Consider the following 54573-nt stretch of genomic DNA (forward strand, 5'->3'; position numbering starts at 1 on the left):
TGGGTGCTGCTCGTCGCGGGACTCGCCGTCATCGCGGTCTTCGCCGTCTGGGAGCGCCGGTACGGACGCCGCCGCGAGCCGATGGTCAACCTGTCGTTGTTCGGCAGGCGCTCCTACGCCTTCGGCGCCGTCATCGCGGCGCTCTACTTCGCCGGTTTCACCGCGATCTTCTTCATCCTCACCATCTACCTGCAGAACGGACTGGGCTACTCCCCGCTGGAGGCGGGGCTGGCGAGCACGCCGTTCGCGGCGGGCTCGGCGCTGTCCTCGGTGCTCGGAGGCCGGGTCGTCACCAGGTTCGGCAGGCCGCTGGTCGCGGCGGGGCTGGTGCTGGTCGCGCTCGGGCTGGCCGTCACCGAGGTGGCCGTGGCGCTGGACTCCGGACAGGGCGTGGCCTGGGCGATCGCGGGCCCGCTGCTCGTCGCGGGACTGGGCAGCGGCCTGGTGATCTCACCGAACCAGACGCTGACACTGTCCCAGGTCCCGGTCTCCGAGGCGGGCACCGCGGGCGGCGTCCTGCAGACGGGGCAGCGGATCGGCACCGCCGTCGGCATCGCGGCGATCGGCTCGGTGTTCTTCGCCGAGGTCGCCTCGACGCACGGCGACCACGCCACGGCGTTCCGGACGGCGCTGCTGGTCACCATCGGCTTCGTGCTGGCCGCCCTGGCCGTCGCCGTCGCCGACGTGGTCGCCGAGCGCAGGTCCCGCCCTCCGGGCCAGGACGCGGAACAGGGCACGGGCCGCGACACGGGCGGCAGGCGGGGCGGGGACGCCGCCGGGCAGGCGGGCCAGGACGCCGAGAACGCCGAAGGGGCCGAAGGCCGGCAGGCCGGTCGCGGATCCGCCCGGCGGGCGGGCAGACCCTGACCGGGTGACCGGAAACGCCCCCCGGGGCGGACGCCGTTCACCGGCGCCCATTCGCTCCGCGCCGCCGCTCGCCCCATCGACGCCTGAACGGCCGCGGCGAAGAGGCGCGGTCATCGCTCCCGGAACGTCCGGCGGATCACCCGGAGGAGCGCTTCCGCGAGTCGGCGACCACACTGAAGGAGACGCCCGCCCGGACGAGCCGGTCGACCAGCGTCTGCCCCATGGCCACGGCCGTGGTGAGCTGCCCCGAGACCTCGGGCAGGTCGTCGAAGGCCAGGCAGAGCGCCGACTCGCCGAGCATCTTGGCGGTCTCGTCGTAGCCGGGGTCACCGCCGGAGACCTCGACGACGACGCGCTCGCCGCCTCCCCTGCCGAGAAGGGTCACCGTGAACCAGCTCTCGGCCCGCCGCTCGGGAGTCGGCCCGTCGCCCGGGGAGACGCGACCGAGCAACCACGACCTGACCGGGGGGATCTGGGCGAGCGCGACGACCACGCCCGCTCCCGCGACGATCCCCAGCGCGGTGGGCAGCCGCCTGACCGCGAAGTGGTGGCGGTAGACGAAGTCGGGGCCGTAGCGCTCAAGGGCGCGGGCCGAGCTCGCGACGATCCGCGGGTCGATCGTGGGAAGCGGGAGGGCCCAGCCTCCCACGTGGCGGAGCGACCCCGCGCCGCCCCGCACCCGGCGGTCGTGGGGACGCGGCTCCGCCCGCCGCCGGGCGAGGGCCGCCTCAGCGGTCTGCCTGCTCCGTGACGCTCCCACCAGGACGGAGCGCACGGTGCCGCCCGAGAGCCCGCCGTTCGCCCGGACGAACCCGCTCACCTCGATCGGCGTTCCTTCGGGGAGCAGGTTGACGGTGAAGTAGACGCCGAGGTCGTGCGGGACCGAGTCGAACCCACAGGCGTGCACGATCTTCGCACCGGTCCGCCGCGCCTCCTCGTGGTGGCGGACGAACACGCGGTCGACGAACTCCGGTTCGCCGGTGATGTCGGCGTAGTGGGTGCCCGCGGCGGCGCACGCGGCCACGAGTGGCTCGCCGTAGGAGATGTAGGGGCCGACGGTGGTCGCGACCACCCTGGTCTGCCCGGCCAGCCGCGCGAGCGAGGCGGCGTCCGTCGCGTCGGCGCGCAGCAGCGGAAGCTCCGGCAGGCCGAGGCGCTCCCTGACCGCCTCCAGCCTGGCCTGGTCGCGCCCCGCCAGGGCCCAGCGGCAGCCGGAGCCCGCGTTGCGGGCGAGGTAGTCCGCGGTCAGCGCCCCGGTGAACCCGGTGGCGCCGAACAGGACGATGTCGTACGGCCGGTCGTCGGGCATGGGCCACCACTCTCCTTCACGGCGGGCTCACGACGAGGTGACTACGCAAACCGTACGGCCGTCGGCGAGACGGCGCGCGCGGCCCCCCGCGGATCGCAGGGGCGGATCACGGTGTCAGATCACAGTGCCGGATCACAGTGTCAGATCACAATGCCGGAACGCCGCCTCGGCGGCCGGACCCAGCCGGGCCGCCCGAGGCGAGGGCGCTCAGGCGGCTGAGCACCCCCTCCCCGAACCAGTAAGCCTCCTCCAGGTGCGGATAGCCCGACAGCACGAACTCCTCGATGCCGAGCGCGGCGTACTCCTCGATCCGCTCGGCCACCTGGCTGTGGCTGCCGACCAGCGCGGTGCCCGCGCCTCCCCTGACGAGGCCGACCCCGGCCCAGAGGTTCGGGTGGATCTCCAGGTCGCGGGCCGTACCGCCGGCGAAGCCCTCGTGCAGGGCGAGCATGCGCTGCTGACCGACCGACTCGCTGAGGCTGAGCGCCTTCCTGGCCGTCCTGATGTCCCCGGGGTCGAGGGCGGCCAGCAGCCGCTCCGCCTCGGCCCAGGCGTCCCGCTCGGTGTCACGGGTGATCACGTGCAGCCGGATGCCGAACCTGAGTCTGCGCCCCTGCTCCTCGGCGAGCCCGCGAATCCACGCGATCTTCTGCGCGACCTGGTCAGGCGGCTCACCCCAGGTCAGGTAGACGTCCACGTGCCTGGCCGCGACAGGGCCCGCCGCCGGGGAGGATCCGCCGAAGTAGATCTCCGGGAGGGGGTCGGGCGCCTCCGCGACGGTCGCGCCGTCGATCCGGTAGTGCTTTCCCACGAAGTCGTACGGCGTGCCGCTCCACGCGCCGCGCACGACGGACAGGAACTCGTCGGTCCGCTCGTAACGTTCGTCCTTGGACAGGTGGTCGCCGAACCTGGCCTGCTCGGCCGTCTCTCCCCCGGTCACCACGTTGAGCAGGAGCCTGCCGCGGGAGAGGCGTTGGTAGGTCGCGGCCATCTGCGCGGCCAGGGTGGGCGACAGCACCCCGGGCCGGAAGGCGACCAGGAACTTCAGCCGTTCGGTCTCCCTGGTCAGCGCGGCCGTGACCAGCCAGGCGTCCTCGCACCAGGTTCCCGTCGGGGTCAGGACGGCCTCGAAGCCCAGCTGTTCGGCCGAGCGGGCGACCTGCGCGAGGTACTCGATGTCCGGCGGGCGGAAGGCCGCCTCGGCCGAGCGCCCGTGGCCTCGCTTGAGGCCGTGGCCGCCGCCGGTGAGAACCCGGCTGTCGCCCGCGGTCGGCAGGAACCAGTGGAATTTCACGAGAGATCTCCGGGGTCGTGTCGATCGGCGGCCTGGCCTCCCGTCCCCACATCGACGACGGGAGCGGACACGTGACGACCTCGTTCACGGCCGAGGCCGGGGTCCCGCTCATCGTCGGACAAATAACCCACAAAGTCAATCGGTAATACCGGTTATTCGTGGAACCGACCACAGGGTTGTTCGTTGATAGGTTCAAGAACCCGTCGATATACGCAAAAGTGGAGGATTGGCACAGTGGACGTCGAGCAGACGGCGCTGCCTGGAATAGGCCTGCGGCACGAGTTCACCACGCGGTCAGGCCGTCGGATAGGGGTCGTCTCCCATCGCACAGGCCGCCGCGACCTGGTGATATACGATCCAACCGACCCTGACCGGGCATGCGAGACCGTCAAGCTGAACGACGAGGAAGCCGACGCGCTGGCCGAGCTGCTCGGGGCCCCGCGCATCGTGCAGCGCCTCAACGCCCTGCACCGGGAGGTCGAGGGCCTGGTCAGCCTGCAGCTTCCGATCCCGCCCGGCACGCCGTACGCGGGAAGGGCGATGGGCGACGCACGGGTCCGCACCCGCACCGGCGCGTCCATCGTGGCCGTGGTGCGCGGCGGCCAGGTGTTCGCCAGCCCGGGGCCCGACTTCACGCTCGACGGCGGCGACGTGGTGGTCGTCGTCGGCAGCCCGGAAAGCACCTCCGCCGTCTCCGACATCTTCGCCCACGGATAGGGCGACGGGTGCACACAGCGATACTTTTCCTGGAACTCGGCGCCGTCCTCCTCGGACTCGGCGTTCTCGGCGCGCTGGCGTTGCGCGTCGGAATCTCCCCCATCCCCCTCTACCTGATCGCGGGCCTGGCGTTCGGCACCGGGGGCATCATCCCCCTTGCCACCAGTGAGGAGTTCATCTCCGTCGGCGCCGAGCTCGGGGTCATCCTGCTGCTGCTCACGCTCGGTCTCGAGTACAACGCCGACGAACTCGTGACCAGCCTGAAGGGCAACGCCCGCGCCGGGGTCGTGGACCTGCTGCTGAACGCGGCCCCCGGCGCGATCGCCGCGCTGCTGCTGGGCTGGGGCCCGGTGGCCGCCGTGGCCATGGCCGGGGTCACCTACGCCACCTCCTCGGGCATCACCGCCAAGGTCCTGTCCGACCTGGGGTGGATCGGCAACAGGGAGACCCCGGTCGTGCTGTCGCTGCTGGTCTTCGAGGACCTGACCATGGCGATCTACCTGCCGGTCCTCACCGCCCTGCTGGCGGGGCTGAGCTTCGTGGGAGGCGCGATCACCGTGGGGATCGCGCTGGCCACGGTCAGCGTCGTGCTGCTGGTCGCGCTCCGCTACGGCCGGTTCATCGAGGCCTTCGTATCCAGCCCCAACTCGGAGGTGCTGCTGCTGAAGGTGGTCGGGCTCGCGCTGCTGGTCGCCGGAGTCGCCCAGCAGCTGCAGGTCTCGGCCGCCGTCGGCGCGTTCCTGGTGGGCATCGCGCTGTCCGGACAGCTGGCCGAGGACGCCCAGGCGCTGCTGAGCCCGCTCAGGGACCTGTTCGCCGCGGTGTTCTTCGTCTTCTTCGGCCTGCAGACCGATCCGACCAAGATCCTCCCTGTCGCGGGCCTGGCCGCGCTGCTCGCCCTGGTCAGCATGGTCACCAAGCTGCTCACCGGCGTCTACGCGGCCCGGCGGGCCGGGATCGCCAGGGCGGGACGGGCGCGCGCGGGCATCGCGCTCATCCCGAGAGGCGAGTTCAACATCGTGATCGCCGGACTCGCCGTGGCGGCGGGGGTGCACCCCGACCTGGGACCGCTGGCCGCCGCCTACGTCCTCATCCTCGCCGCGTTCGGCCCCCTGGCCGCCCGCCTGGTCCAGCCCCTCATCACCGCCATCGCCAAACGGGCCTGACCGGCCCCGCCCGGCCGAGAGCGTGCGCGGCCTGCCCCTCCCCGCCGGGAGGGCAGGCCGCCGCGCGGAAGCCCGGAGGCGGCGCGGGCCCGGCCCCTCAGCCGTTGAACCCGACTTCGGGGTAGCGCCTGGACGGCCGTTCGAGCAACGGCTGGGGGCGCTTGCGAAGGTGCAGGTCGAGGAAGGCCGCGACGTACCTGCGGGTGAGCTCGACCGAGCGGGCCCCGGAGAGCGACGTCGTGGGCTTGACGCCCGCCTGGTCGGAGAGCAGCGGATAGTCGGTGAAGGACGAGTGGTCCGCGCCGTCGAACGTCAGCCAGCGCTTCCAGCCGGTCATGTGAGGCCAGTCGCGGCTCCACGAAGGGTCTTCCCCGCCCGGCTTGTGAATGTCACCCGCTCCCAGCAGGAGGAAGGGCCGGGAGAGGCCCCTGTCGGGGATCGGGATCCAGAAGGTGCCGTCCATGTTGACCCCGGCGCGGACCCGGGGGTCGTTGAGCATGGTCCAGGTGGCGCTGTTGCCGCCGATGGAGTGCCCCGCCATCGCGATCCTGGACGGGTCGATCAGCCGGGCGTGCTTCCAGGCGGGGTCCGGCCCCGTCAGCCGGTCGAGCACGAAGGAGACGTCGGCCGCCCGGGCCCTGGTCGACTTCTCACCGAATCCGGGGGTCTCCACTGAGTCGCAGGCGACGCAGGTCTCGATGTGGCCGTCAGGGAAGGCCGTGGCGGTCACCTCGTGGGTGTGGTCGATCCCCGCGACGACGTAGCCCCTGCTGGCCAGGTCCTCGGCCAGGGCCGTCAGCGAGCTGCGGGACATGCCGAACCCCGGGGAAAGCACGATGAGGGGAAGGGATCGCCCTCGCCCGAGCGGCGCCGCGTCGGCGAACGCATGGGTCCGCACCTTGCTCAGCGCGTCCTTCTCCATGCCGTCGGGGAGGCTTTCCAGGATCAGTTCCGACTCCCGCCGGGTCATGTAGGGGGCCTTGCGCCCGCCGGACGCCCGCGCCGGATACCACACGGAGACCATGAGCTCGCGGGACTTCTGCGTGGCCACCCACGGGTCGGGACGGGAGTCGTCCACCAGATGGAGCGCCGTCATGCCCACCGGGTGCGGGCCTGTCGGCCTGGGCAGGGCGAGCGCCTGCCCCTGTGCGACGGCGGGAGCGAGGGGGACGGCGGGAGCGGTCGACGGCGCGGCCTGGGCGGCGCCCGCCGCCACGGCGGACGTCGTGAGCGCGAACAGCGTGACCGTGGCGGCCAGTGCGCCGCGGAGAAGTGAGGTCGGCATGCGGCACATCCTCCCGGCGCGAAGGCCCGGAGCACTTCGGCCGAAGAGGCGACCGGGAGATCGACTTTCGTAGGGGGCGAGGCCGACCATCGTCGCGGGGCGGCTCCGAGCCGGAGGCGACCGTGGTGATCATCCGTCGCGGACGCCGTCGGACGCGCTCTCCGTGATAGAAATACAACAGCGCTGTTACATCTGCCCGCGGCGAGCGCCTCGACCGGAAGGACATGAGATGCCGAGCCTGTATCCGGAGATCGAACCGTACGAGAGCGGAACGCTCGACGTCGGTGACGGCCACCTCGTCTACTGGGAGACGTGCGGCAACCCCGAGGGAAAGCCCGCCGTGGTGCTGCACGGCGGGCCCGGTTCCGGGTGCGCCCCCGGATGGCGGCGCTACTTCGACCCGGAGGCGTACCGGATCGTGCTGTTCGACCAGCGTGGCTGCGGCAGGAGCACGCCCGACGCGGCCGACCGGGACGCCGGGCTGGCCGCCAACACGACCCACCACCTGCTCGCCGACATCGAGAGCCTGCGGCGGCGTCTCGGCGTCGACAGGTGGCTGGTCCTCGGCGGGTCCTGGGGGTCGACCCTCGGCCTGGCCTACGCGCAGGCGCACCCCGAGCGGGTCTCGGAGATCGTCCTGTTCAGCGTCGCCACCACCACGCGCAGGGAGGTCGAGTGGATCACCCGTGACATGGGCCGGATCTTCCCCGAGGAGTGGGCGCGCTTCCGCGACGGGGTGCCCGAGGCGGAGCGCGACGGCGACCTCGCCGCGGCCTACGCCAGGCTGCTGGGCGACCCCGACCCCGCGGTCCGGGAGAAGGCCGCGCTGGACTGGTGCACCTGGGAGGACGTCCACGTCGCGACGGCGAAGGACCACGAACCCGACCCGCAGTACGGGGACCCGGCGTTCCGCATGACCTTCGCCCGTCTGGTCACCCACTACTGGCGGCACGCCGCGTGGCTCGAGGAGGGGGTGCTCCTGCGCGAGGCGGGAAAACTCGCCGGCATCCCGGGGGTCCTGATCCACGGCCGCCTCGACGTGAGCAGCCCGCCGGACGTCGCCTGGCGTCTCTCCCGGGAGTGGCCCGACTCGACGCTCGTCCTCATCGACGGGGCGGGGCACGGCGGGCGCCACTCCGACGTGTCCGAGGCCGTCGTCGCGGCCACGGACCGCTTCGCCACGAGGTCCACGTGACGTCTGTCTCCGCGTGAGCGGCCGTCCCGCCTGTCAGGGGGACCACGCGCCGCCCCGGCGGCAGGCGCGGGAACCCCCGGGTGGGGAGCGGCGGCGTTCCCGCCGCTCCTCACCGCCGCCTGCGGCTCCCGCCGGGGTCAGCGCGGCGGGCGCCAGGTCACCCCTCGGACGCCGCCCACTCCCTGGCCAGCAGCTCGTAGGAGCGCACCCGGTCGGCGTGGTCGTGGGTGATGGTCGTCACGAGCAACTCGTCGGCGCCGGTGACGTCGCGCAGAACGCGCAGTCTCTCCGCGACGGTCCGAGGCGAGCCGACGAACTGGGTCGCCAACCGGTCGGCGACCAGCGCACGGTCCTCCTCCGTCCACTCGTGGGCCGCGGCCTCCTCGGGCGTCGGGAAGGGGATCGCCCCCGTGCCGCTGCGGATGCTGCGCACCCACAGCCCGTACGGCGAGGCCAGCTCGTGGGCCGTGTCGTCGTCCTCCGCCACGACCACGTCGGCGGAGACGATCAGATGCGGCGCGGCCAGGGTCTCCGAGGGCTTGAAGGCCTCCCGGTAGGCTTCCGCCGCCTCCAGCACGGTGGCCGGGCTGACGTGGTAGTTCGCCGCGAAGGGCAGGCCGCGCTCCCCCGCGACCTGCGCGCTCTGGCCGCCGCTGCTGCCCAGGACCCACAGCTCCACATCGGCCCCCTCCCCCGGCACGGCGTGCGCGGCCAGCCCGTCGGCCGACCGGTACGTCCCGGCGAGGAGGGCGATGATGTCGTCCACCTGGTCGGCGAAGTCCGGGGACTGCGCCCCCGGCTGCTGCAGCAGCGAGCTGTACAGCGCGAAGAGCGGGGAGGCGGCGATCGCGGCGAAGGAGAACGGCTCGGGGATGAGCAGGCCGTCCACGACCCTGGCGGGCTGGGGCGGGGGCGGCGTTCTGCGCGTCTCCTCCACGAGTTCCGTCCTGCGCTGCCCCGAGCGGCCGAGCCCGAGGTCGATCCGGCCCGGGTACAGCGCGTCGATCAGGCCGAACTGCTCGACGACGGCCAGCGCCGTCTGGTGGCCGAGCTGCACGGCGCCGGAACCGACCCTGATCGTGCTGGTCGCGGCGGCCACGAGGCCGATGAGCACTGCCGGCGCCGCGCTGGCCACGCCGGCGGCGAAGTGGTGCTCGGCCAGCCAGTAACGGCGGTAGCCGAACTCCTCGGCGCGTTTGGCCAGGTCCAGGGTGTTGCGCAGCGCGTCACCGGTCGTGCCGCCTGAGGGAACGGGGGACAGGTCGAGAATCGACAGGGAGGTCATGGCTGCCTTTCTTGCTGTGCGCTTTCGTGTCGCGCGCTCCCGTGCGCGGGGAAGGGCCTGCTGGGGATCTCCCTGCGGAGCACGGGGGCGACGTCGCTCTGGAAGAGCTCGAGGCTGGCCCGGTGCTGCTTGTCCGTCAGGCCGTCGGCGTCGGCGGACAGGTGGATGACCTCGTGCCCGAGCCGTTCGTGGTAGCGGTGGACCTTGTCGATGATCTGCTGGGGGCTGCCCACCAGGATCGAGCTGCGCTCGACGGCGTCCTCCAGCGAGTGGAAGACCGGGTCGAGCCCGGCCTTCTTGAACAGCGCCAGCCGGGCGTCGTAGATCGGCCGGTAGGTCTCGATCGCCTCCTGGGAGTTCCTGGCCGTGTAGAAGCCCGCGCTGCCCGCGCCGACGAGGGCGTCCGCCGGGTCGTGGCCGTGGAACTCCCAGCGTTCCCGGTAGTAGCGGACCAGCTCCGCGTAGGGCTCGACGGGGTTGGTGACGTTGGCGGAGAAGAGAGGGTCGCCGAACTCCGCGGCCAGGTCGACAGACTCCTTGCTGGTCGCGCTGCCGTGCCAGACGCGGATCGGCCGCTGCAGCGGGCGCGGCAGGGCCTCCGCCTCGGTCAGCGAGGGCCTGAACCTGCCGGACCAGGTCACCTTGTCCTCGCGCCACAGGCGGCGGAACAGCTCGTAGCCCTCGCGGTTGCGGTCCCACTGGTCCTCGGCGGTCACGTGGAAGAGCTGCGCCTGCGCGGCGCCGTTGCCCTTGCCGATGATCAGCTCGAGGCGGCCGTCCGACAGGTGGTCGAGGGTCGAGTAGTCCTCGAAGGCCCTGACCGGGTCGAGCAGGCTCAGTGTGGTGACGGCGGTGAACAGCCTGATCGTGGACGTCCTCGCGGCGATGTGGCTCAGCACGACCGGCGGAGAGGAGGAGATGAACGGGCGCTCGTGCCGCTCGCCGACGCCGAAACCGTCGAAGCCGAGCTCCTCGGCGAGGACGGCGTTGTCCACGACCTCGCGCAGGCGCGCGTTCGTGGACTTCAGCTCGCCGGTGACCGGGTGGGGGCCGTGCACGATCAGGGTGATGGCGAGGAACTTCACACGCTCTCCCCGAGCCCGAGGTGGCCGCGGAGGGTGGTCGTCTCGTACTCGGCACGCAGGACGCCGCGTTCCTGGAGCAGGGGGACGACCTTGTCGACGAACTCGTCGAGCCCGGTCGGCGTGAGGTGCGGCACCAGGATGAAGCCGTCCGAGGCGTCGCTCTGCACGAACTCGTTGATCTCCTCGGCCACCCGCGCGGGCGAGCCGATGAAGGACTGCCTGCCGGTGACCTCGATGATCAGGTCGCGGATGCCGAGCCGCTTCTCCTCGGCCAGCGCCCGCCACTGCGCCGCCGTCCGCAGCGGGTCGCTGGTCTGGCGGGTGCGGCCCTTGATGATGGAGTCGTCGGAGACGAGCGGGTCGATCTCCGGCAGCGGGCCCTCGGGGTCATAGGACGACAGGTCGCGGTTCCAGACCTGCTCCAGCAGCAGGATCGCGGTCTGCGGGCTGACCTGCTGCCTGCGGATGTGGTCGGCGTTCTCCTGGGCCTCCGCGTCGGTGTCGCCGAGCGCGAAGGTGGCCCCGGGAAGGATCTTCAGAGAGTCGGGCGACCTGCCGTGCGCGGCGACCCTGGCCTTGACGTCGCGGTAGAACGCCCGCCCGTCCTGCAGCGTGCCGTGCCTGGAGAAGATCGCGTCGGCGTTCGCCGCGGCGAACTCCCTTCCGCCGTCCGAGTCTCCGGCCTGGATGGTCAGCGGGTGGCCCTGAGGGGCGCGCGGCACGTTGAACCGCCCCGCGATGTCGAAGAAGGCGCCCTGGTGGGCGAACGCGCCCGCGTTCTCCGCCGCGAACGTCCCCGCGACGGGGTCGACGTCGAGGTCGTCCGCCTTCCAGGAGTCCCACAGCTCGCGCACGGTCCGCACGAACTCCTCCGCGCGCTCGTAGCGCTGGGAGTGGTCCAGGTAACCGCCCCTTCTGAAGTTCTCGCCGGTGAAGGCGTCCGAGGAGGTGACCACGTTCCATCCGGCCCTGCCGCCCGAGAGGTGGTCGAGGGTGGCGAGCTTGCGGGCGAGGTCGTACGGCTCGTTGAAGGTGGCGTTGATCGTCCCCGCCAGACCCAGGTGGTCGGTGACGGCGGCCAGGCCCGCGAGCACGGTGAGCGAGTCCGGGCGGCCGACCACGTCGAGATCGTGGATCCTGCCGCGCTGCTCGCGCAGCCGCTGACCGTCGGCGAGGAAGAAGAAGTCGAACCTGCCGCGCTCGGCGGTCTTCGCGAGATGGACGAAGGAGGAGAACTCGATCTGACTGCCCGAGGCTGGATCGCTCCAGACCGTGTGGTTGTTCACTCCCGGGAAGTGCGCGGCGAGGATGACCTGCTTCATCGGCTGCTCCCTGCGTAGCGGCTGGTGGGACGGGGCAGCCCGAGGTGACCGCGGAGCGTGTCCGCCTCGTACTCGCCGCGGAAGGCGCCACGGCTCCGCAGCTCGGGGACCAGTCCGCGGGTGATCGCGGTCAGGTCGGCCGGCAGCGCCGCGGGACGCAGCCGGTAGCCCTCGAGGCCCGCCTCACGCCAGTCGAGGAGCAGGTCGGCGAGCTGCTCCGGGGTGCCCGCGAAGATCAGGGCGTCGGAGGCGTAGGCGGCCCCGTCGAGCTCGTCGAGCCTGGACCTGCGGTCCTGGGCGGCCTGCGCGGTCTCGTCCAGGAAGACGACCAGGTCGGCGAAGACCTTGGGCTGGACGCCGCCGATCTCGCGGATCTCCGCCACGATGGCGCGCGCCTGGTCTCGGTCGTGCGGCGTGATGTACTCGACGTCGACGCCGCGCGCGGCGAACTCGTACGGCAGGCGGGAGTGGGCCAGCGCGGTGACCAGCGGCTGTCCCTGCGGCGGGCGCGGGACGATCGAGGGACCCTTGACGCTGAAGTGGGCCCCTTCGAAGTCCACGTAGTGGAGCTTGTCGCGGTCGACGAAGCGGCCCGTGGCGACGTCGCGGATCACCGCGTCGTCCTCCCAGCTGTCCCAGAGACGCCGCACGACCTCGACCACGTCCCCGGCCTCGTCGAACAGCTCGCGGTAGACGGGGAAGTCCTCCAGCGCGACGGCCTGCGCGGGACCGAGCTCGGGGATGTCCCTGCGGCCGAAGTGGGCCGCCTCGCTGCGCCTGCCCGACAGTTGCACGCGCCATCCGGCCCGGCCGCCGCTGACGTAGTCGAGGGTGGCCAGGGAACTGGCGACGTGGAAGGGCTCGGTGTGAGTGGTGGTGACCGTGGGAACGAGCCCGATCCGCCGGCTCAGCGGGGCGATCCTGGAGGCCAGCAGGACGGCGTCGAGACGGCCGCGCACCTGGTCGGTACGGCCGTCAGGACCGTCGAGGCGCGTGGTCTGCAGGGCCACGGTGTCCTCGAAGGTGACGAAGTCGAGCAGGCCCTGCTCGGCTTCGGCCACGAGTCCGGCCCAGTAGGCGGCGGTGAACAGGTCTTTCGGGGAGGCGGCGGGGTCGCGCCAGGCCGCCGGATGCCATCCTGCGCCGTCGAGGGCGACGGCGAGATGGAGATGAGCTGCCGACATGTCATGACGATAACACCAAAACCCGTAATTCCTACAGGTTTAGTTGTGTTTAGGGTGGAACCAACCCTTCCTCCGACTCCTCCGTCCCCGGACGGGGGGATCTGGTAGGCATTGGGGGTGACGCGTCTTATGGCCCTCATCGCGACGGCCCTCCCCCTCCTGGCCGTCGCCGGCCCCGCCTCCGCCGCATCCGCCCCCGCCAGGCCGCACGTCCCGGCCGGGGTGAAGGCCGGATACGTGGTCTTCGACCGGCAGACGGGCAGGATCACCGCGCAGCGCGAGGCGCACCGGAGGTTCCGGTCGGCGTCGGTGGTGAAGATCATGATCGCGATCGACTACCTGGAGTCGCACCCGAAGGTCCCCAAGAACGACCTCGCCCTGCTCGGGAAGATGCTGCGGGTCAGCGACGACGACGCGGCGACCTCCTTCTGGACCAGGGGCGGCCGGGGAAGGATCGTCGAGCGGACGGCCCGCAGACTCCGGCTGACCGACACCGCTCCCCCGCCCGCCGACAAGCCCGGTTTCTGGGGCTACACCTCGCTCAGCGCGATGGACGTCACCCGGACCTACCGCTACCTGCTCGACGCCGCCGCCCCGAGAGTCCGCGACCTCGTCCTCGGCCACCTGCGCAACGCCGGGCAGTGCGGCTCCGACGGCTTCGACCAGTACTTCGGCATCCCCCGCGCGGCGCCCCGCCCCTGGGCGGTCAAGCAGGGCTGGTCGGGGTACGGCTCGACGCCTCCGGTCCGGTGCGCGCCGACGGCTCCTTCCTCAGGGACGGCCGCCGCCCCCGCGCTCTCGACGACCCCCGCGACCGCGGGGACGACCGCCGCCTCCGCGCTCTCCGCGACGGCCGCGGGACCGGTCCCCGATCTGGGGCATCCGGTGCTCCACACCACCGGGCTCGTCGGACGGCAGGAGCGCTGGATCATGGTGCTGCTCACCGCGCACCCCTCGACGGCGACCTGGCGGCGTTCCACGGAGCAGACGACCCGGCTTGCCAGGGAGGTCTACCTCAGCGGGACCTCGTGACCCCGGGCTCGCCGAAACGGGCGGCCGCGACCTTCTTCGGCACGACCATCCGCCACGCCTCCTGGACGATCTCGCGCATCTCGGCCTCGTCGATCGCGCCGAGCCAGACCCTGATCCAGTTGTAGCGCTCGTCGGAGGGGCGCGGCATGTGGAACCTCTCGGGCTCGGCCGCGATCAGCGCGGCCCGCTCCTCCTTGGGGAAGGCGAAGCCCATCGAGGTCTCGTCGGGCGAGATCGCCGCGTAGACGATCCTGCCGACCCTGAACGTCACCCGGTCCCTGACGAGCTTCTCCTCGGTCCTGGGCAACGCCATGGCGACGCGGCGCACGTCGTCAGCAGTGATCATCGGAATTCCCTGCCAAGGTCGTCGGCGATCATGCGAGGGGTCTCCGCGGGCACGAGCGGTCAGATCCGGCCGAGAGGGCGACGCCCGGCGAACCCGACGTCGGCGCGGTGGTACCAGGCGAGCTCGCGATCGCCCTCGAGCCAGCACAGGCGGATCGGCACCCCGCCGAGCACGGCGGGGAAGTCGACCAGCAGGGGCGCGACCCCCTTGACCTCGACGCCCTGCGTCCCGAACCAGCCGATGATCTCGTCCAGACGGGCCTCCATCGCCTTCGCCTCCGGCAGGCCGCCGGACTCCGACCTCCCGTGCTCGCGAAGGTCCTGGGCGAGCTCCGCCAGGTCCCCGCGCAGGCTCACGAACTCGTCGGCCCGTTCCAGCAGGGCGGGCATCAGCGCCCGCGCCTCCGCCACGGTGAAGATCCTGTCCACCCCTGAACGGTAGCGTCTCGCGGACGTTTCCTGTCCGCCTTCCGCACCTGGCCGCCGTCAGAGCGTGCTGGCGGGCCTGGTCGGCGTGGCCGGGGTGGCCGGCGCCCGTCCTCGGGCGCGGCCCAGCCAGGTGTCGAGCGCCCACACTCCGGGACCGGTCACCGCGATCAGCAGGAACGACCAGGAGTAGAGGGCGGCCAGTTCTCCCTCGTTCTCCATCGGCCACAGGGCCTTCGGCTGGTGGACGGTGAAGTAGGCGAAGGCCATCTCGCCCGAGCAGATCAGCGCCGCGATCCGCGTGGCGAGGCCGAGGAGGACCAGGGTCCCCCCGACGAGCTCGATGACGCCCGCGTACCACATCGGCCAGGCGCCGAAACGGGCCACCTCGCCGCCGAGCACGCCGAAGAGCTTGGACGCGCCGTGGCAGGCGAAGAGCAACCCGACGACGACGCGGAACAGGGACAGGACGTACGGTCTGACCGACTCGACGAATTTCACGGCGGCTCTCCTTGTCTGCTGCTTGTCCGCCGCGCCCCGTCCCCGCCGAGAGCACGCGACGGGACGGGAGACGGCGACGCCGACCAGCGGCGCCCGCGCCGGGAAACGGCGGGCGGCGGAGGGGACACACCCGGCCAGGCCTTCTCACCCAGCAACGGCACGGCGTGCGGGAGAAGGCGTCCCAGCAGGTCACCGGCCTGCTCGGCCTCCTCAAGTCGACGCTATACGGACAACCTCGGCCGAGAGAAGACCGTCCTGCCGCGCATGGGTTCCAGCGGTTGCGAGCCGCACCTGAGCGCGTGCCGCTCGTGGCCGGTGAGGCGACCCGCGGCCCGCCGGTGACGCGGGCCGAGACGGCCGTACGAACCTGTCTCCGACGAGCACGGGCGCGGGACCGCCGCGCCCCGGTGGTGTTACGGTCACCAGACAACAGACACGGTGGCACGTGAGGAGCGGAGGCGGCGTGCGGGGGAACTGTACGGCGAGGCGGGCGGATCACGGTGGCGCGGGTGCGGCCGATCGGGCGGCCCGCCGATGACCGCGCCCGCCCCGCTGGTCCGCACGGTCCTCGGCGACATCGCCCCCGCCGACCTCGGGGTCTGCGACGCCCACGACCATCTGTTCCTCCGTTCGCCGCGCCTGCCCGGCCAGGAGCTGGACGACCCCGCCGCCGCCGAGGCGGAACTGCGCGCCTTCGCCGCCCTCGGCGGCGAAGCGGTGGTCCAGTGGACACCGATCGGCATGGGCCGCAGAGCCGACGCCCTTCCCGCCCTGTCGCGGACCGCCGGAGTCCACATCGTCGCCGCCACCGGGCTGCACCAGGCCGTTCACTACGACCAGGACGCCCTGCGCCACCTCGCCGACGGCCTTGAGGAGCGCTTCGTCGCCGAACTGACCGGTGGCGCCCGCCCGGACGACGCCCCCGACGGCGCCCCTCTCACCGCCCGGGCCGGGATGATCAAAGTGGCCGGAGGGTTCCACGGTCTCGACGCGCACACCCGGCGCGTCTTCGCGGCCGCCGCGCACGCCCACCGTGCCACCGGAGCGCCGATCGGCGTCCACCTGGAAGGCGGCACCGCCGCCCTCGACGTTCTTGAGCTGCTCTGCGCGGTCCACGGCGTGCCGCCGCACCGGGTGATCCTCGGACACCTCAACCGCATGCCGGACTCGCGAACCCACCGGCAGGCCGCCGAAGCCGGGGCGTACCTGGCGTTCGACGGTCCCTCCCGCGCCCATCACGCCACCGACTGGCGGTTGCTCGACTGCCTCGTCTCGCTTGTCGAGGCAGGTCACGCGCGCCGGATCCTCGTCGGCGGCGACACCACGACGGCCTCCGCGCGCGCCTCGACCGGTGAGGGACCGGGCATGCCCTATCTCCTGTCCGGCCTGCGCACCGGGATCGACCGCGAACTGGGCCCCGAGATCACCGCGGTGTTCTTCCGGGAGAATCCCGCCGAGGCGTTCGCCGTCTCCTGGCCGTGACAGCCCCGGCGCACGACGCCGGCGGAAACCCCGCCGCCCTCGGCTGCTCCCGCCGACGGAGTCGGCTTGCGGCTCCTGCGACACCGCCGTGATCATGTCGTTCCGGAGACGGGCGCGGACGAGGTCATCCGTCGCCCTGGTCGGCCGCGGGGACGTTCCGGAGGAAAGCGAGGGTGTTCCGGAAGGAAAAGTGTCAGCTTGTGCTGACAAGCGGTCGTTGTCAGCATATGCTGACAACATGGCATCGGTAACCGAGCTGGCGGGGGCCGTCGACGGGGAGGACCCGGTGACGGCGCTGGCCGCGGTCGCGGCGCTGCGGCGACTGCTGGAGGAGCTTGAGGCCGCGCACGTCGCCGACGCCCGGGCCAGGGGAACGTCCTGGGAGGCCATCGCGGCCGCGCTGGGCGTGAAACGGCAGACGGCGCACAGGAAGCACGCACACCGGATCGTCGACGGCGGGAGATGACGGATGTTCCACGTGTTCACCCAGGAGGCCAGGCGGGTCATGGTCCGCGCGGCCCTGCTGGCGCTCGACAACGGCCGTGCGACCCTCGACGAGGACATGCTGCTGCTCGCCCTGGCGGAGTCGTGGCCGGTCGAGGGGGTCACGGTGACGCCGGAGGCCGTCCTGGCGGAGATCGGGACCTCTCCCGACGACCGTGAGCTGCTGGCCACGCTGGGAATCGACCTGGACGAGATCCGTCGCCGTGTCCTGCGTCGCCGCGACGACCCGGCGGCGTGGCGGCTGCGCCGCTCCCGCGTACGCCCGTTGCGCGTGGTGCTCACCGGTCCCGCCGGCGACCTCCCGCTCACCGGCAGGGCGAGGAAGGTCGTGGAGGTCGCCATGCACTGGCACGGCTCGGGGACGGCGGTGACGGAGGAGGACCTGTTGCGGGGCCTGCTGGCCGACGGCTCGAACGCCTCGGTCGCGATCCTGCGCCGCCTCGGCGTCGACCTCTGCGACCTGGCGGCACGCCTGCGGTTCCTTCGCCCGTCGGCCTGAGCGGGCCCGAGCCGGTCTGGAACGCCGCACCGCCCGTCGGCGTCGCTCAGATGGAGGACATCGCGGAGTCGGGGCGGCCGGCGGGCGGCGGGTCGTCCAGGAGGCCGGTCCCGTCGAACGGAGCGCGTCCTGACAGCACCTCGGCCGCGCGTTCCCGGTCGAATCCACCGGTCCAGGCGCCGATCAGGACGGTGGCCACCGCGTTGCCCGTGAAGTTGGTCAGCGCACGGGCCTCGGACATGAAACGGTCGACGCCGACGATCAGGCCGACGCCGTCGACCAGGTCGGGGCGATGGGACTGCAGGCCGCCCGCGAGCGTCGCCAGACCCGCCCCCGTGACTCCCGCGGCCCCCTTCGAGGCGATGAGCATGAAGGCGAGCAGGGAGATCTGCTCGCCGGGCGACAGCGGCGCGCCGGTGGCGGTGGCGACGAACAGGGTGGCCATCGTCAGGTAGATGGCCGTGCCGTCAAGGTTGAAGGAGTAACCGGTCGGCACGGTGATGCCGACGACGGGGCGGCTCACCCCCAGGTGCTCCATCTTGGCGATCAGCCGGGGCAGCGCCGACTCGGAGGAGGAGGTGGACAGGATGAGCAGGAGCTCCCCTCCGAGGTAGCGCAGCAGTGACAGGAGGTTGACCCGGGCGGCCAGCCAGAGCAGCGGCCCCAGTACGGCCAGTACGAACACCAGGCAGGTCCCGTAGAAGCCGAGCATGATGACGGCGAGGCTCCTGAGCGCGTCCACGCCGGTCGCGCCGACGACCGCCGCCGTCGCGCCGAACGCGCCGGCGGGAGCGGCCCACATGATCATGGCGAGGACGCGGAAGACGAGCCGCTGCACGTGCTCGACGGCGGCCAGCAGCGGGGCGCCCCGCTCCCCCATCCCCTGCAGGGCGAACCCGGTGAGCAGGGCGACCAGCAGGGCCTGCAGCACCTGTCCCTCGGTGAACGCCGAGACCAGCGTGGCCGGGATGATCCCGAGCAGGAAGGCGACCGTGTCGCCTTCGTCGGCCTTCGCCGCCTCCGTCTCCGCGGTCCTGCGAAGCTCGTCGGTGAGGTGGAGGCCCTGACCCGGGTCCACGAGGTTGCCGACGGCCAGGCCGACGGCCAGGGCGACGGTCGACATGACGAGGAAGTAGCCGAGCGCCAGGCCGCCGATCCTGCCGACCCTGGCCGCTCCGGCGACCGATCCGACGCCGAGCACGATGGTGCAGAAGACGATCGGGCCGATCATCATTTTGATCAGCGCGACGAAGGCCGTGCCCAGCGGCCTGAGCCCCTGGCCGAACGCGGGGGCCGCGAGCCCGACGACGACGCCGGCGATCACCGCCAGAAGGACGGCCGCGTACAGGTGGCGGGTTCGATCACGGGACATGGGCGCTCTGCCTCCCCGGCCTCGACGAAAACTCCGGTCGAGTCACCATGAGAGCTCATGTCGTCACCCCGCGTCACCGTCCGCCGCGTTTTCGGCCGCGTTTCGGCCGCGTTTCGTCCGTGCGCCCGGAGGGGCCGTCCGCGCCCGGCAGGCAGGCGTCTCACCCCCGGGGAGACCGCCCGTGTCTCGTCCGCGCCCGGGAGAGCGTCCGGTTCCTGCGGCGAGGCCGTGAGGAAGCCCTGGCGGGCGCGCCCGCCCCGGCACGACGGGCCCGCGCCTGCCGGGCGCCGTGTCCGACCCGGTTGACTCTCCGTGTCTCATCGGAGCCCCAGACCTGGTAGGACAGAGGCAGCCCGCCCTGCCGCCTGCGGGCGGAGGAGCAGAACATGGCTTTTTTCACAGTTTCATCAAACTTGCACGGTACGGCGTGCGTCGTCGAGACGAGCGGAGAGCTCGACTACCACCACGCGCCCGTCCTCCGCAGCGAGATGACCAGGGTCTGGGAGGCCGGGCCCCCGCCGACCGTGGTCATCGACGTCACGGCGCTCACCTTCTGCGACTCCACCGGCGTCGCAGAGTTGATCACAAACCTCCGCAGGAGCGGCGCCCTGGGAACCCGCCTGGTCCTCGTCGGGGTCCACGGCACTCTGGAGCGCATCCTGGCCATCACCGGCCTGCGCGCCGCCTTCGAGCTCTCCCCCTCCGTCGAGGAGGCTCTGCGGCAGCGGTGACCCGGCCTCCCGACCGGTCGCCCCGGTCAGTTGCTGTTGTCCAGCGGCACCCTGGGAGCGTCAATGATCACGTCGGAGAAGATGTCGACCACCAGGGCGATCACACCGCCGACCGCGATGATCCCGGCCCCGGCCCAGAACATCGCCCAGTTGGGGCCGATGCACAGGGCGACACCGCCGACGGTGAACCCGAGCAGAATGACGATCACCGCAAGCCAAGACTTGGGGCTTCCTCCGTGGCTTCCAGCCATGAGCCTTTCCTGTCCTCTCCGTGAATCAGCGATGTGCGCCGTTCGCCGCGGCGATCACGCGGGTCAGCGACCGGTGGAGCTCCTGCAGCTCCTCCAGGTCCATACCCAGGCGTTCGACCACGGACGACGGAATCCTCTCAGCTTCGCTCCTCAGCTCCCGGCCCTCCGCGGTGAGCGTGACCACCAGGACGCGCTCGTCCTGGCTGTCCCGTCGCCGCCGGATGTAGCCGATCGCCTCAAGACGCTTGAGGAGCGGTGACAGCGTACCGGGGTCGAGTTGCAGTAGCTTGCTCAGCTCCTTCACCGACAGCGGCGCCTGCTCCCAGAGGGCGAGCATCACCAGATACTGGGGGTGGGTGAGCCCCATCGGCTGCAGCAGCGGCCGGTAGACGCCGATGACGCTGCGCGAGGCGACCGCCAGCGCGAAGCACACCTGTCGCTCCAGACTCAGGGCGTCGGTCATGTCGGTCACAGCACCTCCCGACCGCCATAGTACAATAATTGGTACACAAACTATTGTTGTGCCAAGGGTCGGCGGGCGAGAGGGAGTCCCATGTTTCACGGCAAGACGATCGAGGAGCGGATCGCCGAGCGTCAGGCCGGGCGTCCCTCCCTCAGGGAGGGCAAGCACTTCGAGCACGGGCCCGCGAGGTTCATCTTCCTGTTCGTCATCGTGTTCGTGGTGGTCGGCCACCTCGCGGGCCTGCTGGTGCTGATGGCCCTGGGCGTGCACTGACGTCCGAGGGCCCTTTCCCACGGGTCACTTCGATCCGGTGAAGGCGATCCCCTGGATGAGCTGCCTCTGCAGCACGACGAAGACCACGATGATCGGCAGGGTCGCCATCAGCGAGCCCGCCATGAGCACCGGGTACTCGGTGACGTGCTCCCCGTGGAGGGCGGCCAGTCCCGCCGACAGCGTCATCTTCTCCGGGTCGGTGTTGACCACCAGCGGCCACATCAGGTCCTTCCACGACCACAGCACGGTCAGCACGCCGAAGGCGAGCAGTCCCGGCCTGGCCAGCGGCAGCATCACACTCCAGAAGATCCGCAACGGGTTCGCGCCGTCGAGCCTGGCCGCCTCCTCGATCTCGTCCGGCAGCCCCATGAAGAACTGCCTCAGCATGAAGGTCCCGAACGCGCTGAACATGCCCGGCAGGAAGAGACCCGGCAGGGTGTTCAGCAGGTCGAGCCCCTTGATGATCTGGTACTGCGGGATCAGGAAGAGCTGGTCCGGGACCATCAGCACGGAGAGCAGCAGCACGAAGATGACGTTCCTGCCGGGAAAGCGCAGCCGGGCGAACGCGTAGGCGGCCAGCGAGCAGAACAGCAGCTGGGCCAGGGTCCGCACGACGGTCATCACCACCGTGTTGCCGAACTGCTGGACGAAGGGCGTGCTGTCCAGCACCCGGGTGAAGTTCGACCACTCGAAGGACGGGATCCACGTCGGCGGCACCCGCGTCGACTCGGTGAAGGTCTTCAGCGAGGTGAGCACCTCCCAGAAGAACGGGACCACCATCGCCGCGGCCCCGACGGCGAGCACCAGGTGCACCGGCCAGAGGCGACCGTTACGCATAGTGCACCCACCTTCTCTGCAGGCGGAACTGGACCGCCGTGATCGCCAGGGTGATCGCCATGAGCACGACCGCGATCGCCGCGCCGTACCCCTTGGCGCCCTCCTCGAAGGCCTTGTTGTAGAACAGCAGCACGATCGTCTTGTTGTCCGCCCAGGCGGGGCTGTTCTTGCCGAACATCAGGTAGAGCAGGTCGAACATCTGCAGGCCGTACATCACCATCAGGACGCCGGAGAAGAACACGGTCGGGGTCAGCAGCGGCAGGGTGATCCGGAAGAACTGCCGGAACCGTCCCGCGCCGTCGATGGCCGCCGCCTCGTAGAGGTGGCCGGGGATGCCCTGCAGGCCCGCCATGAAGATCACCGTGAAGTAGCCGAGATACGTCCAGACGAAGACGACCATCACGGCGTAGAGCGCGGTCGACGGGTCGGAGATCCAGGACCTTCCCGTGACGCCCACCAGGGAGAGCAGGTAGTTGATCAGGCCGTACTCGCCGTTGTAGAGCCAGCGCCAGATCAGCGCCACGGCCGCGGGCATGGTGACCACCGGCAGGAAGTACAGCGTGCGGTAGAACGAGACCAGCCGCAGGCCCCTGGTGTTGAGCAGGGCCGCCACCGCGATCGAGACCGGGATGACCAGCAGGCCGAACGCGGCGACCAGGAAGGTGTTCCACAGCGCCTTGCCGACCTCGGGGTCCCGCAGGAGGGTGGCGTAGTTGTCCAGCCCCACCCAGGAACTGTCGCCGAAGAGCGTCCACTCGGTGAAGCTGTAGTAGACGGACTGCAGGACGGGCCACAGGTAGAACACGCCGAGGCCGAGGGTGAGCGGCGCGATCATCAGGTAGCCCCAGAACCACTCGCGGTCGCGCAGTCGCGTGCGGGTCGCGGGGCGGGCGGCCGCCCCCTCCACGGCCGCCCTCTCCACGACGCTCACTCCTTGGCCAGCGCGTCGTTCATGAACGCGGCCAGTTCCTTGGCCGTCGCGTCGAGGTCCTTGGTCCCGGCGAAGGCCTGGGCGATGAGCTCGGTCTCCTTGGTGGACCAGACGGCGGTGTTCATCGACCTCGGGTACGGCACCGCGTCCGGCACCTGGTCGATGAAGGACTGGAGCCTGAGCTTGGGCATGGACTTCACCCAGGTGTCCTGGAGTCCGTCGTAGGCGGGGATGACGGTCCCGGTCTCCGCCTGGATCCTGTTGGCCTGCTCGCCGCCGAGGAACTTGACGAACTCCCAGGCCTCGTCGGGGTGCTCGGACTTGGCGTAGACCACGTTGGCGAGGCCGTGGATGATCACGCCCTTGCCCTTGGGGCCCGAGGGCAGCGGGGCGACGTCGACGTTGAGCCCCTCGGTCTGGTTGTAGGCGATGGCGTCGTAGGAGCCGTCGGAGAACATGGCGACCTTGCCGTTCTGGAACATCTGGATGGGGTCGGTGTCCTCGAGCTGCTGGATGGTCGGGGAGGACTTGTCCTTGTTGATGATGTCCACCCAGAAACGCAGGCCCTCGACGGTGGCCGGGTCGTCGAACCCGGACTTCCTGCCGTCCGGGGAGATGACGTGCCCGCCGGCCTGGTAGATCGTGTTGTAGTAGACCTCCTGGGACCAGGCGGGGGCGGCGATGCCGTACACGCCCTTTTCGGGGTCGGTGAGCTTCTTGGCCGCGTCGCGGACGTCCTCCCACGTCCAGGAGGCGTCGGGATACTTCACCCCGGCCTTGTCGAACAGGTCCTTGTTGTAGAACAGGCCGACGGTGTCGTAGTCCTTGGGGACGCCGTACTGCTTGCCCTCGAGGGTGTAGAGCTCGTTGAGGGAGGCGGGGAACTTCGAGGTGTCGAAGCCGTCCTTGGCGATCCGGTCCGACAGCGGCAGCAGTGCGCCCTGGGAGGCCCACAGGCCGACCCTGGGGCCGTTCATCCAGAACACGTCGGGGGCGCTGCCGCCCGCGGCCGAGGTCTGCAGTTTGGTCCAGTAGTCCTTGGAACCCGGGGTCAGCTCGACCTTGACCGTGATGCCGGGGTGGGTCCTGCCGAACTCCTGGGCGATCTTCTCCATCGCGGGCTTCTGGTTCTTGTCCCAGATGCCGTAGCTGAGCGTGACCTTGTCTCCGGAGTCCCCACTGTCTGAGGAGGAGCATCCCGCGGCGCCTGTCACGAGCGCGCCGGCGCAGATGAGCGCCCACACCTTCTTGCTCATCTCGTCCCTTATCTGTCGAGCTGTACGAGTGAGTACGGAGGCTAGCGCTCATTTATGAAAATAACTAGGGTAAATGGCGCAGAAGTGAGCAGAGCAAGGAGCGACTGTGACGAACGACCTCCGCATCGGAGTTGCGGGATACGGCCTGAGGAGGTCACTGGCCCTGGAGGCCCACCGGCCCGGCGACGGCAGCCGGGTGGTGGCGCTCTGCGACCCCGATCCGCGGGCGCGACGGCGCGCCCGCGACGAGCTCGGCCCCGGTCTGCGCGAGACGGCGGACTTCGCCGGCCTGCTGGCCGACGACGTGGACGCCGTGATGATCCTCACGCCCGACCACACGCACGTCGAGCTGGCCGTCGCCGCGCTGCGGGCGGGCAAGGCGACCCTCGTCGAGAAGCCCCTGGCGATCACGGTCGAGGACTGCGACCTGATCCTGCGCACCGCCCGCGACCACGCCGCCAGGCTGTACGTGGGGCACAACATGCGTCACATGCCGGTCGTCCGCACCATGCGGCGGCTGATCCTGGAGGGGGCGATCGGCGAGGTCAGGGCCGTGTGGTGCCGCCACTTCGTCGGGCACGGCGGCGACTACTACTTCAAGGACTGGCACGCCGACCGGCGCAACACCACCGGGCTGCTGCTGCAGAAGGGCGCCCACGACATCGACGTGATCCACTGGCTGGCGGGATCGAGGACCTCGCTGGTCACGGGCATGGGTGGGCTGACGGTCTACGGACGGGTCACCGACCGCTCCGAGGACCTGCCCGCCGACTGGTTCAGCCCCTCGACCAACTGGCCGCCGTTGGCCCAGCGCGGCCTGAACCCCGTGGTCGACGTCGAGGACCTCTCCATGATGCAGATGCGCCTGGAGAACGGCGTCTACGCCAGCTACGAGCAGTGCCACTTCACCCCGGACTACTGGCGTAACTACACCGTCATCGGCACGGCGGGCCGGCTGGAGAACTTCGGCGACCACGGGGAGAACGCCGTCGTGCGGGTCTGGAACGGCGGCAGGCGGGACTACGACCCGGAGGGCGACCTCCAGGTGCCGGTCACCGTCGGGGTCGGCGGCCACGGCGGCGCGGACGAGGGGCTGATCACGGAGTTCGTCCGCTTCGCCGCCGAGGGCGGCCGGACCGACACCTCCCCCGTGGCGGCGCGGGACAGCATCGCGGCGGGCGTGCACGCCACGCTGTCCCTGCGTGACGGCTCGACCCCCCGCCAGGTGCCCCCGGTCGACCCCGACCTGGCCGCCTACTTCGCCGCGGGACAGGTCTGACCCTCACTCCCGCCCGGGTCACAGGGCCTGGGTGAACAGCGTCCTGTCGAGGTGGTCGAGGGCCAGGCGGACCGCGCCGAGCGCCACGGACTCGTTGCCGAGCCGGGAGGCCACGACCTCGGGCGGATACAGGGTGACGCGGTTCAGGTGCCGCTGGATGGGCTCGACGAGCAGCGCCCCCGCCTGGGACAAGCCGCCGCCGACCACGACCAGCTCGGGATCGAGCGGGTTGACGATGGTGACGAGCCCCTCGGCCAGGCGGGTGGCGAACGCCTCGACCGCGCGGGCGGCGGCCTCGTCCCCCGCCCGTGCCCTGCCGACGGCGAACTCGGCCGCCCGCCCGGGAGAGCGCAGCTCTCCGGGGTCGGCCGACATGGCGTAGTCGATCACGTTCCGGAAGGCCAGCCGGTAGCCGCTCGACTGGTCGCCGATCTCCCCCGAGGCCGCGTGGCTGCCCCGGTGCAACCGGCCGCCGATCAGCAGGCCGAGACCGATCCTGTTGCCGGTGAACAGGTAGACGACGTCCCGGTACCCGGCGGCGACGCCCCGCCAGTGCTCGGCGAGCACGGCCAGGCGCATGTCGTTCTCCACCAGGATCGGCACCGGGATCAGACCGGCCAGCTCCGCCTGGAGGTGCACCCCGGTCCACTCGGGGATGGCCACGCTCTTGACCACTCGTCCCGTCTCGTCGACGACCCCGGTGGTGCCGACCACGACCGCGGCCAGCTTCGCCCTGTCGACGACGCTCTCCTCGACGAGCGCGGCGACGGCCCCGATCCGATCGGCCTGCGGCATGTCCGGGGAGACCGCGACCCTGCGCGTGGCGAGGATCTCCCCGTTGAGGTCGGCGGTCACCGCGAGCAGCTTGTAGCCGCCGACGTCCACGCCGATCACGTGGCCCGCCGAGCCGTGGAAGCGGAAGCGCCTGGCGGGCCTGCCGCGCTGCCGGTCCGCGGGCCCCCCGTCGCACTCCTCCGCCCACTCCTTGGCGAGCAGGTCCTCCACGATCCCCTCCGCGGTCGGCCGGGAGACCCGTGCCGCCCTGGCCAGCTCGGTGAGGGTCACGACCTCCCCGCCGCGCAGGATGCGCAGGATCGCCGCCGAGTTCAACCTGCGAAGCAGGGACGCGTCGCCGCTCTCCTGTCTCATCGCACCCCTTCGCCTCGCTCGGAACCCCTGTGACGGGACTACCCTACTTAAACAAGAGTCTTTCATATTTACTGCCAAGCACCCCGGTTTGGGGACATGAGAAGATGAAGATCCGGTTGGCCGGAGCGTTGGATCGCCCGTCCAGATCCAGGAGGTCCGTATGTCTGACGTCACACCGGAACCCGAGAGTTCCGAGGACGAGCTGAAGCGCAAGTTCCGCGAAGCTCTGGAGCGCAAGAAGCTCGCCCAGAACGAGGCGGCCGCCGGAGGCAAGGGGAAGGGCTCCTCGAAGATCCACGGCGCCCACGGCCCGGTCGGCGGCAAGCGCTCCTTCCGCCGTAAGAGCGGCGGCTGAGCGGCGCTCCGGCGCCGTCGTCGCGCCGTGCTGTCTCCGCGTCCGCGGAGACAGCACGTGCCGAAGACAGAACCATCCAGACCAGGGCGGCTCCGGGCGGAAGCTTTAGAGCAGCCCGTGGTCACGGGCGTAGATGGCCGCCTGGGTCCGGTCCCGCAGACCGAGCCTGCCGAGGATGCGCGAGATGTGGTTCTTGACCGTCCCCTCGCTCAGGAACAGGCGCGAGGCGATCTCCCTGTTGGTCGAACCGCCCGCGACGAGACGCAGCACCTCGATCTCACGGCCGGTCAACGCGCTGTCGATCTCCTCGCCCTCCCCCGCGGCGGGGGCGGGCGCCGGTGAGGGACGGCTCGCGCGGGCCAGCATGGACGCCAGGCGTCCGGCCACCGACGAGTCGAGCTGTGTGACGCCGGCGTGGGCCAGGCGGACCGCGTCGGCCAGGTCCGCCGCGGGCAGGTCCTTCAGGAGATAGCCCGTCGCGCCCGCCGCGAGCGCCCTGACGATGTACTCCTCGTCGTCGAAGGTGGTCAGCATGACGATCCGGCAGCGCGGCATCCGTCCGCGCAGGATCGTCACCGCCTCGACGCCGTCGACCACCGGCATCCTGACGTCCATGAGGATCACGTCCGGTTCGAGGGCCAGTGCCCGCTGGACCGCGTCCTCCCCGTCCCTGGCGGTCCCGACCACGGTCAGGCCCGGCTGGATGCCGAGCAGGGACGCTATGCCCTCGCGGATGAGCTCCTGGTCGTCGACGACGAGCACCCGCACCGGCTCGCGGGACGCTCTGCTCCCGCTCATCCGGCCGCCCGCGCCGTACGGCCTGCGGCTCCGAGCTCCGGGGCGGGTCCGGCCGTGGCCGCCGCGGCTCCGGCCGCGCGGGGGATCGTGACGGTGATCGAGGCGCCGTCCCCCTTGTCGCTCCGGATGCCGACCTGGCCGCCGAGGAGGCGGGTGCGCTCCCTGATGCCCAGCAGGCCGAACCCCTCCCCCTGCTCCGAGGGGGAGAATCCCCTGCCGTCGTCGGTGACGACGAGCCGCGCGACCGAGTCGCCGAACGTCACCGAGATCGAGACGTGTTCGGCGTCGCCGTGCCTGCGGGCGTTGGTCAGGCACTCCTGGGTGGCCCGGTAGAGCGCGACGAGCGCCTCGGCGTGATAGCCGTCCTCCTGGCCGGTGAGATCGAGAGTGATCGTCATACGGCCGTCGCCCGCGTGCCCGACGAGTTCGGCCAGGGCCTCCGACAGCGAGAAGGGCCGCGTCCCGGCGCGTAACGCGCGCACGGCCTGGCGAACCTCCTCCAGCGCGCGCCTGGCCGACCAACGGGCGTCGGTCAGCGCCCGGTCCGCGGCGACGCGGTCCAGGTCCCTGAAGGCGGAGGCCTTCTCCAGCTGGATGGAGATCGCGGTGAGGTGATGGCCGAGGCTGTCGTGGATGTCCCTGGCCACCCTGGTCCGCTCCATCGCGGTCGACAGTTCGGCGACCTGCCCCGCGTACGCCGTCAGCCTGTCGTGGGAGGCCTCCAGTTCCCGCAGGGTGTGCTCCAGTCGTACCCGCCCCTCCTGCTCGCCGACGGCGACCTGGGCCGTGGAGACGACGAGGATCAGGCCGAGGGCGAACATGAGCAGGTCGGAGATGTAGTCGGCCCTGGTGTACCACCCGGGGACCGACAGGGCGAACGCGGCCACCAGCAGCCCGAGGCATGCGACCCCCAGTGCGATGCCCGCCCTTCGCCCGAAGGCGAAGTACGCCGTGAACGGCACGAGCAGGAACAGTGCCCGGGACAGTCCGGAGCCGTCGAACGCCGTCACCGCGGCGAACAGTGCCAGGCGCGCCGCGAGCAGCGCGACCGCGACGCCCGCCGGAGGCCGGGCGCCGACACGGCGCCGCTCGACGACGTCGAGGACGAGCAGCGACACGAGGCCGCCGACGAAACCGGCCATGTGCGTCGGTTCACGGTGCCCCTCGCCCACGACGTCGTAGTAGACGCCGCCCGCGAGCACCGCGGCGTAGAGCGTGAACGAGACCCAGGGCACCGGCTGCGCGAACGCGGGCTGTCCCGGTCGCCGGGCGGAGGCACGCGGGTCCGCCGCGAACCCGGTCTGCGACGGAGTCATGTGGGGGCGCCTCCGAACGGTCGTGCGGCCGAACGGCGGCCGCCTGCGAGCAGATTACGCCGGACAGGGCGCTCCAACGACGGCTCCGGCCTGGTTGACGCCTTTTTGGCCGGACGGCACGTGCCCTGTGGCCACGGGCCGTCCCGCGCCGCCGTGACGTACGGACGCCGGAGAGAGAACGCACGGCACTTACGCCCCGCGCGCCGCCGTTCCTACGGTCGTCTCGTCCGGCACGGACCGCGCCGTCCCGGCCGGTCACCGGATCCGACCAGACACAGAACCAGACACAGAATCAGATACGGAAAAGGGGTTCCCTGATGTCTCTCTCCTGGCTGCTGCGCTTCGGCGCGGTCTGCGGGGTCCTCACCGGACTCTCCCTCGGCGTACCCGGCGCGATCGAGGCGTTCACCGGTGAGACGCTCGGCACGAGCTTCGTGGCGGGCGTCGGGGCCGCCTTCGCCGCACCGGCGCTGACCGCCTTCCACCTGCGCCAGAGCGCCGCTGCGGGACGTCTCGGCGCGATCGCGTACGCGGTGAACGTCCTGGGTCTCGGCCTGTTCGCCGGTGTGTCGTTCTCGCTGAACCTGGTGGTCTTCTTCCTCGACGGGAGCGTCGCCGCCGAACTTCTCAGGGGGCCCACGAGGGTGGCCCTGCTCGGCTCCGTCGTGGTCTTCGTCGCGGGCTCCCTGCTGTTCGGCCTCTCCATGCTCAAGGCCGGTGTCCTGCCCCGCGTGGCCGCCGTGGGGTACGGGCTCAGCCTGCCGCTCCTGGCCCTGCTCGCCCCGCTGCCCGACACCCCGCTGATCAGCGGGATTCACCTGCTGGCCTGCGCGTCCCTGATCTGGCTCTCCCTGGCGACGTGGTCGCGGTCCGGGGAGCCGGGTGTGGTCTCTCCCGCGGTGCCCGCGTGACCGCGGCGGGCGCCCCGGCCCGCCCGTCGTTCCCGCCTCGCCCCGAGCCGTGAAGGACACCGTGAAGGACACCGTGAAGGGCATGGTGAAACGCCGGGTGCGGGGCCCGTAGGGTGGTAGTCGCTGTTCCCAGACGGCTCCGTTCACGAGGGAGGGCGATGCCCGCAGCGGGTCAGCCGCGCGGATACGCGGTCATCGACGTCGAGACGACCGGTCTGCGCCCCTCGTGGAACGACCGTGTGATCGAGATCGGGATCGTGCACCTGGACCTCGCGGGCGAGGTCACCGGGGAGTGGAGCACCCTGATCAATCCCGAACGCGATCTGGGACCCCAGCACATCCACGGCATCACCGCGGCCGACATCAGGCACGCCCCGGTGTTCGAGGAGATCGCGGGCAGCGTCGTGGAGCGGCTCGAAGGGCGGGTCGTCGCGGCTCACAACCTTCCCTTCGACGTGCGCTTCGTCTCCCACGAGTTCGGCCGCATGGGCGTCGAGACCCCGCTGGACCACGCGGCCGGGGTGTGCACGATGGCCTGGTCCGCCGAGTTCCTGCCGGGGGCCCCGAGAAACCTGGCCGACTGCTGCGCCAGGGCCGGGATTCCCCTCAACGGCCACCACGACGCCCTGGTCGACGCCCACGCCGCGGCGGGGCTGCTCCGCCACTACCTGGACCTGGCCGGTCCCCGCCCGCCGTGGACGCCGCTGCTCGGCATGAGCCGCTCCTTCCCCTGGCCCGTGATCACCGGCTCGGGCGCGGCCGGGGTGCGGCGGGGCGTCTCGGCCGAGCGCGACCCGCACTTCCTGGCCAGGATCGCCGAGCGGCCGTCCTGTCCTGCGGATCCCGGGCGGGCGGCCGCCTACCTGACCCTGCTCGACGAGGCGCTCCTCGACCACCACGTCTCGGTCGCCGAGGCGGACGCCCTGGTCGGCCTCGCCGCGCGGCTCGACCTCGGCAGGGCGGACGTGGCCGGCCTCCACCTCAACTACCTCACGGTCCTGGCCGGGGCCGCCCTGGCGGAAGGCCCGGTGACCGAGGACGACAGGCACGAGCTGGACCTCGTCGCCACTCTTCTCGGCCTTTCCACGGAGTCTGCCGCCCGCGCGCTGGCGGACGCGTCCGCGAGCCCGCGACCGGGGTTCGCCCGTTTCCGTCTCTCCCCCGGTGATCTGGTCGTCTTCACCGGTGAGATGGACGGCGCCCGTGACGAGTGGGAGCTGCGGGCCCGGCAGGCGGGGTACGTCCCGCACGGCTACATCACCAAACGGGTCAGGCTCCTGGTCGCGGCCGACCCGGACAGCCTGTCCACGAAGGCTCGCAAGGCCCGTGACTACGGCATCCCGATCGTCACACCGGACGCCTTCGCCCGCATGCTCGGCTGAGACGCCCTCCGGCCGCGCCCGGCACACCCGCCGCGGAACAGCGCGGGATCCGATGCAAGGTCCAATAAGGTGCTTTTGTGAGTAATCTCGGTGAAGACCCGCGACCGGCTCGCGGCGCGGTCAGGGAGGTCCACGGCGTGAGCCGGGCGGCCTCCCTCGACTACTCCCCCGACCTGGACGGACTCGCCGACCCCGGTGAGATCGTCTGGGCCTGGGTTCCCTACGAGGAGGACCCCGCCAGGGGCAAGGACAGGCCGCTGCTGGTCGTCGGCAGGCATCGGCGAAGGCTCCTGGCCATGATGCTGTCCAGCCGCGGCGGCGACGGCGACCCGAGTGAGTGGCTCACGCTCGGCCCAGGCGGCTGGGATCGGGACGACCGGGTTTCCTACCTGCGCCTCGACCGGGTCTTCGAGCTCGACGAGGACGACATCCGGCGTGAGGGGTCGGTGCTGGAGCCCGAGCGGTTCGCCCGCGTCGCCGCCGTCCTGCGGAGGGTCCACGGCTGGGCCGCCGACGGTTAGCCCCGTCCCCCGCTCGGCCGGGGTCCGTCCGCCCGGATCACGAGGAACCCCGCCTGCCGCGTCGGGCAGGCGGGATCCTGTCATCAGTTGTCGGTGCAGAACGGGTGGATGCGGCAGTTGCTGAGCCTGGCCGCCTCGGCGGCCACGGGCTCACGCTCCTGCAGATCCTGCAGGTCCTGAACGTCGAAGGACATCTCTCTCACCTCCTCATGGGGTCACGGCCGCGCCGGGCGCGGCCTGCCGTCTCACCGCCGCCGCCTCCTGGGGGAAGGCGGCGAGTCCTTCGGGGGCGTTCCCCGCCGGCGTCACCACGTCGTCCAGCATCCACAGCCGTGCGTTCCGGTGGCGCAACCGCAGGAGGAAGGCGAGGATGCCGGCCGTGCCGCCGAGGAAGCCCGGGGGAACCCTGGAGAAGGGGTCGGGCACGAGCGATCTGCCTTCGTGCCTGACGGCTCTGGCCTCCAGGCAGCGGGCCAGGTCCTCCGCCCACCGGAGATAACGGTCGTCGGCGGTGAACTCGGCCATGTCGAGAAGGAACTCCCCCTCTCCCGGCAGGCCGTGGCAGGGCACCGAGCCCAGCTGCCACCGGACGCGATGGACCGCGGTCGCGGCCTTGTCCGCGAGGACCAGAGCCGTCTGGTCTCCCGTGGCCCTCCAGTAGCGGATCAGGAAGGAACCGATCCCGGACGACCCGCTGCACCAGTGGGGCCTGCGCGGACGGAGCGTCAGCGGCTCCTGCGGGAGGGTCGGCCACCACGCGGTGTCCCCGTCGACGTCGGCGTGCTCGCCGAGGGCGCGGGCGACCTCGCGCACGCTCGCCATCCACTCGGGACGTCCGAACGCCGTGGCGGCGTAGAGCAGCGCGGTGCCGACGCCCGCGAGACCGTGCGCGAAGCCGAGATGGTTGGCCCCGGCCAGACCGGAGTCGAACGACTCGGGGGTGGGCCACTGGGGACGCCCCCGCCGGTAGGAGCGCGCGTCGTGCAGGTGCTGGAACGTCTCGCGGGCCCGCTCCCCGAGCACGGGGTCCCCGGAGCGGAGCGCCAGGCGGAGCACGGCCATGCCGCAACCCGCGAGCCCGTGTGTCACGTCAGGACTGGGATGGTCGACGGGCAGCCGTCGCGCCGCCCGCAACGCGAACTCCGCCGTCTCCGTGTCCTCCCGGGTGTCCTCCCGGGTGTCCCTGCCGCGCTCTCCCGTGCCTCCCCCGGGCCGCGCGGCGTCGTGGAGCGCCCACAGGGCCCCGGAACGCCCGAAGTACAGGCCCGGAGGCCAGACCTCCTCCTCGGCGAGGCGTCTGCGCAGCCATCTCGCGGCGAACGCGGCGGCCTCGTCGACACCGTGCCCGCCCTCGGTGCGGCGGGCGAGGGTCAGGACGCCGAGGATTCCCGCCACGCCCGCGTTCACCGAGCACGGATCCACTTCGACGTCTCCGGCGGCGGGCCAGGGCGACGGGCCGCCCTCGCGTCGCTCCAGCGTCTCCACCAGGTGCGCGAGCCCGTCGGCGACGAGGTCTCGGGCCGTGGGGCGCCGTCCCGCGAGGGAGCGGCCGGGAGTGGGAGGAGAGGAGGCGGGGGAAGGGCGCGCGTCGAGCGCGTCGAGGAACTCCTCGCACTCCTCCAGCGACCATCGCCGGCCGGGCTCGGCCGTCAGCCCCGTCACGAGGGGTAGCAGCAGGGCCAGCGTCTCGTTGGCGCGGGCGACCTCGGCGACGTGGCCGGCCAGCCGCCGTCCGCCGGCGTGCCCCGTCACCTCGTCCGGCGCGAGCTGCGGCGCGCTGCCGGTCGCGAGGAAGTAGGCCGTCGCGCCGAGGGCGTAGAGGTCGGCCGTCGCGTCGGGGGCGGGAAGGAACCTGCCGCTGTGCGGGGCCAGTTCGGGCGCCAGGTAGCCCGGGGTCCCGCCCGTCATGACGGTGACCCCCGGCACGGCGGCGTACTCCAGGTCGATGAGCCGGACCTCCCCGCCGGGCACGAGCATCACGTTGTCCGGCGAGAGGTCGCGGAAGACGTGACCGTGGCGGTGGACGGCCCGCAACGCCGCGACGAGGCGGCGCAGGACGGGCAGGACCTCCGCCGCCGCGTGCCCGAAGCCGTCCTCGCCGAGAGGGCCGGCGTTCCGCTCCGACCAGTGCCGCAGCGTGGTCCCCGCGACGAGCTCCTCCACGAGGAAGACGTGCCCCGACTGCTCGAAGAAGTCCACGACGGCAGGCACGACCCCGGTCGTGGCGAGGGCGTCGAGCCGGGACCGCTCGAACGCGATCCGGTCTCGCGCGTCCCTGCCGCCGAGGTCGGAGCAGGCGTGCGGACGCCCCTCCTTGACGATGACCTCGGCGCCGGTCCTGCGGTCCTCCGCGACGTACACACCGCCCCGGTTGGCGTGCCGTACGGCCTCCCTGACCACGAAGCGGTCGTTCAGCAGGACCGCGGACGGCGGTCTCGTCCTTCCGCCGTCGCGCCCGCCCTGCGGCGTCCGGCGGGCCCGCTCCCCGAAGGGGGAGACCGCGAAGGAGGGCGGTGAGAAGCGCGGCAGCCGCTCGTCGCGGACCAGCGCTCCCTCCGGTGTGCGCAGGCGGATCTCGTAGACTCCGTCGTTGCCGAGCGTCCTGTGCCCGTGGAAGGCCCCGTAGCGGTAGTGGACGATCCCGCCCTCCCGGTAGGGGCGGTCGGAGAGGATCACCGGCCCGGGAAGGCCCAGGGTGACGTCGTCGAGCCGGGCCGCCAGCCGCACCGACTCGGCGTCGTCGAGGGGGTAGGCGGTGACGAACTTGCCCGCGTGGGCGCGGGGGCAGTGCGGTCCCGTGAGATCCCAGTAGGCGCTCAGCCTGGCGGGGAACTTGAAGGCGCAGCCCGCCTCGACGAGCACGGGGGCGACGCGGGACAGCACGACGGGGGCGGAGAGCATCGTCGCCGACACGTGCAGCTTCCACCCCTGCGCGGGCATCGGGTACGCGACGGGGGCGGCCTTGCACCAGAAGTCCTCGACGTCGATCGACCAGTCGCGGTCAGGTCTCCGCGCGAGCTCCGCGGCCACGATGTCGCGCAGGAGGGCCGGATCGTCCGGACGAGTTTTCAAGGGAACCCACCCTTCGGCTGCCACGGCTCGACGCCACCCGAGAAGAACATCGCGAGAAGCCGTTCGACGACTGGAAAACCACCGCTATTGCACACCGGGAAAAGGGATCGCGCACCCCCCTTCTCGGAATTCGGCTGAGACCGCATGTCCGCGTCGCCGAATCCCGCGAGGTCACGGCCGTTACGCGGCGCACAGCGCGGAGAGCTGCCGGGAAGCCTTCACCCTGCCCCGGCCGCCATGCCACAGGAAAGCGCGCCGCGGGACGGTCGCACCACGGAAAATCACTCATTCGAGAATGGAGATCCCGGCCGGCGGGAAACAGGGGGCGCCGCCGCGGCGGCCACGGGGAATTCGGCCCGCAAAGAAAAAGTGATATATCCCCAATAAAATGAATATACGCTGGTCGTCCTGAGTTTTGAAGCGGTTCAGCCCCTTGACGGGCTCCGGCCCCGGGCGCCCTCGGGAACCACGCCGCCGACCGTCGTCCTTCCCCCGCCGATCGTCAAGGCAGCAGCCGGTAGAAGCGCCAGAACCCGAAGTCCTCGATCGGCAGGATCTCGACGTCCCGGAAACCCGCCTCGGTGGCGTAACGACGCAGGGTGTCCGGGCGCATGACGGTCCCGGTGCCGGCCGAGGGCTTGTGGGACATGCCGTCCGGCAGGCAGATCAGCAGGCTGAAGCCGTACAGCAACCGCTCGGTCTCGTCCGCGGGGGCGGTGAAGGACTCGGCGGCGGCCTCGTCCATGACGACGACGGCGCCGCCGGGCCTGAGCGCGCGCCGGGCGGCGGCCAGCGCGCCCACGGGGCGGGGCATGTCGTGGAGGCACTCGAAGGCGAAGACCGCGTCGTAGACCCCGGCGGGGAGCGACTCCGCCTCCTCGTGACGGAAGGCGACGTCGAGCCCGGCCCGCTCGGCGTTGCGGGCGGCCAGTTCGATCGAGGGACCGTCGATGTCGACGCCCTCGACGACCGCCTGCGGGTAGGCCCTGGCCAGGGCGATGGTCGACCACCCTCCGCCGCAGCCGACGTCGACGAGACGGGCTCCGGGGCGGCGCAGCGACGCGTCGAGGTCGGCGACCCCGGCGAGGGCTCCGGGGAGCGCGCGCTCGAACCAGGGCCGGTTCATCTCCGCCTGGGCCTCGCGCATGTCCGTCCCGAACGCGGCCCAGCTCACGCCGCCGCCGTCGCGGTAGGCGTCCAGCAGGGCGGGCGTCTGCGCGGCGGTCGCGGCCGTCATCCTGGCGAGCGGCGCGAGGTAGTCGAGGCTGGACTCGTCGGTCAGCACCTCCGCCGCGCCTCGTGGGAGGGCGAACCGGCCGTCCTCGCCGACGGAGAGGATCCCGGCCGCGGCCTGCTGCTCCAGCCACTCCCTGGCGTACCGCTCGTGGCCGCCCGCGCGGGCGGTCAGTTCGGCGGCGCTGGCGGGCCCGTGCCCCGCCAGCGCCCTGTACCAGCCGAGGCGGTCCCCGAGATGGACCGAGAGCACCTCCATGGCGCTCAGCGCGGCCCCCATCAGGCGCTCGGCGAACTCCCCCGCGGTCGCCTCAGGAGGCGTCCGCGTGGCCGGATCGGTGGTCGGGTCAGTGGTCATCGTGGCCTCCGTCCCATCACCGGCGCCAGAGGTGGACAGGCGGTCGGGCACGGGCGACACGGAGACGGCGAAGGCGGCGCCGTCGAGGAATCGCCCGGCGATCGACTCCTCCCCAGGGTGATCGGCAGCGGCGATGGATAATAGGGTTTGCGGCCTATGTCGAGGATCGTTAGGCTCAGCGAGCGTAAGACCTTTTTGTGGCTTCTTGCTGTCAGTATCTCAGCCACGCTCGTGGTCGGCGGCGGCGCCGTGCTGAGCGGTCATCCGGCGCCCGACCCCGAAGAGCCCGTGCCGCCCGTTCCTCTGGCGGCCGAGCCGACCGGCCTCGCCGAACCGCCCGTGCCCACCGCGACACCGACCCCGCCGCCCGTTCCGGTCGACCTGGGGAAGGCGGGCCCCGAGCGGACGTTCCTCCTCGCGAACGGACGGCGGCAGCCTCGGCGTGTCTCCGTCCCCGCGTCCGCGAGCGGCCGCTACGCCGTCGTGGCGGGCGAGGCCGCTCCTCCCGCCCGCCGCCGCGGAGGCGGCAAGGTGATCCGGTACGTCGTCGAGGTCGAGCGCGGGCTGCCGTTCGACGGGCGCGAGTTCGCCGACGAGGTGCACCGGATCCTCAACGACCGGCGCGGCTGGGGTTTCCGGTTCCAGCGTGTGAGGCGGGGGCCGGTGAGAATCAGGGTCTCGCTGTCCAGCCCCGCGATGACCGACAGGAAGTGCAGGCCGCTGGAGACCTTCGGCGCGCTGTCGTGCTGGAACCGCGGGCGCGCGGTCATCAACGCGAGGCGGTGGAACGCGGGCGTGCGAGGCTACGGCCGCGACGTCGCCTCCTACCGGGAGTACGTCGTCAGCCACGAGGTCGGCCACGGGCTCGGGCACGGCCACATTCCGTGCCCCGGACCCGGCAGGCGGGCCCCGGTGATGCTCCAGCAGACCAAGTCGCTGTACGGCTGCCGCCCCAACCCCTGGCCGTCGCCGAGGCGCTGAGGCTCAGCCCGCCGCGGCGAACCTCTTGGCACAGTACGCCCGCAGCTCGCCGACCAGGTCGCGGACGACGGCGGAGTTCAGCATCTCGGAGGTGGTGACGTAGCCGACGTGCCGCATCGGCGGGTCGGCGTCGAGCTCCTCCATCGCGACCTTCGGGGACGCGTCCGCCAGGGTGAGCCTCGGCACGATCGCGGTGCCCAGCCCGTAGCCGACCATCGAGACCACGACCCCGTCGTCCTCGACCTGGATGTCGCTCGACGGGATCCACGCCTGCCTGGCCAGCCACAGCCTGGTCTCCGCCGAGCAGTTCTCGTGCCAGTCGATCATCGGCAGGCTGCGCGGCTCCGGATGCCCCGCCGGGTAGGCCAGCACGTACGGCTCGGCGAACAGGTCACGCCCCACCAGCCCGCCCACCCTTGAGGGAAGCGTGGCGATGCCCAGGTCGGCCCTGCCGTCCAGCACCTCCCCCGCGATGCCCCTGCCGATCTCCTGCACGATCCGGACGTCGACCGTGACCTTCGGATAGCGCCTGGCGAACCGCGCGAGCACGGTGGGCAGCAGGTGGAAGGCGGCGCTGCGGAACGCCGCGACCCGGATGGCGCCCGTCGTCTCCCCCGCGGACGCGGCGTGCGTCTCGGCCTTCATGACGTCCATGAGGCGCAGGATGCGCCGGGCGTGCCCGACCGCCGCCGCCCCCGCGGCCGTGGGCCGGGCGCCGTTGCGGCCGCGCTGGAACAGCACCGCGCCGATCTTCCGTTCGGCGGCCCTGACGGCGTGGGAGACCGCGGACTGGGTGAGACCGAGCTCCGTCGCGGCCGCGGAGAAGCCGCGCTCCCGCTCGACGGCGACCAGGACGCGCAGCTCGCCCGCCGTCAGATCCTCGTTGGTCACGGTGCAGACGTTATATGAACGCTCCTAATGGAAAACGCGATCTCATGAACTCCGGCCCCTGGTTCCCTCTCATGGCGCTTCCTACGCTGACCGGCACAGCCAACCGAAGAAGCAGAGGACAGTCATGCGCGCCATCCAGATCACCCGTCTCGGCGGCCCGGAAACACTGACCGAGACCGAGCTGCCCGACCCGGTGCCGGGTCAGGACGAGGTCCTCGTCGACGTCGAGGCGGCCGGGGTGAACTTCGCCGACGCCGAGCGGGTGGCCGGAACGTACCTTCCCCCGGATCTGCCGTTCATCCCCGGCAGCGAGGTCGTGGGGCGGACCGGGGACGGCCGCCGCGTCATGGGCCTGGCCAGGCAGGGCTACGCCTCCAAGGCCCTCATCAAGGCCGACGACGTCGTGGAGCTGCCGGAGGAGATCGGCGCGGGCGAGGGGCTGGCGCTGCTGGTCCAGGGGCTGACCGCCTGGCACCTGCTGGGCACGGCGGCGCGGTTGCGCAAGGGCGAGAGCGTCGTGGTGAACTCGGCCGCGGGCGGCGTCGGGCACCTCGCGGTCCAGCTGGCCAGAGAGCTCGGGGCGGGCAGGGTGATCGCCACGGCGTCGAGCGAGGAGAAGCTGGACCTGGCGCTGAGCCTCGGCGCGGACGCGGCGGTGGACGGCTCGGCCGAGGGCTACGCGGAGCGGGTGATCGAGGCCAACCTGGGCAACCGCGCCGACGTGATCCTGGACGCGGTCGGCGGCCCGGTGTTCGACGCCGCGCTCGGCGCGGTGGCGGCGTTCGGCCGCCTGATCAGCTACGGCACCGCCTCCCACCAGGATCCGAGCCCCGTCGACGTGGAGCGCCTGTCCGAGTCCAACGTCGCCGTGGCGGGCTTCTGGATCCGCCCCCTCCTCGCGCAGCCCGGCGGCTACAGGGCGCAGCTGAACGAGCTGCTCGAGCTGACCGTCACAGGCCGGATCAGGCCGATCGTGGGCGGCGAGTACGCCCTCTCCGACGCCAGGACGGCCTTGGAGGACATCCTCGCCCGCCGTACGACGGGCAAGATCGTCCTGCGTCCCTAGTTCCGGCCGCGGTCGTGCCGCCCTCGCACCGGTCGCACCGGCTAACGTACGGCGTGTGCAACCGACGACAGGAGCATCGTTGACGCCTGACGGTGACTACGGAGTGCCGGGCTCGCTGGCGAAAGTGCTCGCCGACGTCGCGGCGGAGCGGGTGGCCCAGGACGTCATGTGGGGCATCCAGGACATCGACGACGGCACAGGGCCGTGGCACGCCGCCGACGCGGACCGGGCGAAGGAGGACGTCGGGGAGGCCTCCCGCGAGGGCCGGCTCACCTGGCGGCACATCCTGCGGGAGGAGGTGCTCGAGGCCTTCGCCGAGGACGGGCCGGACGCCCTGCGAACCGAGTTGGTCCAGGTCGCGGCCGTCGCCGTCAAGTGGGTCCAGGCGCTCGACCGGCGGGGCGGGACGCTCCCCGTCGCCGGAGGGCGCCCCTTCGCACCGCACGCCCTGAAGGTCACCGCGGAAGAGGCTGAGGACGCCGCGGAAGAGGCTGAGGACGCCGCGGCAGGCCGCGCGGAAGACGGTGCCGGGGACGTTGCCGGGGAGGGGCGATGACGCCGAGGCCGACCCTTCTGGTGATCTACACCCCCGCCCTGGAGGCCTGCCGGGCCTTCTACGGCTCCCTGGGCCTGGACTTCCGGCCGGAGCGGCACGGGACGGGGCCCGAGCACTACGCCGCCGTGCTCGGCGACGGGACCGTGTTCGAGATCTACCCGTCGACGGCCCGGCGGACGACGGGCGCCCTGCGCCTCGGGTTCGCCGTGGACCCGGGCTTCAGCCTGGACGGAACGGCGCTGCCCCCGGGCGGTCATCTGCTTCACGACCCCGACGGGCGGACGGTCGAGATCCACGTCCCACCGGTCTGAGCGTCCCCGAGGGCCTTCTCGCCGGTCGCGAACCCCTCTCCCCGGACGCCGGAGGATTTCCCGAACGCCGGAGAGCGGAGACCGGGTGCGTCCGCCCCCCTCGAGGGGGGCGGACGCACCCGCCGCCTCCCCCTAGTGTGGGGCGCAGGCATGCCTCACGAGGGGTAAGGGATATCTGATGTTGCATGAGCGGCTGTCGTCGATCTACGAAAACGTGCTGCGGCGCAACGCGGGCGAGACCGAGTTCCACCAGGCCGTCCGCGAGGTGCTGGAGAGCATAGGCCCGGTGCTGGGCAAGCATCCGGAGTACGCCGAGTCGAAGATCATCGAGCGGATCTGCGAGCCGGAGCGGCAGATCATCTTCCGGGTCCCGTGGGAGGACGACCGGGGCGAGGTGCACATCAACCGGGGCTTCCGCGTCGAGTTCAACAGCGCGCTCGGCCCTTACAAGGGCGGCCTGCGCTTCCACCCCTCGGTCTATCTCGGCATCGTCAAGTTCCTCGGCTTCGAGCAGATCTTCAAGAACAGCCTGACCGGCCTGCCGATCGGCGGAGGCAAGGGCGGCTCCGACTTCGACCCGAAGGGGCGTTCCGAGCGCGAGGTCATGCGGTTCTGCCAGAGCTTCATGACCGAGCTGTACCGCCACATCGGCGAGTACACCGACGTGCCCGCCGGTGACATCGGCGTCGGGCAGCGCGAGGTCGGATACCTGTTCGGCCAGTACAAGCGCATCACCAACCGCTACGAGTCCGGAGTGATCACCGGCAAGGGGCTCAGCTACGGCGGCGCGCAGGTGCGGACCGAGGCGACCGGGTACGGCTGCGCGTTCTTCGTCGCCGAGATGCTGAAGGCACGGGGCACGTCGTTCGACGGCAGGCGTGTGGCGGTCTCCGGCTCGGGCAACGTCGCCGTCTACACGATCGAGAAGGTGCGGCAGCTCGGCGGGATCGTGGTCGCCTGCTCAGACTCCTCCGGATACGTCGTCGACGACAAGGGCGTCGACCTCGACCTGCTCAAGCAGGTGAAGCAGGTCGAGCGCCGCCGGTTGGACGTCTACGCAGAGCGCAGGGGCGGGAACGCGACGTTCGTGCCCGGCCGGAGCGTGTGGGAGGTGCCGTGCGAGGTGGCGATGCCGTCCGCCACCCAGAACGAGATCACCGGCCGCGACGCCGAGCTGCTCGTCCGCAACGGCTGCGTCGCGGTCGGCGAGGGCGCCAACATGCCCACCACCCCGGAGGGAATCCGGATCTTCGAGGAGGCGGGCGTGGCCTTCGGGCCCGGCAAGGCCGCCAACGCGGGCGGGGTCGCGACCAGCGCGCTGGAGATGCAGCAGAACGCCAGCCGCGACTCCTGGACCTTCGAGTTCTCCGAGAACCGCCTGCAGCAGATCATGCGTGACATCCACGACCGCTGCCTGCGCAGCGCCGACGAGTACGGCATGCCGGGGAACTACGTGGCGGGCGCCAACATCGACGGGTTCAAGCGGGTCGCGGACGCGATGCTCGCGCTGGGCCTGATCTGACGGGCTCGAAGCCTGACACAAAGGACACAAGGAACACAAGGGGCTTAACAGAAGGGGGCTGACACAAGTCGGCTCCCACGCCCTGACGCGGCCGCCGGCGGTCTCGGCGGGCCGCTCCGCCGGAACGGCCACGGGTGAGCCCGGGGCGGCCGGCCGGCGGCCCGCCCCCGTCTCGCTCCGGCCCCCGATTTCAGCGCGGCCCGTCTCTCACTCCGCCCTCCGGTTCCAGCGCGGCCCGTCTCTCACTCCGCCCTCCGGTTCCAGCGCGGCCCGTTTCCCGTTCCGCCCCGGTTCAGCGCGGTCCGGGCCAGAGGATCCCCCCTTCCGCTCACCGTACGTTCATCTGCCATTGACGTCGGGCGAACGACGTCCCTAGTATCGCCGCTAACCGTCTAGAAAGTATCCAGACGGATAGCTCCACGTGTCACCTCGAAGGTCACGCCACCTGTGTGGCCTGCGGAGGTGGGCGCTGAACAGGTTCGTCGCCGTACACCGGCCGAGAGCCGTCATCCCGGGAGCGACATCCCTCACACCTCGTAATTCCCCCTGGAGGGCTTGATGTCCCAATCAACCGGTATGCCGGGCGAGATGAACCGTCGACAGCTCCTGCGCCGGATCGGCCTGACCGCACTGGCCGCAGGGCCCGGCGCGGGCCTGCTCAGTGCCTGCGCGACCGCCGGGAGCGGCGGCGCGGACGCGCGGACCCCCGCCACTCCCGCCGCGACCGCCGCGACCTCGGCGGCCAACCCGCTCGGCGTCGACCCCAAGAAGCCCCTGGAGGTCGTGATCTTCAACGGCGGCAACGGCGACGGCTACGCGACCGGACTCCACCAGCCGCTGTACCGGAAGGCGTATCCGCAGGCGGAGATCAAGCACGTCCCGACGCAGAAGATCGGCACCCAGCTCCGGCCGCGCTTCGTCAGCGGTGACGTGCCGGACGTGGTGAACAACTCGGGCCCCGAGGCGCTCGACATGGCGGCGCTGGCCGCCGAAGGCCACCTCGCGGACCTGACCGCGCTCTTCGACGCCCCGTCGATCGACGACCCGGGAAAGAAGGTGCGCGACACCCTGGTCGGCGGCGTCCAGGAGAACTCGCTGATCGACGGCGTCCCACACGTTCTCAACTACACCGTCGCCCACCGCGCCCTGTGGTACAACGCCAAGCTCTTCGCGGCCAAGGGCTGGACGGTGCCCAAGACCTGGGACGCCTTCCTGGCCCTCGGCGAGGAGGCGAAGAAGGCCGGCATCACGCTGTTCGCCTACCCCGGCCAGGTCGGGCCGTTCTACCAGGTCTGGAACCTCGTCTACACGGCGGCGAAGATCGGCGGCAACCAGGTCATCGTCGACATCGACAACCTGGCCGACGGCGCCTGGACCAACCCGGCCGTCCTGGCCTCCGTCACCGCCTGGGCGGACCTGCAGGCCAGGTACGGCGACAAGGCCTACTTCGGCCTGGACCACACCCAGACGCAGATCAAGCACCTGCAGGACAAGGTGGCCTTCTACCCCTGCGGCTCCTGGCTGGAGAACGAGATGGCCAAGGACAAGCCGGACTCCTTCGAGTACGCCATCGCCCCGGTGCCGAGCGTGACCGCCACGGACAAGCTGCCCGCCGAGGCCATCATGGTCGGGGTGAGCGAGGCGTTCTTCGCCTCGGCGAAGGGCCCCAACCCCGCAGGCGGCCTGGAGTACCTGCGGATCATGCTCTCCAGAGAGGGGGCCCGCGGCTACACCGAGAGGACCAAGAACCTCACCGTGGTCAACGGCGTCGCGGAAGGGCTGGACCTCCCTCCCGCCGTACGGAGCGCCGCCAAGGCACAGGACGCGGCGGGCAGGAACACCATCACCGACGCGCGGTTCGAGAGCTGGTACAAGGAGCTGTTCGACCACTCCCAGACCCAGACGAACGCGGTCATGGCAGGCCGCGTCACGCCCGAGCAGTTCTGCGCGAACATGCAGAAGAAGGCCGACGAGATCAAGAAGGACTCGTCGGTCTCCAAGCAGACGCGGAGCGCCTGACCCATGTTCACGCGGCTGCGCGCGTTCGGCTTCGTCGCCGGCTTCCTCGTGGTGCCGGCGGTGCTCTACCTGGCCTTCGTGATCAATCCGTACGTCCAGGCGTTCCAGATCGCGTTGACGGACTGGCGGGGCGTGTCACGCGCCCCGGGGTTCGTCGGACTGGAGAACTTCGCCCGCCTCTGGGACGACCAGGCGTTCTGGCAGGCTCTGCGCAACCACGGCGTCCTGCTGGTCACGCTGCCCCTCGTCACGATCGCCCTCGCGTTGTTCTTCGCCTACCTGCTCAACCTGGGCGGAGGCGGCGCGAGCGGGACGATGCGCGGGGTGCGGTGGTCGGGGTTCTACCGGGTGGTGTTCTTCCTGCCCCAGGTCCTGGCCGTGGCCGTCGTCGGCGTGCTGTTCAAGGCGGTCTACCGGCCCGACGAGAGCGGCGTCGTCAACGGCGCCCTGATCAAGCTGGGCCTGGAGCCCGTCGGCTGGCTCACCGAACCCGGGCTCGCCCTGTGGTCGATCATCGCGGTGATGGTCTGGCAGGCCGTCGGCTTCTACGTCGTGCTGTTCTCCGCCGGAATGGCCGCGATCCCCAGGGACGTCTTCGAGGCGGCGGCGCTGGACGGCGCGGGCCGGGTGCGGATGTTCCTGTCCATCACCCTGCCCCTGCTGTGGGACACCGTGCAGGTCGGCTGGGTCTACCTCGGCATCGCCGCCTTCGACGGCTTCGCGCTGGTGCAGGTGCTCTCGGTCGACCGGGGCGGCCCTGACGGCGCCACCACCGTGCTGCCCCTGGAGATCTGGAAGACGGCGTTCAGCTACTCGAAGTTCGGCTACGCCTCGGCGATGGGCGTGGCGCTGTTCTTCATGACCATCACGTTCGCGGCGCTGACCCTGCGTGTCACCCGTCGCGAGAGGATCGAGTTCTGACCGTGACGCTCACCACCGAACCACCGCTCACCACCTCCTCCGCCGCCGCTCCCCCCGCGTCCGGACGCCCGCGTCCCGGACTGCTCACCGGCCTGTCGCACGTCGCGCTGGTCGTGTGGGCGCTGCTGGTCGTGCTTCCGCTGCTGTGGACCCTGCTCGCGTCGTTCAAGGACAACACCGAGATCTTCGGCGACGCGCTGCAGCTGCCCGCCGAGCTGCGCTGGGACAACTGGGCCCGCGCCTGGAGCAAGGCGAACGTCGGCACCTACCTGCTGAACACCGTGATCGTCGTCGCCGCGGGCACGTTCGGGACCATGCTCCTCGGCTCGATGGCCGCCTACGTGCTGGCCCGCTACAGGTTTCCCGGCAACCGGTTGATCTACTACCTGTTCGTCTCCGGCATGGCCTTCCCCGTCTTCCTCGCCCTGGTGCCGCTCTTCTTCGTGGTCGACCAGGTGGGGTTGCTGAACACCCACACCGGCCTGGTCCTCGTCTACATCGCCTACTCCCTGCCGTTCACGATCTTCTTCCTGGCCTCGTTCTTCAAGACGCTGCCCACCTCCGTCGCCGAGGCCGCGATGATCGACGGAGCGTCGCACGTCCGGACGTTCTTCCAGGTCATGCTCCCGATGGCCAGGCCAGGACTGGTCAGCATCACGATCTTCAACGTGCTCGGACAGTGGAACCAGTACCTCCTGCCCCTGGTGCTGCTCTCCGGCGCCAAGGACAAGTGGGTCATCACCCAGGGCATCGCCGACATCTCCACCATCGCCGGATACGAGGCCGACTGGCCCGGCCTGTTCGCCGCGCTCAGCATGTCGATCATTCCGGTGGTGGTCGTCTACGCCGTCTTCCAGCGCCAGATCCAGTCCGGGCTAACCTCGGGTGCGCTGAAATAGCGATGATCCAGACCGTCCAGACAACGAGGATGAGCATGTCGTCCGGAAGCCCGCGTGTCCTGCGCACCCTGAACGAGCGCGCCACCCTGGAACTGCTGCTCCGCAGCGGGCCGCTCACCCGGGGGGAGCTGGAGAGCCTGACCGGCCTGTCGAAGGCCTCGGCGGCCGAGGTCCTGCGCCGTCTGGAAGCCGCCCGCCTGGTGAAGAAGGGCGGGCGGAAGCCGGGCAGCGCGGGACCCGCCGCGCACATGTGGGCGCTGGACGGCTCCTGCTGCCACGTGGCCGGGGTCGACGTCACGCCGGACGCCCTGGACGTGGCCGTCGCGGATCTGACGGGACAGGTGGTCGGCGAGCACCGGATGGCCACGCCCGGCATCCACGATCCGATCGGCTCGCTCGCCGCCGCGGTGGGCGAGGCGGCGCGCGCCGCGGGCCTGCGGACCGGCGACCTCGACCAGGTCGTCATCGGGATGCCCGGCGTCGTCGACGTCGTCGGCGACCGGCTGGACTCGGTGATCCAGCTGCCCAGCTGGGAGCACGTGCACGACCTCGCCCCCCTGCGCGCGCGGCTCGGCAACGACCGCGTGCGCATGGAGAACGACGTGAACCTCGTCGCGGTCGAGGAGATGGTCAAGGGCGCGGCGCGCGAGGCGGAGAGCTTCGCGCTGTTCTGGCTGGGCCAGGGGATCGGCGCGGGCGTGGTGCTGAAGGGCGCCCTGTGGCGGGGCGCCACGGGAAGGGGCGGCGAGATCGGCTCCATCGTCGTCCCCGATCCCGTCGAACGGGGACGGGTGCTGGGCCCCGAGGGCGGATCGCTCGACTCCATCCTCGGCGCGGAGGCCGTGCTGCGGCTCGCCCGCGCCCACGGCCTCGCGGCGGACGCCACACCGATCGCAGAGACGGGCACAGAGACAGGCGCAGGGAGGGGCGCGATGGCCGCCTCGACGGCGGACAGCACGGCGCGCGCCGCGGCGGACGTCCTCCGCGAGGCCGTCGCCGACGGGCACACCGCCTTCCTCGAGTCGCTGGCCGCCAGGATGGCCGTCGGCGTCATCGCGGTGGTCGGCGTCATCGACCCGGATCTGGTGGTGCTCGGCGGTTCGCTGTGCGCAGCGGGCGGCGAGGAGCTCCGCCGCATGGTCGCCGTTCGGCTGGCCGCCACCTCTCTCGCCCGCACCCCCCTGGCGCTCAGCACGGTCAGCGGCAATGCCGTGCGGGCGGGCGCCGTCGAGTTCGCCCTGGACATCGCGCGCGAGCAGGTCTTCAAAGCCGGCACGGCGGGCCGCTGACGCGACGACCGCCTCCCCCGCCGGACCGCTCCCCGCCGGAGGAGAGCGCCCCCGCGAAGCCGTGCCGGCGAAACCACCTCTACCAAGCCATGCCAATGAAGCCGTATCCACGAAGGAGAACAGGAATGTCGAAGGTCCTTGTCATCGGTGCCCATCCGGACGAGGCGGACATGTACGCCGGTGGAACCGCGGCGCTGCTGGCCCGCGCGGGCCACGCGGTGAAGTTCGTGTCGCTCACCAACGGCGACGCGGGCCATTTCACGATGGAACCCGTGCCTCTGGCCCGGCGCAGAGCCAGGGAGGCCGTGCGCGCGGCCGAGGCGCTCGGCGTGCTGGAGTACGAGATCCTCGACGTGCACGACGGTGAGCTGGAGCCCTCGGTCGAGATGCGGAGAAAGGTGATCGAACTGATCCGCGAGTGGCGGGCGGACGTGATCGTCGCCCTGCACGGCGAGGGCCCCGGCCACCCCGACAACCGGGCGGCGGGCCGCCTGGTGGCCGACGCTGTGGCCTTCTGCACGACGCCCAACGTGGCGCCCGGCAGGCCCGCGCTCGAGCGCGAGCCGCTCTGCCTGCTCATGGTGGACTACGCCGCCCCCGGCTTCCACCGGCACGACGTCGCCGTCGACGTCGACCCCGTCATCGACAGGAAGGTGGACGCCTGCGCGGCGCACGCCTCGCAGTTCTTCGAGTACTCCCCCGCCGCGCGAGGGCTCGCGGGCCTGGTGCCCGCGGAGGACGCGGTCGAGGAGCGCCGGGCGTTCGTCCTCGCCCACTGGGAGGAGTTCATGATCGCCGGTGACGACATGCGCCCGGCTCTGGCCAGACGGTACGGCGACGCGCACGCGGAGCGGGTCCGGCACGCCGAGACCTTCCAGCTCGCGGGCTACGGCCGCGCCGTGCCGGACGAGGAGCTGCCCCTGCTCCTCGACGTCTTCGGCGACGGCCTGACCGCCGGACTCCCCGAGCCGAGCGTCGGGATCGCCTAGCGGACGGCCCGCGCGGGCCTATTTGGCGCGCGGGCGGTTGCTCCACCTCGGCTTGCGGAACAGGTCGCGGCGTTCCAGGAGGTAGGCGAGCTTCGAGGCGGCGATCCGCACCGCCTCCTCGTGCCGGTGCCGCTTGTCCGGGACGACGCCGCTCCAGCGTTCGAGCAGGCGGGCCATCTCGTCGGCGACCTCGCCGATCACCCGGTAACGGGTGCTGAAGGCGTAGAGGTCGCCGTGGACCTCGTTCACCAGGTCCTCGTCGACCCCGCGGATCAGCGGCCTGATCTTCTTGAGGATGTCGGCGTCCATGGCCGGGGTGACCGGCGCGCGCCGGGCGTCTCCCTCCGGAACCATGATGAGCGCCCTGATCCTCGTGACGGCCAGGGCCCGTTCGGGCTGCGGAGTGGAGGGGTGCTCGGCGAGGTCGAGCAGACGCCGGAGGGTCTCCTGTGTCTTGTCGTCGAACATTGGAGGCCCGTTCGCCCTTTCTCGTCCCTCGGCGTGCCGTGCGGATGCGACCACATGCTATTCGACGGGGCGTCACGGGACGGACGGAGCGGGACGGGAGCGCGGCAGGCCGCACGGCAAAGAACGCCCACATTCCGCACATCCCGGCGAGTTCGCCGGGAGGGCGGGTAGGGGTCGGGCATGGCAGAGATCGGTTACACGATGATGTGCGAGCAGACGCCCGCCAGGCAGCTGGTCGACGACGTCGCGACCGCGGAGCGGGTCGGCTTCGACTACGCGGTCGTCTCCGACCACTACTTCCCGTGGCTGGAGGAGATGGGGCACGCTCCGTACGCCTGGTCGGTGCTCGGCGCGGCGGCGCACGCCACCGAGCGGCTGCCGCTGATGACCTACGTGACCTGCCCGATCATGCGCTACCACCCGGCGGTGGTGGCGCAGAAGGCGGCCACGATGGGCGCGCTGACCCGGGGACGCTTCACGCTGGGCCTCGGCGCGGGGGAGAATCTCAACGAGCACGTGATCGGCCACGGCTGGCCTCCGGTCGACACCCGGCACGAGATGTTCCGCGAGGCCATCGAGATCGTCCAGGAGCTGTTCGAGGGGCGATACACGACTTACCGGGGCGAGTTCTTCGACGTCGACTCGGCCAAGCTGTTCGACCTGCCCGAGGAGCCGGTGCCGCTCGCGATCGCCGCCTCGGGAGGCCGGTCGGCGGAGATCGCCGCCGAGTACGGCGACGCGCTGGTGGCGGTCGATCCCGACGCGGACCTGGTCGAGAGGTTCGTCTCCTCCGGCGGCGCGGGCAGGCCGGTCTACGGCCAGCTGCCCGTCTCCTACGACCCCGACGCCGAGGCGGCCCTGGAGCGGGCCCACCGGCTGTGGCGCTGGGCGGTGGGCGGCTGGAAGGTCATGGCCGAGTTGCCCGCGCCGGTCAACTTCGCGGCCTACGCCGAGACCGTGCGCCCGGAGGACGTCGCGGAGAAGGTGCCGTGCGGCCCCGACGTCGACGCGGTCGTCGAGGCGGTGCGCAAGTACACCGACGCGGGGTTCACCCATGTCGCCCTGGTCCAGATCGGCCACGAACACCAGCGGGAGTTCTTCGACTGGTCGGAGAAGGAGCTGCTGCCCGCGCTGCGGCGGCTGTAGGGACGCGGCGGCGGGGAGAGCTCCCGCGGGAACGACCGCGGGCGTGCCCCAGCGACGTCGTCAGGCCCTCGGGAACGGCCGGCGGCCCGCGGATCCCGGTTCACTCCTCGGCGGCCTTGCGGTGCGGGTAGACGTGGCCCAGCTCGTGGTCGGAGGGCAGGACGCAGCGGCGGTCGGCGTCGGTGTGGGGACAGCGGGGCGCGTCGAGCCTGCGGGGGAGCGGCTCTCCCTCCTCCTGCCCGGGATCACCGTCTACGGCAGGCTGGTGGGTCATGGGCGCGCATCCTCCTGTGGCAGCCTGAACGGAACGCTCCAAGCGGTGCCCGGCGCGGGCCGGCCGCCGCGATCGGTCGGCGGCCAGACGTGAGATCCGTGGAATCCGTGGAGTCAAGCAATCTATCCCTGTGAGTTCCGAGTGCCCAGGACCGGAGATTTGACGCTGCCAGGCTTGATCGTTGTCAGGAATCGACACTCATGGGTGGATATGCCCTTCACGGCCGTTTCCCTCGCCTGACACCACCGGGTCACCCGCCCTGACAGCACGCGCGCGCGGGAACCAGGGGTTACGATCACTCGTTCGCCGTTTCGGTTACGTCACCACAACAGGAGAGAGATATCCGTGGTCTTCAAACGGCTGCTGGGAGTCTTCGGCGTCGGAGGTCCCTCCGTGGACACCGTTCTGGCCGTGTCGCGCGTCTCCCCGGGAGGGTCCCTGAGCGGAGAGGTCCGCATCAAGGGCGGTGACCTCGACGCCGAGATCGAGGGCATCCGCCTCGCCCTGGTCGCCAGGGTCGAGACCGAGCACGAGGAGGGGGAGTACAGCGGTCTCGGGGAGTTCTTCGGCGCCGAGGTCTCCGGCCCGTTCACCCTGCGCGCGGGCGAGGAGCGCGCCGTGCCGTTCGTGATCCCGGTGCCGTGGGAGACGCCGCTCAGCGAGGTCGAGGGCGTGCCCCTGAACGGCATGGCCGTGGGCCTGCGCACCGAGCTGGCGGTCGCCAGGGCGGTGGACAAGGGCGACCTCGACCCCTTCTCCGTGGCGGCCCTGCCCTCCCAGGAGGCCGTCCTGACGGCCTTCTCCCGGCTCGGCTTCCACTTCAGGCGCGCCGACCTGGAGAGCGGCCACCTGCACGGCGTGCGACAGGAGCTGCCGTTCTACCAGGAGATCGAGTTCCACCCGTCCGCCCAGTACGCGGGCAGGGTCAACGAGGTCGAGCTGACCTTCGTCGCCTCCCCCGCCGGCCTCGACGTCATCCTGGAGGCCGACAAGCGAGGCGGGCACGGCGGGGGCGACTCCTTCGGGCACTTCCAGGTGAGCCACGAGCAGGCTCTCGCGACCGACTGGGCCGGCGAGATCACCGCCTGGCTCGACGGCCTGGCCCACCACGGCGGGCACCACGGATACGACGGCCACCACGACCACCACGGCGGCGGCGCGGCCGTCGCGGCCGGGGCCGCGGGCCTGGCGGGCGGATTCGTGGCCGCCGAGGTGATCGACGAGATCGGCGACTTCTTCGAGGGAGACGAGGAAGAAGAGGAGTGAGCGCGCGGCGGGCCGCCCTCGAGGGGCGGCCCGCCCGTGGCGCCGCCGCGAACACGCCCCGCCCGGACCACCGCCGGGAACGTCCCATGAGAAAGAGCCCGCCCGGATCACCTCCGGGAAACGTCACGCGGGGAACATCGCGCGCGGGACGTCCCCCCGGAATCGTCCCGTCCGGGGGCGCCAGGGGGACGAACCACCCGGGCCGCGCGGCAGAGGGCCGTCCGCGGGGCCGTACCTCCTCCGCGGCCGTGCCGCCTCACCATCCCCGGCGTTCCGGCAGGCCAGGCACGCGGATGGCACCGGATGACTGCCGAGAACGGCGGTCATAACGCCACGATGTCATAACACTGCGGTAGGGATTTTTTGCCACATTCCTGGCCCGCGACGCGCCAAATACCTTGACAGCACCCCTCACAAGGAGTGCACATGTTGAGTAAACGCTCCCTCCTGTCCGGTGCCGCCATCGCGGCTCTCTGCGTGGCGGCCACCGTCTCCCCCGCCGCCGCCCAGTCGGCCCCGCTGGCCGCGCCGCAGCCGGCCGCCCCCTCGATGATCGAGGCGCTCCAGCGCGACCTCGGCCTCACCGCCGAGCAGGCGGTCACCCGCCTGGCCAACGAGGCACGCGCCGCGGGAACCGAGTCAGCCCTCAGCAAGACGCTCGGCGACAAGTACGCGGGCGCATGGCTCAACGCCGACGCCTCCCGGCTCCTCGTCGCCACCAGCGACGCCGCCACGGCGGGCGCCATCAGGGCGAAGGGCGCCCAGCCCGTGGTCGTCAGCCGTACCCTGGCACAGCTCAACGCGCTCAAGGACCGTCTCGACCAGGCGCCCGCCCAGGCACAGGCGGGGGCGTCCCTCTGGTACGTCGACGTCACGACCAACAGCGTCGTGGTCCTGGCCAAGGAGCAGGCGGCCGGCGAGGCCCTCGTGTCCGCCGCCGGAGTCGGCGCCGACGCGGTGCGAGTCCAGGTCTCGGCCGAGCAGCCCCAGGCCCTCGTCAACCTCAGGGGCGGCGACGCGTACTACATCGGCAGCGGCAGCAGGTGCAGCATCGGCTTCCCCGTCACCAAGGGCAGCACCCCCGGCTTCGTCACCGCCGGACACTGCGGCAGGACGGGCCAGACCACCAGCAACCCCTCGGGCACCTTCCAGGGCTCCTCGTTCCCCGGCAACGACTACGCGTGGGTCGCCACCCCGGGCCACACCCCCCAGCCGTGGGTGAAGTCGGGCAGCACCAACGTCATCGTCAGGGGGTCGACCCAGGCCACGGTCGGCGCCTCCATCTGCCGTTCCGGTTCGACCACCGGCTGGCACTGCGGGACCATCCAGCAGCACAACACCTCCGTCACCTACCCCCAGGGGACGGTGTCCGGCGTGACCCGCACCAGCGTCTGCGCCGAGCCCGGCGACTCCGGCGGCTCCTTCATCTCGGGCAGCCAGGCGCAGGGCGTCACCTCGGGCGGATCCGGCAACTGCAGGTCGGGCGGCACGACCTACCACCAGCCGGTCAACGAGATCCTGCAGGTCTACGGCCTCACCCTCAAGGTCGGCTGACCGCTCTCCTCTCCCGCTCGTCCCCACGAGCAACCCCCCAGGCCGAGGAGGCCAACGAAGTGGTAAGAATCATCCGCTTGACCATCGGCTTCGTCCTAGGACTCGCCTTCCTGGCGACCGTCTCCCCCGCCCAGGCGGCCACCGCCGCGCCGGCGACCACCGGCAAGGCCGCCGCCGTCCGGGTGCTCCGGTACGACGCCAGCCGCGCCGCCGAGTTCCGCTCCTACATCGACCAGGCGGCGCAGGTCTGGAACTCCAGCGTGACCAACGTGCGCCTGGTGGCGGGCAGCCCGGCGGACTTCGTCGTGTACGCCGACAACGGCTGGCCCCGCGCCCAGCCGACCAGCCTCGGGCGGGGCACGGTGTGGATCGGCAGGCAGGCGACCGCGGAGGGCCACAACCCGCTGCGCATCTCGACCCACGAGATCGGCCACATCCTGGGACTGCCCGACAGGCGCACCGGCCTGTGCACGGACCTGATGTCCGGCGCGAGCGCGGGCACGGGCTGCACCAACCCCAACCCCAACGCGACCGAGAAGGCCCAGGTCGAGCGTAACTTCAGGGGCTTCACCCCGGCGATCGACTTCGGCCGGATCTACGTCGACGCTCCTGAGCCGGCGGCCCCGTAGACGGGCACGTCCGACAAGCGCCCTCAGCGAACACCCTCGACGAGCACCGCCACCGGACGCGACGCCGGAAACGGTGAAGAGAGGCGGTGAACGACCGCGGAGGCCATCTGGCCGGTCCGGCCGAGCGCTCGGCCGGACCGGCCATCGCCTTTCTCGCCCCCGGGAGCGCCCCGGGGGCTTTCGCGGAAGCGTGGCCGCCGGGCTGACGCCGTCCTCGAAAGGACGCGCGGGCAGGGCCTCCGCGGCTCAGCGCAGGAGCTTCTCGAAGCAGTGGGAGCCGGCCAGTTCCTCGTACGGGGAGAAGAGCGGGATGGAGACGTAGCCCTCCCGCTCGTACAGTCTCACCGCGTCCGGCTGGCGGTCCCCGGTCTGCAGGACGATCCGAGGCGCGCCGAGCACGCGGGCGGCGTCCTCGGCGGCGGTGAGCAGCGCGCGGGCCACACCCGCGCCACGGTGGGAGGCCGCCACGAACATCCGCTTGAGCTCTAGGTCGGCGCCGTGCCTGCGCAGCGCGACGTGGCCGACGGGCAGGGACGCCCCCGCGTAGGCGACGCCGGTGTAGACCACGGTCTCCGACTCGACGGCCATGCCGCGGGGCAGGTAGTCGGGCCTCTGGGCGAGCCGGTCGGCGTACCTGGCGCCCATCTCCTCCGTCATCGCCGCGCGCAGCGCGACGGCGGCGGCGTCGTCCCAGCCGACCGGCCTGACCTCGATGACGTCGGTTCTCTCTGCGGATACGGGCATACGGCCTTCCCTGCCTTTCTCGCGGCCTCTTCACGCGAACCTCTCACGCCGGCCTTCGCGCACGACGCCGAGGGTATTCTCCGTCCCGGTCAGCCGAGAATCCTGGCCGCCCCGAACCCGGCGGCCAGCTCGGCCCCGGTCTCGAACCTGGAGGGAGCGAAGGCCGCCAGGCGCGGGTCGACGTCGTCGCCGACGAGCAGCCTGGCCACGTGGTCCCCCCAGGCGGGGGCGAGCTTGAAGCCGTGGCCGCTGGTTCCCGCGTCGACGTAGACGCGCTCGCTCACCCGCCCCGTCACCGGCTGCCAGTCCGGGCTGACGTCGTACAGCGAGGCCCAGCCTCCGACCGGCAGCGCCCTGCGGCGGGCCGGGGACCGCCTGGCGGCCGCTTCGGCGAGTCTGCCGGTCTCGTCGGGGGCGACGGCGCGCGCGAAGTCGTCGGGGTCGGCGGGGGAGGCGGGCACCACGCCGCCGACGAGGTACTGGGTGCGCGGCTGCGGCGTGGAGTAGTAACCCCCGGCGACGTCGATCAGCACATGGGGCACGAGCCCCTCCGCGTCCGCGGGGTCGTGCTCCAGGACCGCGACGACGTGCCGCTCGACGGTCAGCGGCAGGTCGACGCCGAGCGGCCGCAGCAGCGGCGCGGTCCACGGCCCGGCCGCGACCAGCAGCGCGCCGAGGTGGTGCGCCGATCCGTCGGCCGTCGTGACGGTCACCCCGCCGGCGTTCTCGTCGATCGCGACCACGGGGCGGTTGACGTGGATCTCGGCTCCGTGCCTCCGCGCCGCCTCCGCGAGACCGAGCGTGGTGCCGAAGGGGTCGGCGTAGCCCGCTCCGGGCTCCCAGACCGCCACCGCGACGCCCTCGGTGTCCAGGTACGGCAGAGCCGAGGGAATCTCGGCCTCGAGGAGCTCGCTGCCGATCCCCAGGCGGGCCGCGGTGTCCTTCGCCGTCGCCACGTCGTCGGGGCCGTGCAGGTAGAACGCCCCCGTACGGCGGAAGCCCGACTGTCCCCCACCGGTCCGCTCGCCGAAGTCGGCGAGGAACGCGATGCCGTCGCGGGCC

55 protein-coding genes (2 of these 55 running past the window's edge) are annotated in these 54573 nt (G+C 71.6%); 29 read left to right on the forward strand and 26 right to left on the reverse strand.

The genetic code is table 11. The features are described from left to right. Window positions 1-867, forward strand: the 3' portion of a protein-coding gene (locus PKF00_RS15450) for an MFS transporter (RefSeq protein WP_271218203.1). Its footprint begins 744 nt before the window's first position; the window shows 867 of its 1611 coding nt (coding positions 745-1611); its start codon lies off the left edge, out of view; the stop codon is at window positions 865-867. A 136-nt stretch (window positions 868-1003) separates the two neighbouring features. Here the strand turns inward: PKF00_RS15450 and PKF00_RS15455 are convergent, their stop codons facing one another. After that, window positions 1004-2176 (reverse strand): saccharopine dehydrogenase family protein, encoded by a 1173-nt coding sequence (locus PKF00_RS15455; protein ID WP_271218204.1) that lies wholly within the window; start codon window positions 2174-2176, stop codon window positions 1004-1006. A gap of 145 nt (window positions 2177-2321) precedes the next feature. Further along, window positions 2322-3470 carry an LLM class flavin-dependent oxidoreductase gene (locus PKF00_RS15460; RefSeq protein ID WP_271218205.1) on the reverse strand — a complete coding sequence of 383 codons (1149 nt, stop codon included), beginning with the start codon at window positions 3468-3470 and terminating at the stop codon, window positions 2322-2324. 234 nt (window positions 3471-3704) lie between these two features. Here PKF00_RS15460 and PKF00_RS15465 point away from each other — a divergent pair, with 234 nt between their 5' ends. Further along, window positions 3705-4187, forward strand: coding sequence for a cation:proton antiporter regulatory subunit (locus tag PKF00_RS15465; protein WP_271218206.1), 483 nt, complete (start codon window positions 3705-3707; stop codon window positions 4185-4187). Window positions 4188-4195: 8 nt separating this feature from the next. Next, on the forward strand, window positions 4196-5353 hold the full coding sequence (locus tag PKF00_RS15470) for a cation:proton antiporter (protein ID WP_271218207.1): 1158 nt from the start codon (window positions 4196-4198) through the stop codon (window positions 5351-5353). 97 nt (window positions 5354-5450) lie between these two features. On the opposite strand, the gene PKF00_RS15475 is transcribed toward PKF00_RS15470, so the two are convergent. After that, window positions 5451-6638, reverse strand: coding sequence for an alpha/beta hydrolase family protein (locus PKF00_RS15475; RefSeq protein ID WP_271218208.1), 1188 nt, complete (start codon window positions 6636-6638; stop codon window positions 5451-5453). A gap of 229 nt (window positions 6639-6867) precedes the next feature. On the opposite strand from PKF00_RS15475, the gene pip reads away from it, so the two are divergent. Continuing rightward, on the forward strand, window positions 6868-7833 hold the full coding sequence (gene pip / locus PKF00_RS15480) for a prolyl aminopeptidase (RefSeq protein ID WP_271218209.1): 966 nt from the start codon (window positions 6868-6870) through the stop codon (window positions 7831-7833). Window positions 7834-7990: 157 nt separating this feature from the next. Here pip and PKF00_RS15485 read toward each other — a convergent pair whose 3' ends face one another. The 4 genes from PKF00_RS15485 to PKF00_RS15500 are packed head-to-tail and all read right to left on the reverse strand — an operon-like array spanning window position 7991 to window position 12709. Beyond that, complete coding sequence (locus PKF00_RS15485) at window positions 7991-9118, reverse strand: LLM class flavin-dependent oxidoreductase (RefSeq protein ID WP_271218210.1); 1128 nt, start codon at window positions 9116-9118, stop codon at window positions 7991-7993. Then, complete coding sequence (locus PKF00_RS15490; protein ID WP_271218211.1) at window positions 9115-10203, reverse strand: LLM class flavin-dependent oxidoreductase; 1089 nt, start codon at window positions 10201-10203, stop codon at window positions 9115-9117. Before PKF00_RS15490 ends, PKF00_RS15485 begins: the two co-directional genes overlap by 4 nt. Then, a complete protein-coding gene (locus PKF00_RS15495) occupies window positions 10200-11525 on the reverse strand; it encodes an NtaA/DmoA family FMN-dependent monooxygenase (protein WP_271218212.1) in 1326 nt (441 codons plus the stop codon). Before PKF00_RS15495 ends, PKF00_RS15490 begins: the two co-directional genes overlap by 4 nt. Further along, window positions 11522-12709, reverse strand: coding sequence for an LLM class flavin-dependent oxidoreductase (locus tag PKF00_RS15500; RefSeq protein WP_271218213.1), 1188 nt, complete (start codon window positions 12707-12709; stop codon window positions 11522-11524). The genes PKF00_RS15495 and PKF00_RS15500 overlap by 4 nt, the downstream gene beginning before the upstream one ends. A 117-nt stretch (window positions 12710-12826) precedes the next feature. Between PKF00_RS15500 and PKF00_RS15505 the strand changes: the two genes are divergently transcribed. After that, window positions 12827-13741: a D-alanyl-D-alanine carboxypeptidase family protein gene (locus PKF00_RS15505; protein WP_271218214.1), complete on the forward strand. Its 915-nt coding sequence runs from the start codon at window positions 12827-12829 to the stop codon at window positions 13739-13741. Here PKF00_RS15505 and PKF00_RS15510 read toward each other — a convergent pair. From PKF00_RS15510 to PKF00_RS15520, 3 genes are read right to left on the reverse strand one after another with little or no spacing between them, the layout of a single operon-like run. After that, complete coding sequence (locus tag PKF00_RS15510; protein WP_271218215.1) at window positions 13725-14087, reverse strand: MmcQ/YjbR family DNA-binding protein; 363 nt, start codon at window positions 14085-14087, stop codon at window positions 13725-13727. The genes PKF00_RS15505 and PKF00_RS15510 overlap by 17 nt on opposite strands. Before the next feature lie 59 nt (window positions 14088-14146). Further along, the gene (locus PKF00_RS15515) at window positions 14147-14515 is read right to left on the reverse strand and encodes a DUF2203 domain-containing protein (RefSeq protein ID WP_271218216.1); all 369 of its coding nucleotides are present in this window, start codon (window positions 14513-14515) and stop codon (window positions 14147-14149) included. Window positions 14516-14572: 57 nt separating this feature from the next. Beyond that, the gene (locus tag PKF00_RS15520; protein WP_271218217.1) at window positions 14573-15013 is read right to left on the reverse strand and encodes a DoxX family protein; all 441 of its coding nucleotides are present in this window, start codon (window positions 15011-15013) and stop codon (window positions 14573-14575) included. 534 nt (window positions 15014-15547) lie between these two features. Between PKF00_RS15520 and PKF00_RS15525 the strand changes: the two genes are divergently transcribed. The 3 genes from PKF00_RS15525 to PKF00_RS15535 all read left to right on the forward strand — a co-directional run bounded on the left by PKF00_RS15525 (window position 15548) and on the right by PKF00_RS15535 (window position 17498). Next, a complete protein-coding gene (locus PKF00_RS15525) occupies window positions 15548-16495 on the forward strand; it encodes a phosphotriesterase family protein (RefSeq protein WP_271218218.1) in 948 nt (315 codons plus the stop codon). A gap of 238 nt (window positions 16496-16733) precedes the next feature. After that, window positions 16734-16961 (forward strand): helix-turn-helix domain-containing protein, encoded by a 228-nt coding sequence (locus PKF00_RS15530; RefSeq protein ID WP_271218219.1) that lies wholly within the window; start codon window positions 16734-16736, stop codon window positions 16959-16961. A 3-nt stretch (window positions 16962-16964) separates the two neighbouring features. Further along, window positions 16965-17498, forward strand: a complete 534-nt coding sequence (locus PKF00_RS15535; RefSeq protein WP_271218220.1) for a Clp protease N-terminal domain-containing protein — start codon at window positions 16965-16967, stop codon at window positions 17496-17498. A gap of 46 nt (window positions 17499-17544) precedes the next feature. Here PKF00_RS15535 and PKF00_RS15540 read toward each other — a convergent pair whose 3' ends face one another. Next, entirely contained in the window at window positions 17545-18870 is a 1326-nt protein-coding gene (locus PKF00_RS15540; RefSeq protein WP_271218221.1) for a cation:dicarboxylate symporter family transporter, read from the reverse strand. 386 nt (window positions 18871-19256) lie between these two features. Here PKF00_RS15540 and PKF00_RS15545 point away from each other — a divergent pair, with 386 nt between their 5' ends. After that, entirely contained in the window at window positions 19257-19601 is a 345-nt protein-coding gene (locus tag PKF00_RS15545; RefSeq protein WP_271218222.1) for an anti-sigma factor antagonist, read from the forward strand. A gap of 26 nt (window positions 19602-19627) precedes the next feature. Here PKF00_RS15545 and PKF00_RS15550 read toward each other — a convergent pair whose 3' ends face one another. Beyond that, window positions 19628-19852, reverse strand: a complete 225-nt coding sequence (locus tag PKF00_RS15550; protein WP_309298400.1) for an HGxxPAAW family protein — start codon at window positions 19850-19852, stop codon at window positions 19628-19630. A gap of 25 nt (window positions 19853-19877) precedes the next feature. Further along, window positions 19878-20324, reverse strand: coding sequence for a MarR family winged helix-turn-helix transcriptional regulator (locus PKF00_RS15555; RefSeq protein ID WP_271218224.1), 447 nt, complete (start codon window positions 20322-20324; stop codon window positions 19878-19880). An 81-nt stretch (window positions 20325-20405) separates the two neighbouring features. Between PKF00_RS15555 and PKF00_RS15560 the strand changes: the two genes are divergently transcribed. Continuing rightward, on the forward strand, window positions 20406-20588 hold the full coding sequence (locus tag PKF00_RS15560) for a hypothetical protein (protein ID WP_271218225.1): 183 nt from the start codon (window positions 20406-20408) through the stop codon (window positions 20586-20588). A 24-nt stretch (window positions 20589-20612) separates the two neighbouring features. Here the strand turns inward: PKF00_RS15560 and PKF00_RS15565 are convergent, their stop codons facing one another. Genes PKF00_RS15565 through PKF00_RS15575 form a run of 3 tightly spaced genes read right to left on the reverse strand, consistent with a single transcriptional unit; the run spans window position 20613 to window position 23612 of the window. After that, complete coding sequence (locus PKF00_RS15565) at window positions 20613-21425, reverse strand: carbohydrate ABC transporter permease (protein ID WP_271218226.1); 813 nt, start codon at window positions 21423-21425, stop codon at window positions 20613-20615. Continuing rightward, on the reverse strand, window positions 21418-22347 hold the full coding sequence (locus PKF00_RS15570; protein ID WP_271218227.1) for a carbohydrate ABC transporter permease: 930 nt from the start codon (window positions 22345-22347) through the stop codon (window positions 21418-21420). The genes PKF00_RS15565 and PKF00_RS15570 overlap by 8 nt, the downstream gene beginning before the upstream one ends. Before the next feature lie 5 nt (window positions 22348-22352). Beyond that, on the reverse strand, window positions 22353-23612 hold the full coding sequence (locus tag PKF00_RS15575) for an ABC transporter substrate-binding protein (RefSeq protein ID WP_271218228.1): 1260 nt from the start codon (window positions 23610-23612) through the stop codon (window positions 22353-22355). Window positions 23613-23718: 106 nt separating this feature from the next. Between PKF00_RS15575 and PKF00_RS15580 the strand changes: the two genes are divergently transcribed. Next, entirely contained in the window at window positions 23719-24891 is a 1173-nt protein-coding gene (locus PKF00_RS15580; RefSeq protein ID WP_271218229.1) for a Gfo/Idh/MocA family protein, read from the forward strand. An 18-nt stretch (window positions 24892-24909) separates the two neighbouring features. Here PKF00_RS15580 and PKF00_RS15585 read toward each other — a convergent pair whose 3' ends face one another. Continuing rightward, window positions 24910-26040: an ROK family protein gene (locus PKF00_RS15585; protein WP_271218230.1), complete on the reverse strand. Its 1131-nt coding sequence runs from the start codon at window positions 26038-26040 to the stop codon at window positions 24910-24912. 160 nt (window positions 26041-26200) lie between these two features. On the opposite strand from PKF00_RS15585, the gene PKF00_RS15590 reads away from it, so the two are divergent. After that, window positions 26201-26395: a DUF5302 domain-containing protein gene (locus tag PKF00_RS15590; protein WP_271218231.1), complete on the forward strand. Its 195-nt coding sequence runs from the start codon at window positions 26201-26203 to the stop codon at window positions 26393-26395. Window positions 26396-26500: 105 nt separating this feature from the next. Here PKF00_RS15590 and PKF00_RS15595 read toward each other — a convergent pair whose 3' ends face one another. Further along, a complete protein-coding gene (locus PKF00_RS15595; RefSeq protein ID WP_271218232.1) occupies window positions 26501-27193 on the reverse strand; it encodes a response regulator in 693 nt (230 codons plus the stop codon). Continuing rightward, complete coding sequence (locus PKF00_RS15600; RefSeq protein WP_271218233.1) at window positions 27190-28509, reverse strand: sensor histidine kinase; 1320 nt, start codon at window positions 28507-28509, stop codon at window positions 27190-27192. Before PKF00_RS15600 ends, PKF00_RS15595 begins: the two co-directional genes overlap by 4 nt. Window positions 28510-28826: 317 nt before the next feature. Between PKF00_RS15600 and PKF00_RS15605 the strand changes: the two genes are divergently transcribed. The 3 genes from PKF00_RS15605 to PKF00_RS15615 all read left to right on the forward strand — a co-directional run bounded on the left by PKF00_RS15605 (window position 28827) and on the right by PKF00_RS15615 (window position 31323). Then, a complete protein-coding gene (locus PKF00_RS15605; protein ID WP_271218234.1) occupies window positions 28827-29420 on the forward strand; it encodes a hypothetical protein in 594 nt (197 codons plus the stop codon). Between the two features lie 158 nt (window positions 29421-29578). Then, entirely contained in the window at window positions 29579-30802 is a 1224-nt protein-coding gene (locus tag PKF00_RS15610) for an exonuclease domain-containing protein (RefSeq protein ID WP_271218235.1), read from the forward strand. 77 nt (window positions 30803-30879) lie between these two features. Further along, entirely contained in the window at window positions 30880-31323 is a 444-nt protein-coding gene (locus tag PKF00_RS15615; RefSeq protein WP_271218236.1) for a type II toxin-antitoxin system PemK/MazF family toxin, read from the forward strand. Between the two features lie 207 nt (window positions 31324-31530). On the opposite strand, the gene lanL is transcribed toward PKF00_RS15615, so the two are convergent. Further along, window positions 31531-34395 carry a class IV lanthionine synthetase LanL gene (lanL, locus tag PKF00_RS15620; protein ID WP_271218237.1) on the reverse strand — a complete coding sequence of 955 codons (2865 nt, stop codon included), beginning with the start codon at window positions 34393-34395 and terminating at the stop codon, window positions 31531-31533. Between the two features lie 502 nt (window positions 34396-34897). Continuing rightward, window positions 34898-35986 carry a class I SAM-dependent methyltransferase gene (locus PKF00_RS15625; RefSeq protein WP_271218238.1) on the reverse strand — a complete coding sequence of 363 codons (1089 nt, stop codon included), beginning with the start codon at window positions 35984-35986 and terminating at the stop codon, window positions 34898-34900. A 288-nt stretch (window positions 35987-36274) separates the two neighbouring features. On the opposite strand from PKF00_RS15625, the gene PKF00_RS15630 reads away from it, so the two are divergent. Next, window positions 36275-36967 carry a DUF3152 domain-containing protein gene (locus PKF00_RS15630; protein WP_271218239.1) on the forward strand — a complete coding sequence of 231 codons (693 nt, stop codon included), beginning with the start codon at window positions 36275-36277 and terminating at the stop codon, window positions 36965-36967. Window positions 36968-36970: 3 nt separating this feature from the next. Here PKF00_RS15630 and PKF00_RS15635 read toward each other — a convergent pair whose 3' ends face one another. Further along, window positions 36971-37858, reverse strand: a complete 888-nt coding sequence (locus PKF00_RS15635; protein WP_271218240.1) for a LysR family transcriptional regulator — start codon at window positions 37856-37858, stop codon at window positions 36971-36973. 124 nt (window positions 37859-37982) lie between these two features. Between PKF00_RS15635 and PKF00_RS15640 the strand changes: the two genes are divergently transcribed. From PKF00_RS15640 to PKF00_RS15680, 9 genes are all read left to right on the forward strand, one after another. Further along, entirely contained in the window at window positions 37983-38924 is a 942-nt protein-coding gene (locus tag PKF00_RS15640) for a quinone oxidoreductase family protein (protein WP_271218241.1), read from the forward strand. A gap of 79 nt (window positions 38925-39003) precedes the next feature. After that, window positions 39004-39480: a hypothetical protein gene (locus PKF00_RS15645; RefSeq protein WP_271218242.1), complete on the forward strand. Its 477-nt coding sequence runs from the start codon at window positions 39004-39006 to the stop codon at window positions 39478-39480. After that, the gene (locus PKF00_RS15650) at window positions 39477-39791 is read left to right on the forward strand and encodes a VOC family protein (RefSeq protein WP_271218243.1); all 315 of its coding nucleotides are present in this window, start codon (window positions 39477-39479) and stop codon (window positions 39789-39791) included. Before PKF00_RS15645 ends, PKF00_RS15650 begins: the two co-directional genes overlap by 4 nt. Before the next feature lie 178 nt (window positions 39792-39969). Beyond that, the gene (gdhA, locus tag PKF00_RS15655; protein ID WP_271218244.1) at window positions 39970-41313 is read left to right on the forward strand and encodes an NADP-specific glutamate dehydrogenase; all 1344 of its coding nucleotides are present in this window, start codon (window positions 39970-39972) and stop codon (window positions 41311-41313) included. A 588-nt stretch (window positions 41314-41901) separates the two neighbouring features. Next, window positions 41902-43332, forward strand: a complete 1431-nt coding sequence (gene ngcE / locus PKF00_RS15660; protein WP_271218245.1) for an N-acetylglucosamine/diacetylchitobiose ABC transporter substrate-binding protein — start codon at window positions 41902-41904, stop codon at window positions 43330-43332. A gap of 3 nt (window positions 43333-43335) precedes the next feature. Continuing rightward, entirely contained in the window at window positions 43336-44253 is a 918-nt protein-coding gene (locus PKF00_RS15665; RefSeq protein ID WP_271218246.1) for a carbohydrate ABC transporter permease, read from the forward strand. A 2-nt stretch (window positions 44254-44255) separates the two neighbouring features. Further along, on the forward strand, window positions 44256-45152 hold the full coding sequence (locus PKF00_RS15670; protein WP_271218247.1) for a carbohydrate ABC transporter permease: 897 nt from the start codon (window positions 44256-44258) through the stop codon (window positions 45150-45152). A 35-nt stretch (window positions 45153-45187) separates the two neighbouring features. After that, window positions 45188-46441, forward strand: a complete 1254-nt coding sequence (locus PKF00_RS15675; RefSeq protein ID WP_271218248.1) for an ROK family transcriptional regulator — start codon at window positions 45188-45190, stop codon at window positions 46439-46441. 125 nt (window positions 46442-46566) lie between these two features. Further along, window positions 46567-47430, forward strand: a complete 864-nt coding sequence (locus PKF00_RS15680) for a PIG-L deacetylase family protein (RefSeq protein WP_271218249.1) — start codon at window positions 46567-46569, stop codon at window positions 47428-47430. Between the two features lie 18 nt (window positions 47431-47448). Here the strand turns inward: PKF00_RS15680 and PKF00_RS15685 are convergent, their stop codons facing one another. Then, the gene (locus PKF00_RS15685; RefSeq protein ID WP_271218250.1) at window positions 47449-47898 is read right to left on the reverse strand and encodes a hypothetical protein; all 450 of its coding nucleotides are present in this window, start codon (window positions 47896-47898) and stop codon (window positions 47449-47451) included. Window positions 47899-48078: 180 nt separating this feature from the next. Between PKF00_RS15685 and PKF00_RS15690 the strand changes: the two genes are divergently transcribed. Beyond that, on the forward strand, window positions 48079-49044 hold the full coding sequence (locus tag PKF00_RS15690) for a TIGR03557 family F420-dependent LLM class oxidoreductase (RefSeq protein WP_271218251.1): 966 nt from the start codon (window positions 48079-48081) through the stop codon (window positions 49042-49044). A 100-nt stretch (window positions 49045-49144) separates the two neighbouring features. Here PKF00_RS15690 and PKF00_RS15695 read toward each other — a convergent pair whose 3' ends face one another. Further along, window positions 49145-49318 (reverse strand): hypothetical protein, encoded by a 174-nt coding sequence (locus PKF00_RS15695; RefSeq protein WP_271218252.1) that lies wholly within the window; start codon window positions 49316-49318, stop codon window positions 49145-49147. A 345-nt stretch (window positions 49319-49663) separates the two neighbouring features. Between PKF00_RS15695 and PKF00_RS15700 the strand changes: the two genes are divergently transcribed. From PKF00_RS15700 to PKF00_RS15710, 3 genes are all read left to right on the forward strand, one after another. Further along, complete coding sequence (locus PKF00_RS15700) at window positions 49664-50584, forward strand: sporulation protein (protein ID WP_271218253.1); 921 nt, start codon at window positions 49664-49666, stop codon at window positions 50582-50584. Window positions 50585-51010: 426 nt separating this feature from the next. After that, window positions 51011-52138: a S1 family peptidase gene (locus PKF00_RS15705; RefSeq protein WP_271218254.1), complete on the forward strand. Its 1128-nt coding sequence runs from the start codon at window positions 51011-51013 to the stop codon at window positions 52136-52138. Between the two features lie 77 nt (window positions 52139-52215). Further along, the gene (locus PKF00_RS15710; RefSeq protein WP_271218255.1) at window positions 52216-52767 is read left to right on the forward strand and encodes a snapalysin family zinc-dependent metalloprotease; all 552 of its coding nucleotides are present in this window, start codon (window positions 52216-52218) and stop codon (window positions 52765-52767) included. A gap of 246 nt (window positions 52768-53013) precedes the next feature. On the opposite strand, the gene PKF00_RS15715 is transcribed toward PKF00_RS15710, so the two are convergent. Further along, window positions 53014-53511 carry a GNAT family N-acetyltransferase gene (locus PKF00_RS15715; RefSeq protein ID WP_271218256.1) on the reverse strand — a complete coding sequence of 166 codons (498 nt, stop codon included), beginning with the start codon at window positions 53509-53511 and terminating at the stop codon, window positions 53014-53016. Between the two features lie 89 nt (window positions 53512-53600). Further along, window positions 53601-54573, reverse strand: the 3' portion of a protein-coding gene (locus PKF00_RS15720; protein WP_271218257.1) for an NAD(P)/FAD-dependent oxidoreductase. It continues 179 nt past the right edge of the window; 973 of the gene's 1152 nt are visible here — the last part of the coding sequence; its start codon lies beyond the right edge, outside the window — the gene reads right to left on this strand; it ends in the stop codon at window positions 53601-53603.

Origin of the sequence: Streptosporangium carneum, from assembly GCF_027922005.1 — a bacterium.
Taxonomy (GTDB): domain Bacteria; phylum Actinomycetota; class Actinomycetes; order Streptosporangiales; family Streptosporangiaceae; genus Streptosporangium; species Streptosporangium carneum.

What these genes read in the sequence shown, in the direction of transcription:
- PKF00_RS15525 (WP_271218218.1), top strand. Translation starts at nt 15,548, where the DNA reads ATGACCGCGCCCGCCCCGCTGGTCCGCACGGTCCTCGGCGACATCGCC.
- PKF00_RS15625 (WP_271218238.1), bottom strand. Translation starts at nt 35,986, where the DNA reads ATGACCACTGACCCGACCACCGATCCGGCCACGCGGACGCCTCCTGAG.
- PKF00_RS15605 (WP_271218234.1), top strand. Translation starts at nt 28,827, where the DNA reads ATGTCTCTCTCCTGGCTGCTGCGCTTCGGCGCGGTCTGCGGGGTCCTC.
- PKF00_RS15665 (WP_271218246.1), top strand. Translation starts at nt 43,336, where the DNA reads ATGTTCACGCGGCTGCGCGCGTTCGGCTTCGTCGCCGGCTTCCTCGTG.
- pip (WP_271218209.1), top strand. Translation starts at nt 6,868, where the DNA reads ATGCCGAGCCTGTATCCGGAGATCGAACCGTACGAGAGCGGAACGCTC.
- PKF00_RS15685 (WP_271218250.1), bottom strand. Translation starts at nt 47,898, where the DNA reads ATGTTCGACGACAAGACACAGGAGACCCTCCGGCGTCTGCTCGACCTC.
- PKF00_RS15650 (WP_271218243.1), top strand. Translation starts at nt 39,477, where the DNA reads ATGACGCCGAGGCCGACCCTTCTGGTGATCTACACCCCCGCCCTGGAG.
- PKF00_RS15500 (WP_271218213.1), bottom strand. Translation starts at nt 12,709, where the DNA reads ATGTCGGCAGCTCATCTCCATCTCGCCGTCGCCCTCGACGGCGCAGGA.
- PKF00_RS15680 (WP_271218249.1), top strand. Translation starts at nt 46,567, where the DNA reads ATGTCGAAGGTCCTTGTCATCGGTGCCCATCCGGACGAGGCGGACATG.
- PKF00_RS15510 (WP_271218215.1), bottom strand. Translation starts at nt 14,087, where the DNA reads ATGATCACTGCTGACGACGTGCGCCGCGTCGCCATGGCGTTGCCCAGG.
- gdhA (WP_271218244.1), top strand. Translation starts at nt 39,970, where the DNA reads ATGTTGCATGAGCGGCTGTCGTCGATCTACGAAAACGTGCTGCGGCGC.
- PKF00_RS15535 (WP_271218220.1), top strand. Translation starts at nt 16,965, where the DNA reads ATGTTCCACGTGTTCACCCAGGAGGCCAGGCGGGTCATGGTCCGCGCG.
- PKF00_RS15675 (WP_271218248.1), top strand. Translation starts at nt 45,188, where the DNA reads ATGTCGTCCGGAAGCCCGCGTGTCCTGCGCACCCTGAACGAGCGCGCC.
- PKF00_RS15540 (WP_271218221.1), bottom strand. Translation starts at nt 18,870, where the DNA reads ATGTCCCGTGATCGAACCCGCCACCTGTACGCGGCCGTCCTTCTGGCG.
- ngcE (WP_271218245.1), top strand. Translation starts at nt 41,902, where the DNA reads ATGAACCGTCGACAGCTCCTGCGCCGGATCGGCCTGACCGCACTGGCC.
- PKF00_RS15550 (WP_309298400.1), bottom strand. Translation starts at nt 19,852, where the DNA reads ATGGCTGGAAGCCACGGAGGAAGCCCCAAGTCTTGGCTTGCGGTGATC.
- PKF00_RS15600 (WP_271218233.1), bottom strand. Translation starts at nt 28,509, where the DNA reads ATGACTCCGTCGCAGACCGGGTTCGCGGCGGACCCGCGTGCCTCCGCC.
- PKF00_RS15690 (WP_271218251.1), top strand. Translation starts at nt 48,079, where the DNA reads ATGGCAGAGATCGGTTACACGATGATGTGCGAGCAGACGCCCGCCAGG.
- PKF00_RS15610 (WP_271218235.1), top strand. Translation starts at nt 29,579, where the DNA reads ATGCCCGCAGCGGGTCAGCCGCGCGGATACGCGGTCATCGACGTCGAG.
- PKF00_RS15495 (WP_271218212.1), bottom strand. Translation starts at nt 11,525, where the DNA reads ATGAAGCAGGTCATCCTCGCCGCGCACTTCCCGGGAGTGAACAACCAC.
- PKF00_RS15475 (WP_271218208.1), bottom strand. Translation starts at nt 6,638, where the DNA reads ATGCCGACCTCACTTCTCCGCGGCGCACTGGCCGCCACGGTCACGCTG.
- PKF00_RS15455 (WP_271218204.1), bottom strand. Translation starts at nt 2,176, where the DNA reads ATGCCCGACGACCGGCCGTACGACATCGTCCTGTTCGGCGCCACCGGG.
- PKF00_RS15585 (WP_271218230.1), bottom strand. Translation starts at nt 26,040, where the DNA reads ATGAGACAGGAGAGCGGCGACGCGTCCCTGCTTCGCAGGTTGAACTCG.
- PKF00_RS15640 (WP_271218241.1), top strand. Translation starts at nt 37,983, where the DNA reads ATGCGCGCCATCCAGATCACCCGTCTCGGCGGCCCGGAAACACTGACC.
- PKF00_RS15560 (WP_271218225.1), top strand. Translation starts at nt 20,406, where the DNA reads ATGTTTCACGGCAAGACGATCGAGGAGCGGATCGCCGAGCGTCAGGCC.
- PKF00_RS15715 (WP_271218256.1), bottom strand. Translation starts at nt 53,511, where the DNA reads ATGCCCGTATCCGCAGAGAGAACCGACGTCATCGAGGTCAGGCCGGTC.
- PKF00_RS15545 (WP_271218222.1), top strand. Translation starts at nt 19,257, where the DNA reads ATGGCTTTTTTCACAGTTTCATCAAACTTGCACGGTACGGCGTGCGTC.
- PKF00_RS15565 (WP_271218226.1), bottom strand. Translation starts at nt 21,425, where the DNA reads ATGCGTAACGGTCGCCTCTGGCCGGTGCACCTGGTGCTCGCCGTCGGG.
- PKF00_RS15530 (WP_271218219.1), top strand. Translation starts at nt 16,734, where the DNA reads ATGGCATCGGTAACCGAGCTGGCGGGGGCCGTCGACGGGGAGGACCCG.
- PKF00_RS15590 (WP_271218231.1), top strand. Translation starts at nt 26,201, where the DNA reads ATGTCTGACGTCACACCGGAACCCGAGAGTTCCGAGGACGAGCTGAAG.
- PKF00_RS15695 (WP_271218252.1), bottom strand. Translation starts at nt 49,318, where the DNA reads ATGACCCACCAGCCTGCCGTAGACGGTGATCCCGGGCAGGAGGAGGGA.
- PKF00_RS15575 (WP_271218228.1), bottom strand. Translation starts at nt 23,612, where the DNA reads ATGAGCAAGAAGGTGTGGGCGCTCATCTGCGCCGGCGCGCTCGTGACA.
- PKF00_RS15595 (WP_271218232.1), bottom strand. Translation starts at nt 27,193, where the DNA reads ATGAGCGGGAGCAGAGCGTCCCGCGAGCCGGTGCGGGTGCTCGTCGTC.
- PKF00_RS15485 (WP_271218210.1), bottom strand. Translation starts at nt 9,118, where the DNA reads ATGACCTCCCTGTCGATTCTCGACCTGTCCCCCGTTCCCTCAGGCGGC.
- PKF00_RS15705 (WP_271218254.1), top strand. Translation starts at nt 51,011, where the DNA reads ATGTTGAGTAAACGCTCCCTCCTGTCCGGTGCCGCCATCGCGGCTCTC.